Source organism: Bowmanella dokdonensis, from assembly GCF_017254865.1.
In the GTDB taxonomy this organism is placed as follows: Bacteria; Pseudomonadota; Gammaproteobacteria; order Enterobacterales; family Alteromonadaceae; genus Bowmanella; species Bowmanella dokdonensis.
This window is the reverse complement of the sequence record NZ_JAFKCV010000002.1, coordinates 225508-281210: the sequence shown is the minus strand read 5'-3', so window position 1 is coordinate 281210 and position 55703 is coordinate 225508. Positions and strand designations below refer to the sequence as shown.

The 55703-nt window shown below is 52.9% G+C and carries 58 protein-coding genes and 4 tRNA genes (2 of these 62 only partly in view); 41 read left to right on the top strand and 21 right to left on the bottom strand.

Going from position 1 to position 55703, the window contains the following annotated elements:
• The 5 genes from tmk to J0A66_RS04470 all read left to right on the top strand — a co-directional run.
• Positions 1–80: the final stretch of a dTMP kinase gene (tmk, locus tag J0A66_RS04490; protein WP_206572591.1), read on the top strand. 538 nt of this gene lie to the left of the window's left edge; the window shows 80 of its 618 coding nt (coding positions 539–618); its start codon lies off the left edge, out of view; its stop codon occupies positions 78–80.
• Positions 77–976, top strand: a complete 900-nt coding sequence (gene holB / locus J0A66_RS04485; RefSeq protein ID WP_277603519.1) for a DNA polymerase III subunit delta' — start codon at positions 77–79, stop codon at positions 974–976. The genes tmk and holB overlap by 4 nt, the downstream gene beginning before the upstream one ends.
• A 3-nt stretch (positions 977–979) precedes the next feature.
• Positions 980–1756 (top strand): TatD family hydrolase, encoded by a 777-nt coding sequence (locus tag J0A66_RS04480; RefSeq protein WP_206572589.1) that lies wholly within the window; start codon positions 980–982, stop codon positions 1754–1756.
• Between the two features lie 183 nt (positions 1757–1939).
• On the top strand, positions 1940–2947 hold the full coding sequence (gene trhO / locus J0A66_RS04475) for an oxygen-dependent tRNA uridine(34) hydroxylase TrhO (protein ID WP_206572588.1): 1008 nt from the start codon (positions 1940–1942) through the stop codon (positions 2945–2947).
• Between the two features lie 96 nt (positions 2948–3043).
• The gene (locus tag J0A66_RS04470; protein WP_206572587.1) at positions 3044–3289 is read left to right on the top strand and encodes an EF-hand domain-containing protein; all 246 of its coding nucleotides are present in this window, start codon (positions 3044–3046) and stop codon (positions 3287–3289) included.
• Between the two features lie 244 nt (positions 3290–3533).
• Here the strand turns inward: J0A66_RS04470 and ppiC are convergent, their stop codons facing one another.
• Both ppiC and ald read right to left on the bottom strand, forming a co-directional pair.
• Positions 3534–3815 carry a peptidylprolyl isomerase PpiC gene (ppiC, locus tag J0A66_RS04465; RefSeq protein ID WP_206572586.1) on the bottom strand — a complete coding sequence of 94 codons (282 nt, stop codon included), beginning with the start codon at positions 3813–3815 and terminating at the stop codon, positions 3534–3536.
• Between the two features lie 240 nt (positions 3816–4055).
• On the bottom strand, positions 4056–5186 hold the full coding sequence (gene ald, locus J0A66_RS04460; RefSeq protein ID WP_206572585.1) for an alanine dehydrogenase: 1131 nt from the start codon (positions 5184–5186) through the stop codon (positions 4056–4058).
• Positions 5187–5316: 130 nt separating this feature from the next.
• On the opposite strand from ald, the gene lrp reads away from it, so the two are divergent.
• The 7 genes from lrp to J0A66_RS23545 all read left to right on the top strand — a co-directional run bounded on the left by lrp (position 5317) and on the right by J0A66_RS23545 (position 12351).
• The gene (gene lrp, locus J0A66_RS04455) at positions 5317–5802 is read left to right on the top strand and encodes a leucine-responsive transcriptional regulator Lrp (protein ID WP_206572584.1); all 486 of its coding nucleotides are present in this window, start codon (positions 5317–5319) and stop codon (positions 5800–5802) included.
• 162 nt (positions 5803–5964) lie between these two features.
• Entirely contained in the window at positions 5965–8340 is a 2376-nt protein-coding gene (locus J0A66_RS23975) for a DNA translocase FtsK 4TM domain-containing protein (RefSeq protein WP_206572583.1), read from the top strand.
• A gap of 106 nt (positions 8341–8446) precedes the next feature.
• Positions 8447–9076, top strand: a complete 630-nt coding sequence (gene lolA, locus J0A66_RS04445; RefSeq protein ID WP_206572582.1) for an outer membrane lipoprotein periplasmic chaperone LolA — start codon at positions 8447–8449, stop codon at positions 9074–9076.
• Positions 9076–10392: a replication-associated recombination protein A gene (locus tag J0A66_RS04440; protein ID WP_206572581.1), complete on the top strand. Its 1317-nt coding sequence runs from the start codon at positions 9076–9078 to the stop codon at positions 10390–10392. The genes lolA and J0A66_RS04440 overlap by 1 nt, the downstream gene beginning before the upstream one ends.
• Complete coding sequence (crcB, locus tag J0A66_RS04435; RefSeq protein ID WP_338143862.1) at positions 10373–10774, top strand: fluoride efflux transporter CrcB; 402 nt, start codon at positions 10373–10375, stop codon at positions 10772–10774. Before J0A66_RS04440 ends, crcB begins: the two co-directional genes overlap by 20 nt.
• A gap of 9 nt (positions 10775–10783) precedes the next feature.
• The gene (gene serS / locus J0A66_RS04430; protein WP_206572579.1) at positions 10784–12073 is read left to right on the top strand and encodes a serine--tRNA ligase; all 1290 of its coding nucleotides are present in this window, start codon (positions 10784–10786) and stop codon (positions 12071–12073) included.
• A gap of 146 nt (positions 12074–12219) precedes the next feature.
• Positions 12220–12351: a hypothetical protein gene (locus tag J0A66_RS23545; protein ID WP_277603518.1), complete on the top strand. Its 132-nt coding sequence runs from the start codon at positions 12220–12222 to the stop codon at positions 12349–12351.
• Between the two features lie 58 nt (positions 12352–12409).
• On the opposite strand, the gene J0A66_RS04425 is transcribed toward J0A66_RS23545, so the two are convergent.
• From J0A66_RS04425 to J0A66_RS04405, 5 genes are read right to left on the bottom strand one after another with little or no spacing between them, the layout of a single operon-like run.
• The gene (locus J0A66_RS04425) at positions 12410–12748 is read right to left on the bottom strand and encodes a TusE/DsrC/DsvC family sulfur relay protein (RefSeq protein WP_206572578.1); all 339 of its coding nucleotides are present in this window, start codon (positions 12746–12748) and stop codon (positions 12410–12412) included.
• Positions 12745–13035 carry a sulfurtransferase complex subunit TusB gene (gene tusB, locus J0A66_RS04420; RefSeq protein WP_206572577.1) on the bottom strand — a complete coding sequence of 97 codons (291 nt, stop codon included), beginning with the start codon at positions 13033–13035 and terminating at the stop codon, positions 12745–12747. Before tusB ends, J0A66_RS04425 begins: the two co-directional genes overlap by 4 nt.
• Positions 13035–13391 (bottom strand): sulfurtransferase complex subunit TusC, encoded by a 357-nt coding sequence (gene tusC / locus J0A66_RS04415; RefSeq protein ID WP_241264014.1) that lies wholly within the window; start codon positions 13389–13391, stop codon positions 13035–13037. The genes tusB and tusC overlap by 1 nt, the downstream gene beginning before the upstream one ends.
• The gene (tusD, locus tag J0A66_RS04410) at positions 13391–13771 is read right to left on the bottom strand and encodes a sulfurtransferase complex subunit TusD (RefSeq protein ID WP_206572576.1); all 381 of its coding nucleotides are present in this window, start codon (positions 13769–13771) and stop codon (positions 13391–13393) included. The genes tusC and tusD overlap by 1 nt, the downstream gene beginning before the upstream one ends.
• Positions 13772–13816: 45 nt before the next feature.
• Complete coding sequence (locus J0A66_RS04405; RefSeq protein ID WP_206572575.1) at positions 13817–14485, bottom strand: Bax inhibitor-1/YccA family protein; 669 nt, start codon at positions 14483–14485, stop codon at positions 13817–13819.
• 219 nt (positions 14486–14704) lie between these two features.
• On the opposite strand from J0A66_RS04405, the gene J0A66_RS04400 reads away from it, so the two are divergent.
• From J0A66_RS04400 to J0A66_RS04385, 4 genes are all read left to right on the top strand, one after another.
• Positions 14705–14796, top strand: a tRNA-Ser gene (locus J0A66_RS04400).
• Positions 14797–15613: 817 nt separating this feature from the next.
• Positions 15614–16213, top strand: a complete 600-nt coding sequence (locus J0A66_RS04395) for a paraquat-inducible protein A (protein WP_206572574.1) — start codon at positions 15614–15616, stop codon at positions 16211–16213.
• Positions 16203–17135, top strand: coding sequence for an MlaD family protein (locus J0A66_RS04390; protein ID WP_206572573.1), 933 nt, complete (start codon positions 16203–16205; stop codon positions 17133–17135). Before J0A66_RS04395 ends, J0A66_RS04390 begins: the two co-directional genes overlap by 11 nt.
• Before the next feature lie 113 nt (positions 17136–17248).
• Positions 17249–18136 carry a prenyltransferase gene (locus J0A66_RS04385; RefSeq protein WP_206572572.1) on the top strand — a complete coding sequence of 296 codons (888 nt, stop codon included), beginning with the start codon at positions 17249–17251 and terminating at the stop codon, positions 18134–18136.
• Here J0A66_RS04385 and J0A66_RS04380 read toward each other — a convergent pair.
• The 5 genes from J0A66_RS04380 to J0A66_RS04360 all read right to left on the bottom strand — a co-directional run bounded on the left by J0A66_RS04380 (position 18110) and on the right by J0A66_RS04360 (position 21798).
• Entirely contained in the window at positions 18110–19084 is a 975-nt protein-coding gene (locus J0A66_RS04380) for a DUF3080 family protein (RefSeq protein WP_206572571.1), read from the bottom strand. The genes J0A66_RS04385 and J0A66_RS04380 overlap by 27 nt on opposite strands.
• Before the next feature lie 64 nt (positions 19085–19148).
• Positions 19149–19349 (bottom strand): CPXCG motif-containing cysteine-rich protein, encoded by a 201-nt coding sequence (locus tag J0A66_RS04375; protein ID WP_206572570.1) that lies wholly within the window; start codon positions 19347–19349, stop codon positions 19149–19151.
• Between the two features lie 39 nt (positions 19350–19388).
• Positions 19389–20129, bottom strand: a complete 741-nt coding sequence (locus J0A66_RS04370; protein WP_206572569.1) for a pteridine reductase — start codon at positions 20127–20129, stop codon at positions 19389–19391.
• Between the two features lie 65 nt (positions 20130–20194).
• Complete coding sequence (locus J0A66_RS04365; RefSeq protein ID WP_206572568.1) at positions 20195–21055, bottom strand: fructosamine kinase family protein; 861 nt, start codon at positions 21053–21055, stop codon at positions 20195–20197.
• An 86-nt stretch (positions 21056–21141) separates the two neighbouring features.
• Positions 21142–21798 carry an START domain-containing protein gene (locus tag J0A66_RS04360; RefSeq protein WP_206572567.1) on the bottom strand — a complete coding sequence of 219 codons (657 nt, stop codon included), beginning with the start codon at positions 21796–21798 and terminating at the stop codon, positions 21142–21144.
• Between the two features lie 163 nt (positions 21799–21961).
• Here J0A66_RS04360 and thrS point away from each other — a divergent pair, with 163 nt between their 5' ends.
• From thrS to rplT, 4 genes are all read left to right on the top strand, one after another.
• On the top strand, positions 21962–23878 hold the full coding sequence (thrS, locus tag J0A66_RS04355; RefSeq protein WP_206572566.1) for a threonine--tRNA ligase: 1917 nt from the start codon (positions 21962–21964) through the stop codon (positions 23876–23878).
• A gap of 17 nt (positions 23879–23895) precedes the next feature.
• Positions 23896–24438, top strand: a complete 543-nt coding sequence (infC, locus tag J0A66_RS04350; protein WP_206572836.1) for a translation initiation factor IF-3 — start codon at positions 23896–23898, stop codon at positions 24436–24438.
• Between the two features lie 84 nt (positions 24439–24522).
• Positions 24523–24720, top strand: a complete 198-nt coding sequence (gene rpmI / locus J0A66_RS04345; protein WP_102795353.1) for a 50S ribosomal protein L35 — start codon at positions 24523–24525, stop codon at positions 24718–24720.
• A gap of 19 nt (positions 24721–24739) precedes the next feature.
• Positions 24740–25096, top strand: a complete 357-nt coding sequence (rplT, locus tag J0A66_RS04340; protein WP_206572565.1) for a 50S ribosomal protein L20 — start codon at positions 24740–24742, stop codon at positions 25094–25096.
• Positions 25097–25162: 66 nt separating this feature from the next.
• Here rplT and J0A66_RS04335 read toward each other — a convergent pair whose 3' ends face one another.
• Positions 25163–26401 carry an EAL and HDOD domain-containing protein gene (locus tag J0A66_RS04335; protein WP_206572564.1) on the bottom strand — a complete coding sequence of 413 codons (1239 nt, stop codon included), beginning with the start codon at positions 26399–26401 and terminating at the stop codon, positions 25163–25165.
• A 428-nt stretch (positions 26402–26829) separates the two neighbouring features.
• On the bottom strand, positions 26830–28044 hold the full coding sequence (locus tag J0A66_RS04330) for an EAL and HDOD domain-containing protein (RefSeq protein ID WP_206572563.1): 1215 nt from the start codon (positions 28042–28044) through the stop codon (positions 26830–26832).
• Positions 28045–28337: 293 nt separating this feature from the next.
• On the opposite strand from J0A66_RS04330, the gene pheS reads away from it, so the two are divergent.
• The 6 genes from pheS (at position 28338) to phrB (ending at position 34970) form a co-directional block, all read left to right on the top strand.
• Positions 28338–29318, top strand: a complete 981-nt coding sequence (gene pheS / locus J0A66_RS04325) for a phenylalanine--tRNA ligase subunit alpha (RefSeq protein ID WP_206572562.1) — start codon at positions 28338–28340, stop codon at positions 29316–29318.
• Positions 29319–29332: 14 nt separating this feature from the next.
• The gene (gene pheT, locus J0A66_RS04320; protein ID WP_206572561.1) at positions 29333–31720 is read left to right on the top strand and encodes a phenylalanine--tRNA ligase subunit beta; all 2388 of its coding nucleotides are present in this window, start codon (positions 29333–29335) and stop codon (positions 31718–31720) included.
• Between the two features lie 4 nt (positions 31721–31724).
• Positions 31725–32021 carry an integration host factor subunit alpha gene (locus J0A66_RS04315; protein ID WP_206572560.1) on the top strand — a complete coding sequence of 99 codons (297 nt, stop codon included), beginning with the start codon at positions 31725–31727 and terminating at the stop codon, positions 32019–32021.
• 255 nt (positions 32022–32276) lie between these two features.
• Positions 32277–32519: a DUF3912 family protein gene (locus J0A66_RS04310; protein WP_206572559.1), complete on the top strand. Its 243-nt coding sequence runs from the start codon at positions 32277–32279 to the stop codon at positions 32517–32519.
• Between the two features lie 71 nt (positions 32520–32590).
• Positions 32591–33538, top strand: a complete 948-nt coding sequence (locus tag J0A66_RS04305; protein ID WP_206572558.1) for a YbgA family protein — start codon at positions 32591–32593, stop codon at positions 33536–33538.
• A 1-nt stretch (position 33539) separates the two neighbouring features.
• Positions 33540–34970 carry a deoxyribodipyrimidine photo-lyase gene (gene phrB / locus J0A66_RS04300; RefSeq protein WP_206572557.1) on the top strand — a complete coding sequence of 477 codons (1431 nt, stop codon included), beginning with the start codon at positions 33540–33542 and terminating at the stop codon, positions 34968–34970.
• 46 nt (positions 34971–35016) lie between these two features.
• Here the strand turns inward: phrB and J0A66_RS04295 are convergent, their stop codons facing one another.
• Entirely contained in the window at positions 35017–35370 is a 354-nt protein-coding gene (locus J0A66_RS04295) for a hypothetical protein (protein WP_206572556.1), read from the bottom strand.
• Between the two features lie 114 nt (positions 35371–35484).
• Between J0A66_RS04295 and J0A66_RS04290 the strand changes: the two genes are divergently transcribed.
• A complete protein-coding gene (locus tag J0A66_RS04290; RefSeq protein ID WP_206572555.1) occupies positions 35485–36243 on the top strand; it encodes a Nif3-like dinuclear metal center hexameric protein in 759 nt (252 codons plus the stop codon).
• A 10-nt stretch (positions 36244–36253) separates the two neighbouring features.
• Positions 36254–37018 (top strand): methyltransferase domain-containing protein, encoded by a 765-nt coding sequence (locus tag J0A66_RS04285; RefSeq protein ID WP_206572554.1) that lies wholly within the window; start codon positions 36254–36256, stop codon positions 37016–37018.
• Here the strand turns inward: J0A66_RS04285 and J0A66_RS04280 are convergent.
• Together J0A66_RS04280 and J0A66_RS04275 are read right to left on the bottom strand one after the other, a co-directional pair.
• Entirely contained in the window at positions 37002–37988 is a 987-nt protein-coding gene (locus tag J0A66_RS04280) for a 2-hydroxyacid dehydrogenase (protein WP_206572553.1), read from the bottom strand. The two genes, J0A66_RS04285 and J0A66_RS04280, sit on opposite strands and share 17 nt — an antisense overlap.
• Positions 37989–37998: 10 nt before the next feature.
• Positions 37999–38490 (bottom strand): glutathione peroxidase, encoded by a 492-nt coding sequence (locus tag J0A66_RS04275; protein ID WP_206572552.1) that lies wholly within the window; start codon positions 38488–38490, stop codon positions 37999–38001.
• A gap of 140 nt (positions 38491–38630) precedes the next feature.
• Between J0A66_RS04275 and J0A66_RS04270 the strand changes: the two genes are divergently transcribed.
• Positions 38631–39500: an NAD(P)-dependent oxidoreductase gene (locus tag J0A66_RS04270; RefSeq protein ID WP_206572551.1), complete on the top strand. Its 870-nt coding sequence runs from the start codon at positions 38631–38633 to the stop codon at positions 39498–39500.
• 283 nt (positions 39501–39783) lie between these two features.
• On the opposite strand, the gene J0A66_RS04265 is transcribed toward J0A66_RS04270, so the two are convergent.
• Complete coding sequence (locus J0A66_RS04265; RefSeq protein ID WP_206572550.1) at positions 39784–41439, bottom strand: flagellar assembly protein A; 1656 nt, start codon at positions 41437–41439, stop codon at positions 39784–39786.
• A gap of 56 nt (positions 41440–41495) precedes the next feature.
• Positions 41496–42926 carry an exodeoxyribonuclease I gene (gene sbcB, locus J0A66_RS04260; protein ID WP_206572549.1) on the bottom strand — a complete coding sequence of 477 codons (1431 nt, stop codon included), beginning with the start codon at positions 42924–42926 and terminating at the stop codon, positions 41496–41498.
• A gap of 443 nt (positions 42927–43369) precedes the next feature.
• Between sbcB and J0A66_RS04255 the strand changes: the two genes are divergently transcribed.
• The 4 genes from J0A66_RS04255 to J0A66_RS04240 all read left to right on the top strand — a co-directional run bounded on the left by J0A66_RS04255 (position 43370) and on the right by J0A66_RS04240 (position 49318).
• Positions 43370–44386: an isoaspartyl peptidase/L-asparaginase family protein gene (locus tag J0A66_RS04255; RefSeq protein ID WP_206572548.1), complete on the top strand. Its 1017-nt coding sequence runs from the start codon at positions 43370–43372 to the stop codon at positions 44384–44386.
• 137 nt (positions 44387–44523) lie between these two features.
• Positions 44524–44943, top strand: coding sequence for a CBS domain-containing protein (locus J0A66_RS04250; RefSeq protein ID WP_206572547.1), 420 nt, complete (start codon positions 44524–44526; stop codon positions 44941–44943).
• Between the two features lie 66 nt (positions 44944–45009).
• Positions 45010–48876: an ATP-dependent RNA helicase HrpA gene (gene hrpA / locus J0A66_RS04245; protein ID WP_206572546.1), complete on the top strand. Its 3867-nt coding sequence runs from the start codon at positions 45010–45012 to the stop codon at positions 48874–48876.
• Positions 48877–49018: 142 nt separating this feature from the next.
• Positions 49019–49318, top strand: a complete 300-nt coding sequence (locus tag J0A66_RS04240; protein ID WP_206572545.1) for a PilZ domain-containing protein — start codon at positions 49019–49021, stop codon at positions 49316–49318.
• A 71-nt stretch (positions 49319–49389) separates the two neighbouring features.
• Here the strand turns inward: J0A66_RS04240 and J0A66_RS04235 are convergent, their stop codons facing one another.
• Positions 49390–50577 (bottom strand): class I SAM-dependent rRNA methyltransferase, encoded by a 1188-nt coding sequence (locus J0A66_RS04235; RefSeq protein WP_206572544.1) that lies wholly within the window; start codon positions 50575–50577, stop codon positions 49390–49392.
• A 103-nt stretch (positions 50578–50680) separates the two neighbouring features.
• Between J0A66_RS04235 and yccX the strand changes: the two genes are divergently transcribed.
• Positions 50681–50953: an acylphosphatase gene (yccX, locus tag J0A66_RS04230; protein ID WP_206572543.1), complete on the top strand. Its 273-nt coding sequence runs from the start codon at positions 50681–50683 to the stop codon at positions 50951–50953.
• Positions 50953–51924, top strand: a complete 972-nt coding sequence (locus tag J0A66_RS04225) for an NAD(P)H-quinone oxidoreductase (RefSeq protein ID WP_206572542.1) — start codon at positions 50953–50955, stop codon at positions 51922–51924. The genes yccX and J0A66_RS04225 overlap by 1 nt, the downstream gene beginning before the upstream one ends.
• Here the strand turns inward: J0A66_RS04225 and rnhA are convergent.
• Positions 51912–52376, bottom strand: a complete 465-nt coding sequence (gene rnhA / locus J0A66_RS04220; RefSeq protein ID WP_206572541.1) for a ribonuclease HI — start codon at positions 52374–52376, stop codon at positions 51912–51914. The genes J0A66_RS04225 and rnhA overlap by 13 nt on opposite strands.
• Positions 52377–52499: 123 nt before the next feature.
• Between rnhA and dnaQ the strand changes: the two genes are divergently transcribed.
• The 6 genes from dnaQ to J0A66_RS04190 form a co-directional block, all read left to right on the top strand.
• Positions 52500–53213, top strand: coding sequence for a DNA polymerase III subunit epsilon (gene dnaQ, locus J0A66_RS04215; RefSeq protein ID WP_206572540.1), 714 nt, complete (start codon positions 52500–52502; stop codon positions 53211–53213).
• Position 53214: 1 nt separating this feature from the next.
• Positions 53215–54624 carry a TIGR03503 family protein gene (locus tag J0A66_RS04210; RefSeq protein WP_206572539.1) on the top strand — a complete coding sequence of 470 codons (1410 nt, stop codon included), beginning with the start codon at positions 53215–53217 and terminating at the stop codon, positions 54622–54624.
• 185 nt (positions 54625–54809) lie between these two features.
• Positions 54810–54886 (top strand) — tRNA-Asp (locus tag J0A66_RS04205).
• Between the two features lie 35 nt (positions 54887–54921).
• Positions 54922–54998: transfer RNA gene (locus tag J0A66_RS04200), tRNA-Asp, on the top strand.
• Between the two features lie 32 nt (positions 54999–55030).
• Positions 55031–55107: transfer RNA gene (locus J0A66_RS04195), tRNA-Asp, on the top strand.
• A gap of 163 nt (positions 55108–55270) precedes the next feature.
• A protein-coding gene (locus tag J0A66_RS04190) for a helix-turn-helix transcriptional regulator (protein WP_241264012.1) crosses the window boundary here: on the top strand, positions 55271–55703 show its 5' portion. The gene runs 194 nt beyond the window's last position; the window shows 433 of its 627 coding nt (coding positions 1–433); it begins with the start codon at positions 55271–55273; its stop codon lies beyond the right edge, outside the window.

Here is a 55703-nt window from a genome sequence, read left to right as displayed (position 1 = left end):
TCCAGATAATAGATGCCATGCAGCCCATAGAACAGGTACATGCCAGTATCAGGATGGCCATGGCGCGATACCTGTCATGATTTATCCCTGGTTTGGAAGGCTGTTTTCCCAGTTAACCCAGCGGATACAATCCGGCCGCTTGCATCATGGCCTACTGTTGATTGGTCCCCAGGGGCTGGGCAAGGCAGAACTTACGCGGGAAATTGGCGCTCATCTGCTCTGCCGGCAAGCCAATGAAAAGATCTGTGGTCAGTGCCAGGCCTGTCAGTTGTTCAGGGCCGGCTCGCACCCGGATTTTTATCAAGTCCAAAGTGACAAGCAGATCGGTGTGGACGAGATCCGCGATGCCATTGAAAAACTGTCGTCCAAGGCCCAGCTCTCCGGTGCCAAAGTGCTGATTATTCACCAAGCGGACAGCATGACGGAATCCGCCGCCAATGCGCTGCTCAAGACCCTGGAAGAACCGACTGATCAGACCTATATCCTGCTCACCACCGCCCGCCCTCAGCGTTTGTTGCCGACAATCCTCAGCCGCTGTGAAAAGCTTACGCTGCCCAGGCCCAGTCAGGAACAAACCCGGCAATGGTTGTCTGCTGAACATGCAGGCCCGATAGAGCCTGAGTTGCTAAGCCTTTACGCCGCTTCGCCCCTGAGGCTCAGCATGTTGCTCAGGGAGGAACCTGAACTTAGCTATGCCAGGTTCAATCAGCAGTTGGAGCAACTCACACTGGGTCAACTGGATGCCCTGCAAATGGCAACACAGTGGCAGGAGCAACCCGCCAGGCTGATCGCCTGGCTGCAGCACTGGCTTGTGGCCAGTATTCAGCAGGGCCGTTACAATGTCGACCAGTTATGGGCACTGAGTCATGAAGCTCTCGGTGCCGGGCGGTATGTGAGCAATCCCGGATTGAACAAAATCCTGCTGCTGGCCCAGCTACTCGGCCCCATTCAGCAGCTAGAAGAAGCGCAGGAGTAATCTTTGTTTGTCGATTCACACTGTCATCTGGACAGGCTGGATAAAAATCCCGAAGAATTGAATGAATTAGTGGAACGAGCCAGGCAAAGGGGGGTTGAACATTTCCTCTGTGTCTGCGTTTCCGTGCGCGAATTCGACTCCATGTATGAGGCGGTCAAAGGCTTCGACGATGTTTCGGTCTCTTGCGGCGTACATCCATTGCACCAGGACGATGTTTGCAGTTATGACGAGTTGCTGCAAAAAGCCAGCCGTCCAGAAGTGGTGGCTATTGGCGAGACCGGCCTGGATTACTACTACAGCGCTGAAACCCGAGAGTTACAGCAACAATCCTTTATTGATCACATCAGGGTAGCCAATGAGCTGAATAAGCCGCTGATTATTCATACCAGGGACGCCAGGGAAGACACCATTGCCCTGTTAAAAGCCCATAAGGCGAGCCATACCAGAGGGGTTTTACACTGTTTCACCGAGAGCCTGGAGATGGCAAGGGCCGCCATTGAAATGGATTTTTATATTTCCATCTCGGGGATCGTGACCTTCAACGGAGCCAAAGAACTGCAACAGGTGGTCAGAGAACTGCCGCTGGACAGACTGCTGATTGAAACGGACAGCCCCTGGCTGGCACCGGTCCCGCACAGGGGACAACCCAATGAACCGGCCTATGTCACCGATGTGGCCCAGTTTATTGCCGATTTAAAGGAGATTCCATTGCAAAGGCTGGCGCAAGTGACCACTGATAATTTCTATACCTTATTTGACCACTGCAGAGCGACTGAGTAGCAGTAACGTCAGGCGCCCACAAAGCCGGCAGGATGCTCTACCCGGCCGATCTCAACGGGGCTTGGCAAAGCCCTTAATTTTTTGGACCTGTTGCAGTAAAATGCCCGCCGGTTTCGGGTCGGTACCGGCCCGGTGTCATTAGGCGCTGGTTTTACGTTCCAGTGTGCTTAAGAGGTATATGTAATGTCCAAGTATGTAGTCTGTGCGCTATACAAATTCGTTACCCTGGAAAATTATCAGGAGCTTCGCCGACCCCTGTCTGAATTTATGGAAGGACAGGGCATAAAAGGGACCTTGCTGCTCGCCCATGAGGGGATTAACGGCACCGTCTCTGGCAGTCGTCAGGCTATTGATAATCTGCTCGGTTGGCTGAACGCCGATCAAAGACTTAATCCCATTAGTTACAAAGAATCCTATGACCAGGAGCAGCCATTCCATCGCACCAAGGTCAAACTGAAAAAAGAGATCGTGACCATGGGGGTGGAAGGGATCGATCCGCGTCGTACTGTGGGCACCTATGTCAACGCGGTCAACTGGAATCAACTGATTTCGGATCCCGAAGTGCTGCTGATCGATACACGCAATGACTATGAAATCGAGATTGGCACATTCCAGAACGCCGTGAATCCCAATACTGAGTCTTTCCGCGACTTTCCCCGCTATGTAAGGAACAATCTGGATCCGGCTAAACACAAGAAGGTCGCCATGTTCTGTACCGGCGGCATTCGCTGTGAAAAGTCCACCGCCTATCTCAAAGAGCAGGGGTTCGAGGAGGTTTATCATCTGGAAGGCGGTATTCTCAAATACCTTGAGGAAATGCCCAAAGAGCAAAGTCTGTGGCAGGGCGATTGTTTCGTGTTCGATAACCGGGTGGCGGTAAATCATGACCTTGAGCGCAGTCATTATGATCAGTGTTATGCCTGCCGGTTGCCTATTACGGAACAAGACAAGCAGAGTGACAAATATGAGAGGGGAGTCAGTTGCCCCAAGTGCCACGGCAAGCACAGCGAAGAGCAGTTGGCCCGTTTTCGTGAACGGGAGAAGCAGGTTAACCTGGCCCGCCAGCGCGACGAAGAGCATGTGGGTGCCGAGGCGCGTATCGCCATGGAGCAAAGACGCAGGCAGAAGGCTGAGGAAAGGCGGGCCAGGGCTCTGGCAACCAGGAATAACAACACAGCCAAGACCAAATAACAGCCGGGACCTGTAAAAATACCCTCTGTGACTGTTGCGGCTTCGCAAGTTTCAGTAAACTACCGACAGAGATAATCTGTACGAAAAGGAAGTAACATGTCTGAACAGGCATTGAATGACAGCCAGATAGCCGAAATCCGTAAAGAGTTCGATTTTTTTGACAGCGATAACAACGGCATGATCGATTTGGGTGAGTTTATTGAGCTACTCACAGTGCTTTCGCCAAAGACCAAGGTCAAGGTGGTGGAAGAGGCTTTTGACCTAATTGATAAAAATCAGGACGGCCATATTGATTTCGCTGAGTTTCTCATCTGGTGGCAACAGGGTTGGTGGGAATACTGAGTAAATTTGTTTTGCAAACGCACAGAAGGCGTCCTGATGGGCGCCTTTTTAGTTGGTGGCTTGCAGACACTGCGGATAAGTTACTCCGAGGCTATAGAGTTACTGGGTCCTGCCTTTCGACAACCCCGGTTACAAACAGATGATGGGAAGATTAAGGCTGTATAAAGTCAATGCGGCCTCCGGGCTGTTCCTGCGTCTTGCTGTCCAGCGCAGTATAGCCAGGAAGTAAGAGGAGGGTATCAGATTACCGTCTGTACAGTACTTTGATCAGGTGGTAACCAAACCGGGTTTTCACCGGTCCCTGGATCTGCAATTCCGGCCCCTTGAACACCGCTTTGTCAAATGCTGGTGCCATCTCGCCCTGTCTGAATTCACCGAGGTCCCCGCCGCGCTTTCCAGACGGACAGATCGAGTGCTTTTTGGCCAGGTGTTGAAAACTGGCACCTTGCTCAATTTGTTGTTTCAGTGCGCGGCATTCCTGCTCAGTTTTTACCAGAATATGCAACGCGGCGGCCAGTCTGGGCATGTAGAGTCCTGAATTGAGAGGTTTCATTACTTAATAGGCCTGCCGGCCAGTCCATACAGTGATAGCTTTCTTCCAGCACTGTGGGAGGCCAGTCGAATTTAGCCTATTTGAAAGAACAGGGGAAAGTACGCAATGCCCATTTCTCACCCGTTACCTTGGAGAGGGGAACCGTCAAGCCAGCATCTGTTAGTCAGACAAAAAAGCGCCCCCTAGGGCGCTTTTTCAATCACTCGCCTGAAATCAGGCACCCAGGGCGGTCCGGGCATCCGTGTAGGTCAGACCCAGCTTCTCACCCAGAGCATCCACCACGGCCTTGTAGGTGACTTTGCCTTCATGCACGTTCAGACCGTTAAGCAGGTGTACATCGTCCAGCATGGCTTTCTTCGGTCCTTTGTTGGCCAGGGCCAGACCGAAGGGCAGGGTAGCGTTATTCAACGCCATGGTGGAAGTACGGGCCACACCGCCGGGCATGTTTGCCACGCAGTAGTGTACAACCCCATCGACCACATAAACCGGATCCTGGTGTGTGGTGGCGCGGGCTGTTTCAAAGCAGCCACCCTGATCGATGGCCACATCGACGATAACCGACCCTTCCTTCATGCTGCGGATATGCTCGGCGGTCAGTAACTTGGGTGCCGCCGCACCTGGTATGAGTACGGCACCAACCACCAGATCCGCCTTGGCTGAGTAATATTCTATGGCGTCCACGGTGGAGAAGACGGTTTTGACCTGGCCACGGAAAATATCGTCCAGCTCGCGCAGGCGCGTCAGGGAACGATCCACTATGGTCACATCGGCTCCCAAACCCAGAGCCATCTTGGCTGCATTGGTACCAACCACACCACCACCAACGATAAGCACCTTGCCGGGGGCAACGCCGGGGACGCCACCCAAAAGTGTACCGCTGCCGCCATGGGCTTTTTCAAGATAATGGGCACCGGCCTGGATGGACATGCGGCCAGCCACTTCTGACATGGGGGCGAGTAAAGGCAATCCGTTGCGGGCATCGGTGACCGTCTCATAGGCAATACAGGTGGCGCCTGAAGCAACCAGCAGTTCGGTTTGGGTCGGGTCAGGCGCCAGGTGCAGATAAGTGTAGAGGGTCTGGCCCTTGCTGAGCATTTTGCACTCATTGGGCTGCGGCTCTTTAACCTTAACGATCATTTCAGCCTTGGCAAAGATACTGTCGGCGTCGTGGCTGATGCTGGCTCCGGCCGCTTCATACTGGTCATCCGTAAAACCAATGGAGGTACCTGCATCTTTCTGCACTATTACCTGGTGACCGTGGGTAACAAACTCCTTGACCGCAGCAGGGGTCAGGCCAACACGGTATTCATGGTTTTTAATTTCTTTGGGTACACCGATCAACATGTTCACATCACCTTTACTAGTGGTTTTTTGTAAAACGCGAAGTATAGGGGAAGATTATTAGAAGAGTGTGCTGAAGAATCTTCGATGGCAGGATATAATGCTGAAAAAGAAATGATAAGCAGATGAATCCATGCTGGTTAAAACCCCCAAACATCTGGACAGAATCGACCGCAATATACTGGTTGAGTTGCAAAAAGACGGAAGAATATCCAATGTGGAACTGTCCAGAAGGGTGGGACTAAGCCCCACGCCATGCTTAGAGAGAGTGCGCAGACTGGAGCAACAGGGCTACGTCATCGGCTATCATGCCAAGGTGGATCCTAACAAGCTGGGTGCCGCCATGCTGGTATTTGTCGAGATCACCCTGACCAAGACCTCTACGGATATCTTCGCAGAGTTTTCTGCTGCGGTGCGAAAGCTGGATGATATCCAGGAATGCCATCTGGTGGCAGGGGATTTTGATTTTCTGCTCAAGGCCCGGGTCGCCGACATGTCAAGCTATCGGAAGCTGCTGGGGGACACACTGCTCGGCCTGCCGGGAGTGAGCGAGTCCCGAACCTATGTGGTGATGGAAGAGGTTAAACACACCGGCGCTATTAAGATTAATCTTAAATAAGTGACCGCTGACAAGGGGCGCTGGAGTTTCTGTGCAATAAATCGGCAAAGATAAAAACCACTGTGAATTAAACCAGGCTTTATGGACCGAGAAGCTAGGATTTTCACCGCCTGGCTGGTATCTTTGGGGGCGGTTTGAACTACTAGAATAACAATGATTTTTATGGCGCGACTCTCGGGTATCCAACGGATTATGGAAGTGGGCATGATAGTGTGCAGTGCCTTCGCGCTGTTTCTGTTGTTGGCCCTGGCCTCTTTTGACCCGGCCGATCCCAGTTGGAGCCAGGCTGGCTTGCGTGAGGAAGTGCATAATGCTGCCGGCCCTATCGGCGCCTGGTTTTCCGATATTTTGCTGAATACTTTCGGTTATATCGCCTATCTGTTTCCCTTTGGTGCTGCCTTGCTGGGCTGGTTTTTGTTTCAGCAGACCCGGCATTTGCTGGAGCTGGATTATCTGACCATCGGCCTGCGATTGATTGGCTTTGTGTTGTTGATGGTAGGGGCCACCGGCCTGGCCAGCCTGAATTTCGATGACCTGTTTATCTTCTCTGCCGGCGGGTTTGTCGGTGATGCGATCAGTGGCAAGCTGCTGCCTTATTTCAATCTGGCCGGCACTATCCTGCTGTTGCTCTGTTTCTTCTGTACAGGCTTTACCCTGATGACGGGGATTTCCTGGCTGGCCATGATAGATACCCTGGGTGCTCTGAGTATCCGTCTGGCCAAAGGTACGGCTGCACTGCCGACCCGGGTGCAGAGCCTGCAGTTGCCTAAACCGGTGTTTTCCTCCATGGGTAAGGACCGGATGAAGTCAGACAGTGAGAACCCTCCCAGCCAGCCAGTTGCATCCAGACGTGAACCTGCAGTGGAGCCGGTTTTCCATTTTGGCGCAGATGAAGAGGATGCCGGACTTTCTCTGGACGAGCCTGCTGTGCTCAGAAAAGCCGCCGAAAGCAAAAAAGACCTCAAACCAGAACCCCACCCTGACAAAGCAAGAAACAGCAAGCCCAGACATAAAACCCTGTCTGAGCTGGAAGAAGATATGAAGGTCGAGGGGGTAATGCCGTCGGTCAATCTGCTGGACAGACCGGATAAGGTGAAGAACCCCATCACCCAGGAAGAGCTGGAGGAAGCCTCGCGGCTGGTGGAAGCCAAACTGGCGGATTTCAGTATTGAAGCCCGTGTGGTCGGCGTCTATCCCGGACCTGTGATTACCCGTTTTGAACTGGACTTGGCCCCAGGTGTAAAGGTGGCAAAAATCTCCACCCTGTCCAAGGATTTGGCCCGCGCCATGTCGGCTATATCAGTACGGGTAGTCGAGGTCATTCCCGGCAAATCGGTTATCGGTCTGGAGTTGCCCAATAAGCACCGGGAAATGGTCAGGTTATCCGAAGTTATTGAATGCGATGCTTTCCAGAATTCCGGCTCCCACCTGACCATGGTGCTGGGTAAGGATATAGCAGGGAAGCCGGTGGTGGTGGATCTGGCCAGGATGCCCCATTTGCTGGTGGCCGGCACCACGGGGTCGGGCAAATCGGTGGGGGTTAACGTCATGATCCTCAGTCTGTTGTATAAATCCACCCCCGAAGACGTACGCCTGATCATGATCGATCCTAAGATGCTGGAGCTGTCTGTTTATGAAGGCATTCCCCATTTGCTGGCCGAGGTGGTCACCGACATGAAGGAGGCCGCTAACGCACTGCGCTGGTGTGTGGGGGAGATGGAGCGTCGTTATCGTTTGATGTCGGCCCTGGGCGTCAGGAACCTTAAAGGCTACAACCTTAAGATTAAAGAAGCGATTGAGGCCGGCCAGCCCATCAAGGATCCTCTGTGGAAGTCCGAACAGAGCATGGAGCCAGAAGCGCCGGATCTGGAAAAGCTGCCCAGTATCGTGGTGGTAGTGGATGAATTTGCCGACATGATGATGATAGTCGGCAAGAAAGTTGAGGAATTGATTGCCCGTATTGCGCAAAAAGCCAGGGCTGCCGGTATCCACCTGATTCTGGCTACCCAGCGCCCGTCCGTGGATGTGATTACCGGCCTCATTAAAGCCAATATCCCCACCCGCATTGCCTTTCAGGTGTCATCGAAAATCGACTCCAGAACTATTCTGGATCAGCAGGGGGCCGAGGCCCTCCTTGGTCAGGGGGACATGCTTTACCTGCCGCCCGGAACCGGTGTACCAACCCGGGTGCACGGCGCTTTTGTGGATGATCATGAAGTACACGCGGTGGTGGCCGACTGGCAGAAGCGCGGTAAACCCAATTATATCGATGAGATCTTAAGCGGCGAAGGCAGCACCGAGGTGTTGTTGCCCGGGGAACAGGCCGAAGGGGATGATGCAGAGGCCGATCCTTTATATGACGAGGCGGTTTCCTTTGTTACCCAGAGCCGACGGGCGTCCGTGTCCAGTGTGCAGCGCCAGTTCCGCATCGGTTATAACCGGGCAGCGAGGATTGTTGAGCAAATGGAAATGAGCGGGGTCGTCAGTGCCCAGGGCCACAACGGTAACCGGGAAGTATTGGCGCCACCGCCAGTGTGAATGAGGTCAGTTGACAGCGTTCATTGGCCAGAAAACGCCAGCTGTTCAGTTTAAGGTCAGCCTGGTCGGGCAGACTACGGACAGAGTTTAATTTTAAAAGAGTGCTATGAAAAAATATTTTCTGATCGGATTATGTCTGTTAGGGCTCCAGGCCACGGCCAATGAAGCTGCGGAGAGTCTTAAGGCCCGGCTGAACAATCTGCACAGTTACCAGGCCGAGTTCAGCCAGCGGGTCACCGATGGACAGGGGGAGACAGTGCAACAGGGGCAGGGCCGTTTGCAATTGCAACAACCGAACAAGTTGCGTTGGGAACTCTATGCTCCCGATAACAATATTCTGATTGCCGACGGGCAGACGGTCTGGCATCTGGATCCCTTCGTGGAACAGGCCATCGCCATAGACCAGCAATCGGCTGTGCAGAACAACCCTCTTATCCTGCTGGCTGAACCAGACAGTCACCACTGGCAGGATTTTGAAGTCAGCCGGCTTAACGGCCGTTATCAAATCACTGCCAAGTCAGACAGCAGCCAGATAGCCAGCCTGATCCTGACATTTGACGCAGACAAGCTGGTGGCATTGACTATGCTGGACAGACAGCAACAGACCAGCGAACTGACGTTTTCTCAGATACAGCAGAATCCCGACTTATCCCCGGCGTTATTTGAGTTCAGTCTGCCACAAGGATATGAACTGGATGATCAGCGCCAGGTGCAGACCGGCAGTTTGAATCACTAATGTCCCAGCAATTAGATTTTGGTGCTGAGAATCCCTATCAGCCCCTGGCGGCCCTGATGCGCCCGACTCGCCTGGAGGATTATGCCGGCCAACGGCATATACTGGCACCGGGCAAGCCCCTGCGCCAGGCATTGGAGCAGGGCAGGGCTCACTCCATGATTCTTTGGGGCCCCCCTGGTACGGGCAAAACCACCCTGGCCGAGCTGATTGCCCGATACTGTGATGCACATGTGGAGCGAATTTCCGCAGTGACCTCGGGTATCAAGGATATTCGTCTGGCCATCGACAATGCCAGGCATCAGGCACAATCCAGGGCCAAGAAGACCTTGCTTTTTGTGGATGAAGTACACCGCTTCAACAAGAGTCAGCAGGACGCCTTTCTTCCCCATATTGAAGACGGCACTGTGATCTTTATCGGGGCAACAACCGAGAACCCTTCCTTTGAACTTAACGGTGCCTTGTTGTCCCGTGCCCGGGTTTACGTACTGAAAAAACTGGCCGAGGATGAGCTTTATCCTCTGTTGGCCAGGGCTTTGGACCAGCCCAGACTGAAATCCCTGACCATTACAGCAGAGGCAAGGGTCCTGCTCACCCAACTGGCCGATGGGGACGGACGCCGTTTGCTTAACTATCTGGAACTGGCAGCTGACTTTGCCGAGCAGGGACAGATCAGCTCTGACATGATCCAGGAGGCAGTTGGAGGTAAGGTGGCTTCCTTCGACAAGGGAGGGGATCAGTTCTACGATATGCTGTCGGCACTGCACAAGTCTGTCAGGGGCTCATCGCCGGATGGGGCCCTGTACTGGTACGCCAGGATGCTGGACGCCGGTGCGGACCCATTGGTGGCGGCCAGGCGTCTACTGGCCATCGCCTCGGAAGATATTGGCAACGCCGACCCCCGGGCCCTGCAGATTTGCCTGAATGCCTGGGATATATTTCACCGGGTTGGTCCGGCAGAGGGGGAGCGTGCTATTGCTCAGGCGCTGTTGTATTGTGCCAGTGCGCCAAAAAGCAATGCGGTCTATCTGGCCTTTAACCAAGCCAGGCAGGATGCCAGGGAGTTGCCCAATTATGAGGTGCCACTCCATCTTCGTAATGCGCCAACCAAGTTGATGAAAGACCAGGGCTTTGGCCGGGAGTACCGTTATGCCCACAACGAGCCCGGTGCCTATGCTGCCGGAGAATCCTACCTGCCCGTGGAGCTGAAGGATAGACACTACTATCAGCCGAATGACCGGGGCCTGGAAAAGCAAATCCGCGCCAAGCTGGATTATTTACGCGAGCAGGATGAGCAAAGTGGCAACAAACGTTATTAGTAGCCTGGGCCTGTATGGCATGATTGCTGCTGGCGGGGCCATGGGTGCCTGCTTGCGTTATTTTATTTCTCAATTGACGATGCAGTGGTTTGGCAAAGGTTTTCCCTTTGGTACACTCATAGTCAATATTCTTGGTTCCTGCATGATCGGCATCATTTATGGTCTGATCGAGAGTGAATATGTTGGCGCGCATCCCTGGCGAACCTTTCTCAGCATAGGTTTCATCGGTGCCTTGACCACCTTTTCCACCTTTTCCCTGGATACTCTGTTGCTGATGCAGCAGGGGGCCTGGTTGAAAGCGGGAACCAATGTCCTGTTAAACCTGCTGTGCTGCCTGGCGGCTGCCTGGCTGGGAATTAAACTGATTATGATGAAGGGTTGATCACAGAGAATGTTAGATCCCAAGTATTTGCGTAGTGAAATAGAAGAAACCGCCAAGCGGCTGGCCACTCGTGGCTTTACGCTGGATGTGGCCAGGTTCAATGAACTGGAGGAGAAGCGTAAAGCATTGCAGGTACGCACGCAGGATCTGCAGAATGAACGCAATGTTCGCTCCAAGAATATCGGCAAGGCCAAAGCGGCCGGTGAAGATATTGCCCCTTTGCTGGCAGAAGTCGGCAAGCTGGGGGATGATCTTGATGCGGCCAAGCACGAACTCAATGTGCTGCTTGATGAAATCAATCAACTCGCCCTGGGTTTGCCCAACCTGCCCCATGAGTCGGTGCCTGTGGGTAAGGATGAGTCAGATAACCGGGAAATCAGTCGCTGGGGAACGCCCCGGCAGTTCGATTTCGTGGTCAAGGACCATGTAGACATCGCCTCTGGCCTGGATAAAGGGCTGGACTTTGAGACGGCGGTTAAACTCAGTGGTTCACGTTTTGTGGTAATGCGCGGAAAAGTCGCCCGTCTGCATCGTGCCCTGACCCAGTTTATGCTGGACCTGCACACCAACGAGCATGAGTACCAGGAAGTTTACGTACCCTATCTGGTCAACGCAGACAGTTTGTATGGCACTGGCCAGTTGCCCAAGTTTGGTGATGACTTGTTCCATACTGGTCCCGCTACTGAAGAAGGACAGGGGTTGTCACTGATCCCCACTGCCGAGGTTCCCCTGACTAATATTGGCCGGGACGAGATCTTTCCGGCAGAACAATTGCCGTTGAAGATGACCGCCCATACGCCCTGTTTTCGCAGCGAAGCCGGATCTTATGGACGGGATACACGGGGGCTGATTCGCCAGCATCAGTTCGACAAGGTGGAACTGGTGCAATTAGTTCGGCCAGAGGCGTCCTTTGAGGCGCTGGAAGAGTTGACAGAGCATGCCGAAAGGGTACTGCGCCTACTGGGGCTTCCGTATCGCAAGATGCTGCTGTGTACCGGTGATATGGGCTTCGGAGCAGGTAAGACTTATGATCTTGAAGTCTGGTTACCCGCCCAGGATACTTATCGTGAGATTTCTTCCTGCTCCAATATGCTGGACTTCCAGGCCCGGCGCATGCAAGCCAGATATCGTAACCCGGAAACGGGCAAGCCTGAGCTCCTGCATACACTGAACGGTTCGGGGCTGGCTGTAGGTCGCACCCTGGTGGCCATTCTGGAAAACTACCAGCAGGCCGACGGCAGTGTGGAGATTCCCGATGCCCTGCGGGAATATATGGGCGGTGTTGAACAAATTGTCTGAGGCCGTTGATAGCCGATAAGCTGGCTGTCGAGAGACAGCCTTTTTTGTCAGATCATTTGGTAGGCCAACAGAGGACACTGGGCAGGTCAGGACAAGTTTGGTAGTTTATGCTTGAATAACATTTATCCTGGAAGGCAGGCACAGATATGAAAGTCACCTCTGAAGTGCGCTTGCTGATGAAGCTGCTGTATTACGTCACTATGGCCCTGACGGTGGGGATGGTTTTCTATCTCCTTTGGATGGCGTTTACCACAGTCTACAACGGGCTGATGGCTTAGGGCTGAAAGTAACGTGTAACAATGACACAAGGCGCTGTCATATCTTCCTTGTCACTGCTCACAAACACTTGGCCGGCTTGGGTAAGCCGGCAATTTTACTGGCCTGCTTGGCCGGACCTTCCGGAAACAGTCGTTGCAGGTACCGACTATTGCCTTTCTCCGGTCCGTAGGTCTTCTCCATTGCCTTGACCAGGGCACGGATAGCCGGACTGGTATTGAACTCCAGATAAAATTTCCGCACAAAGTGCACAACTTCCCAGTGGGGGTCTGTCATGGCTATCTGCTCTTTTTCGGCGATATGTTCAGCCAGCTCCTGACTCCAATCGGCAGGATTTAGCAGGTAACCTGAATTGTCCACGGGGATCTGCCGCCCCTCAAATTCCATCACACCACTCATATCCAGGACCTGACCTTATCAAACTCCAGGGTGAGGGCAACAAACCTTTGATAATCTACCCTGCGAAAGGGGATGGCCGCCTCAGCGATTCCCCGGGCCTGCAAGTCTTCCTCCAACACATAGAAGTGTTTCAATGACTTAAGTGGAGTATGCCAGGATTGATTTCCAGTCACTGCAAGGACCGCATCCTGGATCAGCAACAAACCGTCATTTTCTGCCATTTCCTGCAGACACTGATTCAGGTTCTGACTGGAAAAAGGACTGGCTTTGATAAGGTGAAGAATCATTAAAAGCTCACTAAATGCTGAAACTGGCTGATCCTCTGTGCAAAGGCTTGAGGCTCCAGAAGCTCTGCCTCGATGCACAGGGACTGGCTGGTCAATCCTCTTTCCCTCAGGCTTGCGGCACAAACTGCGATACTGTCCACATCATAAAATTCCAGGGCGGCGAAGGTCTTACTGTAATTTTTTCGCAGTATATTTTCCGGTTGCTGGTGTTTAAGCAATTGAAACACGCCATCACGGCTGAAAAACAACCCAACTGACAGGCCAAACGTGCCCGCCACAAGTGCCAGGTCCAGCGCTTCCTGACCCTGGCTACTGCCGTGGGGACCGCGTTGGTTAACAATAGCCAGGCTTGACATCAGAATTGTACCAGTCTGTCGGCTTTTGAAATCAGTTCCACCAACTGGCCCAGCCCACTGACCTCGAAGGGGGGGATCAGATTGCAACCGGTCAGATTCCTTTCTTCCATTTCGGTGGGACTGACCAGACCTCGTCTGGCAGCCGCGGTCACACAGACGTGCAGCGGTACCCCTGAGGCTGCCAGTTGTTGCCAGGCGCGGTAGGGTTGATATTCATCCGAGGGAGAGGATTGCCAGCAGTTGGCGTGGGCGACACCGGCCTGATAAAAAAATACGCCTTCAATTCGGTGCCCACAGGCTAACACGGCCTGGGCAAACTGTATTGCTGTAGCCTGAGTATCAAAAGGAGCGGAAGTGACAAGCAGCGTGAACGTGGCCATGATGGGATAAGAAAACGCCCTGTGAGAACAGGGCGTCAGGATATATCAGTCGTCGCCACCAAACGCACCCAACAGGTGCAGGATGGAAGTAAACATGTTGTAAATGCTCAGGTACAGTCCTACCGTGGCACGGATGTAATTGGTTTCACCACCGTGGATGATCCGGCTTGTGTCAAACAGGATCAGACCAGACATGATCAGCACAATGCCAGCACTGATAGCCAGACTCATGGCGGGGATCTGCAGGAAGATATTGGCAATACCTGCAACGATGGCCACGATCAGACCTATCATTAAAAAACCGCCCATAAAAGAGAAGTCTTTTTTACTGGTTAGCGCATAGGCCGATAGACCAAAGAACACCAAGGCCGTGGCACCGAATGCCTGCATAATGAGTTGCGGGCCATTGGCGAAGCCGGCATAAAAGTTCAGGATATAGCCCAGGGAGCCGCCAAGCAGGCCGGTAAAAGCAAAAACCCAGAAAATACCCGAGGCGTCATCGGCTTTCTTGTGAACCACAAACAACAAGACCAGCGCACCGATACTCATCACCAGGGAGGCTAACGGGCCTATGCCCACTGCCATACTGATACCGGCACAAACTGCGCTGAATACCAGGGTCATGGCCAGTAGCATATAGGTATTGCGTAATACTTTGTTGGTCTCAAGCGCTGAGGCAGAAGACGAACTGCTATACAGGGTTCTTTGGTCCATTACTCACTCCGAAGTTAAACCAGTGACAGATTCACTTTTGTTGGTGTATTTGTATGGCCTTTAGTTCCCTTTTTCAAGTTATTCCGTACTCAAAGGCTTAAAGTTGTCGCGGTTTGACGGTTGAAGCGGCAAACTGCTCAAAGTCTCATCATTCAGAGGTTTAGAGACAAAATTGCACTTTACAAGCCGAATAAAGCTCATTAGTATGCAGCCCTCTTCGGAGAGATGGCAGAGCTCGGTTGAATGCAGCTGACTTGAAATCAGCCGACGGGTTAAACCGTCCGGGGGTTCGAATCCCTCTCTCTCCGCCATATTAAACAAAAAGACCCCGCTCGAAAGAGCGGGGTCTTTTTGTTTAATATCCCGGTGGAATGGGGTGAGGGCCCCCTTGGGTTCGACAAAAACGTCAGGAACGTTTTTGAACATCGCGTCGTCAGCGATGGCCCGAAGGGCGCAGGGCAGGACGCCCGGAGTAATCCCTTTCCAGAATCCTGTCTGCTCACCATGCCAACGAGCGGGTCTTTTAGTTTAATATCCCGGTGGAATGGGGTGAGGGCTCCCTTGGGTTCGACAAAAACGTCAGGAACGTTTTTGAGCATCGCGTCGTCAGCGATGGCCCGAAGGGCGCAGGGCAGGACTCCCGGAGTAATCCCTTTCCAGAATCCTGTCTGCTCACCATGCCAACGAGCGGGGTCTTTTTGTTTAATATCCCGGTGGAATGGGGTGAGGGCCCCCTTGGGTTCGACAAAAACGTCAGGAACGTTTTTGAGCATCGCGTCGTCAGCGATGGCCCGAAGGGCGCAGGGCAGGATGCCCGGAGTAATCCCTTTCCAGAATCCTGTCTACTCACCATGCCAACGAGCGGGGTCTTTTTGTTTAATATCCCGGTGGAATGGGTGACGGAATACCTAGGGTTCGACCAATTTTCCGGGAGCTAATTGGAACATCGTCGTTCGTGGTGGCCCTACGGGCGAGGGGCAATAAGCCTGCGGTAATCCCTCCTTCCCAATTCCTCACCAAGGACTGGCTGGCCACCACTCCAGCAACCTAATTATTTGAAAAAGCGGAAAAATCAGTCGTTTTTTCTATCCTGTATGTCATGGCAAATAGTTAACAAGATGGCACGCCATGCAGATTTACTGTGCGAAGTGTGGTCAGATCCAGGACTATCAGGCACCTGAAGATGGAGAGGTCATCAGTTGTGGTCGTTGTGACCAGGTGTTAATCAGGGCGGTGCAAGGTGGGAACTTTCCGTGCCTGATGTTGGTGCTTGCGGCATTGATCCTCTATGTTCCGGCCAATATTTATCCCATCATGACTATGACTTACCTGGGGAGAAGCAATGAGACGACAATCTTCGGCGGCGTGGTGAATCTCTATCAGAGCGGCATGGTCGGACTGGCGGTACTGGTATTTACCGTCAGTATTCTGGTTCCGCTGATTAAGATCATAGTGCTGCTTTACCTGACTCTGTTGGCCAACAGGTATGCATTGTTCAGCGAAAAGGTTCATCACAAGATCCTCCGGTTTGTGGATGCCATTGGCCCCTGGTCCATGCTTGACGTCTTTCTGGTGGCTATTCTGGTTTCGCTGGTAAAACTGCAGGATTTGGCCCGGGTGGAGCCGGAAGTGGGGATCGTAGCCTTTGCCGGCGTCGTAGTGCTTACCCTGATCGCATCTCAGGTGTTTGATAGCAGACTGTTGTGGAAACCCCCTTATGACGAGTAACAACAAGGTAAAAGTTAAATCCGGACGAAAATACTATTGGTTTTGGCTGCTGCCCCTGGGTGCCGTTGTCCTGGTTGCCGGATTGGTATGGTGGAGTATGCCGCCTTCGGGTAAAGCAGTTTTTGTGTCCTTTGATGATGTGGCCGGTTTGAAAGCGCAGCGGGCCAATGTCATGTACAAAGGCGTTGAAGTAGGCAAAGTTGCAGCGGTGCGATTGGATGAGAGCAACAGCAAGGCCATGCTGGAACTGCAGGTGCATGAGCAAGTCATGAACTTGATGGTGGAGTCGACCGAATTCTGGATTGTGCAGCCGCAGATTGGTTCGATGGGAGTCGAGGGGATCCAGACTCTGGTCTCGGGGCCTTATATTACCTTCAAGCCGGGGGAGGGACAGCCTGCCAGGGTGTTCCAGGGTCGGAATGGTCCGCCTGTCCTTGAGCAGGAAGGGCTGAGGTTCAAGCTGCGCAGCGAACGCCGGTACGGTATTTCGGTAGGGGATGACCTGCTGTACAAACAGGTGCCAGTGGGGAAAATTTATGCCTACGAACTGAACAGCGATGATGTTGTGTTTCATGCGCAAATAGACAGGCCCTATCAACCGTTGCTGCGGGACAACAGTGTTTTCTGGGAGGAAAGTGGACTGGAGTTCGATGCGAGCCTGTTAGGGATTTCTGTATCAGCGGCACCCCTGATGAGTATGCTTAAAGGGGGAGTTAGTTTTGCGACGCCAGACACGCCGAGCAAAGAGGCCAAACCAGGGCAACTGTTCGAATTGTCGGCAGATAGGGAAGATGAATGGTTGCAATGGCAACCTGGAATCAGTCTGCCCGGCCGCCTGGTCAGCTCGGAGGGCAAAAGTGCAGAGATACAGAAGGCTCAAAGCTGGATGCCGAATTCCTCTGCAAAAAACAAGGACCAATAATGATGATACACCTAAATGGTAAGCACGCTTAGGGCGTGACATTGTTCTGGGTCAACTCTGTCCGCTTGTCATTCTGTGACAATGCCTGTCGGTTTCCGGAGAAAGTCAGTTACATGTCCTTAAAAGTCCTATGGAAGGCCAGTCGCCCACCTTTTTTAATCCTCACTCCGATTATTGTGATGCTGGGCATTGCGCTTGCATCATACCAGGGCTATCCCATATCGCACTGGCGGGTATGGCTGGTCATATGCGGTGCCCTGGCTGCCCATATTGCAGTCAACAGTCTTAATGAATACCAGGACTTTTGTTCTGGCTTGGATTTACAAACCAGCAGAACCCCTTTCAGTGGGGGTAGCGGCGCCCTGCCGGACAATCCGCATATGGCCCATAACGTGCTGATGCTCAGCATGTTCAGCGTGCTGCTCTGTGTTGCCATAGGCATCTATCTGAGCCTGCAAACCAACTGGCTGTTGTTGCCGGTGGGCTTTGTGGGACTGATGGTTGTGGTAACTTATACCAAATGGCTGAACCAACGGCCCTGGGCCTGCCTGTTTTCACCTGGTGCAAGCTTTGGTCTGTTGATGATGACGGGGAGTTATCTGGTCTTCAGCAAGGGGATCACGGGCCAGGTACTGGCCATAGGCCTTATACCTTTTTTCCTGATCAACAACCTGTTGTTGTTGAATCAGCTTCCGGATATCGAGGCCGACAGGCAAGCAGGTCGGCGGACCTTGCCTATTGATAAAGGGGTGAAGTTCGCGGTGACTATCTATTTCCTTTTCAATGTCATGGCCTGCGGGGTATTGATGCTGCTGGTAATGGCTGGCTGGTTGCCGGGGTTGAGCCTGATTGCCCTGTTGGGCTTTATACCAGCTGGCATTGCAACAACAGTTGGCGCAAAATGGGGGGGGCAGATTGGCGAACATCCCGCTTATCTTGCTGCCAATGTCTTAGCAGCCTTGCTGGTCCCGGCGCTACTGGCGGGAAGCCTGCTGTATTGACGCGGCCGGCGGGGGCAGGTGGCATTGCTTGAATAAAGCTTGCCAGAAATGGATGTGTTCCCGCATCGCCTGCTGGTAGTGTTCAAAATCTGATTGTTGCTGCTCAAGCCATTGCTGATATGCGTCCGCGGATTGTCCAATCAAAGTCTGCCAAAGTGGAAATAGTTTGTAGTGATAATGATTCATACTGCTGGCCACGGGTTGAATCCTCTGAATAAAGAAAAGATCGAACACGTTTCTTAGGTAGCGAACCTCATCGCTGGCTTGTTTGTCAGAGCAATAGATTGCCTGGCTGGACAGCCATTCGGTGAGTTGACTCAGATGCCCGGCCAGCAGCCTTTGTGAGCGCAATAGGCTTGCCGTGGTGTGGAATTGCTGCAAAGTATTGAGGTGCTGCTCCAGGTAACGAAAATCACCGTGAGGGGCGGTTGCAGGATGCAGACTGATAAGGTATTGCAGGGATTCCACCGTCTGGCTCAGCCCATCCCTGTCATTTCCTGTCAGGTAGCCCTGGCCCAGGGCGAGGCTTTTTCGCACTTCGGTGCTGTTCAGGAGTCTCAGCCAGACTTGGTTTAAAGCCTGGTGCTTCATTTGCCGCCAATGCCTCAGTTTATCTCTGACCCCACTGTCATCGAGTCGTGGCAGACAGTCGTCGACGGCATTCAGCAGTCTGTTTTCATAAATATAGCGTTGCGAGGCTGACTGTATCTTTCCCAGAGCCGTATTGCGTTCGGCCACCAGAGTGTAAAGGGGACAATCCCGAAGAGCATAGAAATCCGTCAGGCTGATATCAACCTGTGGAAGCGCCGTTGTGATACTTTGCGGCAAGGTAGGGGTATCGGATGGGGAAAATTCTACAGCGGGCTGATTCAGCACATTGGCCAGCCGACGGGCGTATTCCCGGCTATCCTCAAACAGCTTCTGGTTATCCGCACAAGCACCGCACAATACCAGGAGCAGAGAGTAATAAAGAAACGACTTGAAACGGGCTAACAGTGGCGGGCCTATGCTCTCAATAATATTGTTCGTCGTCAGCGTTTACCCGGTAGGTAAGCTTTTTTCGCTCTTCGTCCACATGCATGGTTATACGGATGGAATGACAGCAGTTGGCGCACTCCTCGAAGTAATCCTGATCTCCCTGGCTGTAGTCTAACAGCAGATGCAATGAGTGCCCGCATTGGGGACAGTCAATTTGAACCGTTTTGGCTTTCATCGATACCTCGCTGGATTGATTACAATTCTTTGACAGTGGTCAGAGCCGGTCACCGGAATAAAGACTTCGACCACCATCAACTTTGAGAACTTGCCCGGTCACGTAATCTGCATCGAGCAGAAAAGCAATGGCCTTGGCGATGGCCTCTTCATTACCCAGTCTGGCCAGCGGGATTTGTGCCAGGATCATGTCCTTTTCGGCCACTTGCATTGGGTTGTCGGGCCAGAGTATGGCACCCGGTGCCACCGCATTCACACGAACCCTGGGGGCCAACTCCAGAGCCAATGAATGGGTCATACTGATCAGGGCGGATTTGGCCATACAATACAGAGTATGGTGTCTGAGTGGTCTTTCTGCATGAATATCCACCATATTAACAATATTGCCACGCGCCTCCCTGAGTGCCGGCAACAGTGCCTGGCTCAGAAACAAAGGTGCCTGCATATTACTCCCCACCAGATTGTGCCAGTCATCCAGATGGATACTCCCCATGGGTGTAGGATAAAAGCTGGAGGCATTATTGATCAGGACATCGAGCCGCTCGAAAGCTTCCAGAGCCTGTGTGCCAATACGCTGCAGACTCTGCATTTGGCAAAGATCACCTTGCACCAGTTTGGCCCGCCCGCTTCGGCGTTTGTTCAGGGAGTGCAGGAGTTGTTCTGCCTCTTGGTGGGACTGATGATAATGCAGAACAAGGTTATAACCCTGTTCGTGTAAATAGTTGGCTGTGCAAGCCCCCAGGCGCCTGGCGCTGCCGGTAATAAAAGCGACTTTAGTCATTTGTTTGAGATAGTGTGTTTCCAGGCTGCCAGTATGGGGAATTCACCTCACCAATGCCAAGGTTGTCAACTATCCAGATTTTGCAACTGCATATTGGCTGATTGCACATACTGCCCGCCAAACAGCAAGGCATGATTAAGTATATGGTAGAGCTGATAAACGGGTTTGCGGTACTGGTAATCATCCTCAAGCGGCCATACTTCTTCATAGCCCTGGTAAAAAGCTTCGGGAAAACGTCCAAAGAGCTCTGTCATGGCAATATCGGTTTCTCTGTCCCCGTAGTAAAAAGCGGGATCAAACATTACCGGCTTACCTCTCCAGAAGCCGGTATTGCCTTGCCACAGATCCCCATGCAGGGGGCTGGGGGCCGGACTGTGACCGGCTAATACGGCTTTGATGGCCTCAACCACCTTATCGATCTTTACGTCAAGAACTTGTTTTTCTATCAGCAACTGCAACAGATAGCCTATACGCTGTTCAGCAAAGAACTGGGGCCACTTTTTCTGCCACCCGTTCGGCTGAGGGGTGGCACCGATGTAATTGTCTTCCTGCCAGCCATACATCTGCTGTTGATCACGTTGGTGCAGTCTGGCCAGGGCCTGACCGAAAATCTGCCAGCTTTGCACAGAGCCTTCCTGCATATTCAGGTATTCCAGAACCAGAAAACTGTGTTGTGAAACTTTGCCGGAGCAGATAACGGTTGGAATTTTCAGCGCCTCGTCCAGGCGAAGGTGTTCCAGCCCCTGGGCCTCGGCTTGCAGCCTGTGCAGATTCGCGGCATCCGCCACTTTGACAAAGAACCTGTGCCGGTCATCCGATACGCGAAATGCCCTGGTATGAAATTGTTCATGAAGCTGCCGGATATCGTCACAGATGAAATCCTTGCCAAGCTCTTCACTGATTTGTTCACTGATAAAGTGCCACATGATCCCGCCAGACTGGCCCGAGCATTGTCTTAGTATGGAACACAAGTTGAAATTGTTAAGCGCACAAGACAATTTTCTCAATCTTGTTATTCGGGCTCCTGAATATCACGCAGCGGCTTATTCTGATAGCGATGTAACGGCAACTGTTCTCTGAGCCCCTGCATGGTTTCGAATATGCCGTCCATCAATAGATCCCTGGACAGCCACCCGGGTAGCTTACCACCGGCTCTGCCGCTGCCCTGATAACAGATCTCCACCATTTGGTCGGATTGGGGAGTGAGTTGCCAGAAGCCCGAGACCTCTTCCATTCTGACGACGCCTGGCTGCAACGGATGCTGGTCCGAGGCATCCTCAACATCAATTCTCAATATCAGGGAGCGCTGATCCTGTCGGTACTCTGATAAAGTGACCATATCCCGATCACTGACCGGCCAAGGGGCATTAAACAGGGTCCGGACCAGATCTTTATTAGGTTCGGGTCGGGCCAGCAGCGTGACGTTTTTTGCATTGGCTATCCATTTCGGTCCCTGCACCGTGTCTCTGAGCAGCAGAATCATGGCACTGAGATCTGTCTTAAGCCGTGTGACGGCCATGACTTGCAACCCACGCTCAGGGTGCATGCGCCGGTAAACGTCCACCTGATCACCTTGACGGCTGAGGGTCCAGTTCTCTGCATCCCGATCGCATTGCGCCAGGCTGCAGAAGGAACAAAGCAACAGAACGAGGAGGATTGGAAATTGCATCTGACAGGCTAAGTGGATATAGTTGCGACTGGTCTGATAGTAGCAGACATTTTTTTACGAACGATAGCATTCTCAAAGCACCCGCCAGGGTGTTTTTTGTTGTTAACTTATTGATTGATAACAAGTGGCGCTTGGTTTGCGTCACCACTGTTAAGGAATTTCCATGCCCTTGATTACACTTCCCGATGGCAGTCAACGCCAGTTTGAAAACTCTGTTTCCATATTAGACGTGGCCAATGATATCGGTCCTGGCCTGGCCAAGGCCACCATAGCCGGCAAGGTGGATGGTAAGCTGGCGGATGCCTGCGACCTGATCCACACTGACGCCAGGTTGCAGATTATCACCGCCAGGGATGAAGAGGGGCTGGAGATTATCCGCCATTCCTGCGCCCATTTGCTGGGCCATGCCATCAAACAATTGTGGCCCGATACCAAAATGGCGATAGGCCCGGTTATCGATAATGGCTTTTACTATGACGTGGACATGAAAAGTCCCCTCAGCCAGGACGATCTGGATAGGCTGGAAAAGCGCATGCAGGAACTGGCTAACAGCAATTATGATGTGATCAAGAAAGTCGTCAGTTGGCAACAGGCGCGCGATACCTTTGAACAGCGCGGTGAATCTTACAAGATGGAGATTCTTGACGAGAACATCAGCCGTGACGACCAGCCGGGTCTCTACCATCACGAAGAATATATCGACATGTGCCGTGGCCCCCATGTGCCTAACATGCGCTTCTGCCAGCACTTTAAGATTATGAAAGTGGCCGGCGCCTACTGGCGTGGCAACAGTGATAACAAAATGTTGCAGCGTATTTACGGTACCGCCTGGGCTGACAAGAAACAATTAAAGGCCTACCTGCAACGCCTCGAAGAGGCGGAAAAGCGTGATCATCGCAAAATTGGTAAGGCGCTGGATCTCTTCCATTGGCAGGAAGAAGCTCCAGGTATGGTGTTTTGGCACAATGACGGCTGGACCATATATACCGAGCTGGAAAAGTTTGTTCGCGAAAAGCTGCGCAACTTCGAATACGACGAAGTCAAGGGACCGCTGATGATGGACAGGTCCTTGTGGGAAAAGTCAGGCCACTGGGACAAATATGCCGAGAACATGTTTATCACAGAATCGGAAAAGCGGATGTACGCCATTAAGCCGATGAACTGCCCTGGCCATGTACAGATTTTCAACCAGGGCCTGAAATCTTACCGGGATCTGCCGCTGCGGATGGCCGAATTCGGCTGCTGTCATCGTAACGAACCCAGTGGTGCCCTGCATGGGCTGATGCGGGTGCGGGGTTTTACCCAGGATGACGCCCATATCTTCTGTACTGAGGAGCAAGTCCTTGCCGAAGTGGGTAGTTGTATCGATATGATCTACGATACCTACAAGACCTTTGGTTTTGACAAAATAGTTGTCAAGCTTTCGACCCGTCCGGAGAAGCGGGTAGGTTCAGATGAAGCCTGGGACAAAGCAGAGAAAGCTCTGGCCGAGGCGCTGGAGAGTAAAGGAATTGAATTCCAGTATCTGCCTGGCGAGGGGGCATTCTATGGCCCCAAAATTGAATTTACCCTGCATGACTGTCTGGACAGAGCCTGGCAGTGTGGCACGGTGCAGCTGGACTTCTCCATGCCGGGACGTCTGGGCAGTACTTATGTAGCCGAAGACGGTGAGCGGAAAACGCCAGTGATGATCCACCGGGCCGTGTTGGGATCACTGGAGCGCTTTATTGGTATCCTGACCGAAGAATACGCCGGACATTTCCCCATGTGGCTGGCACCGACTCAGGTGGTAGTAATGAATATTACCGACAATCAGGCCGAATATGCCCGGGAAGTGGTGAAAAAGTTGCATGAAACTGGCCTTCGCGTTAAGTCTGACTTGAGAAATGAGAAGATAGGCTTTAAAATCCGCGAGCACACTTTAAGGCGTGTGCCTTATATGCTGGTCGTGGGCGACAAAGAAATGGACGCAGGCGAGGTGGCAGTAAGGACGCGTAAAGGCGAGGACCTGGGCAAACTGTCAGTTGACGAGTTTCTTCACAAAGCCAAACATCAGGTCGCTAGCAAGATTATCGAATAATTTCGGAGGAATAACACATTAAAGGCGCTAACAATCGGGGCCAAGATTCGGCAAAAGCCCAAATTAACGAAGAAATAAGAGCAAAAGAAGTTCGTTTGATCGGCAGAGATGGTGAACAGGTAGGGGTAGTCCCCCTGTCCAGAGCATTGGAAGCTGCGGCAGAAGTTCAGTTGGATCTGGTTGAAATTAGCCCGAATGCCGAACCGCCAGTCTGTAAAATCATGGACTACGGCAAATTCCTTTTCGAAAAGAGCAAAGCTCAGAAAGAGCAGAAGAAAAAAACTAAGCAAATTCAGGTCAAGGAGGTGAAATTCCGCCCTGGCACTGATGAAGGCGATTACCAGGTCAAACTGCGCAACCTGCGTCGCTTTCTTGAAGGGGGTGATAAAGCCAAAGTCACGATTCGCTTCCGCGGACGTGAAATGGCTCACCAGGAGATCGGTATTGATCTTCTCAATCGCATCAAAGGCGATTTGGAAGACATTGCCAACTGCGAGTCTTTCCCCAACAGGGTGGAAGGCAGACAGATGATCATGGTGATGGCCCCCACTAAACGGTAAGTAAGGCCTGCAAGTACCAAGGTGACTGCGCACCGAGGTCGCCTTACTACCTTGTCGTAACTTAAACAATGCGGAGTTTTAGCGATGCCTAAAATGAAGAGCAATAGCGGAGCCGCGAAGCGTTTTAAGAAATCTGCTTCCGGCCGCTTTAAAAGCAAACAGTCTCACTTGCGTCACATCCTGACCAAGAAGAGCTCTAAGCGTAAACGCCACCTGCGTGGCAAAAAACTGGCCCATGACTCGGATACTGCGTTGATCCAGCGCATGTTGCCGTACGCTTAAGCGAGAGGAGACTTAAAATATGGCAAGAGTAAAACGTGGTGTCGTTGCACGTGCCCGTCATAAAAAGGTACTGAAACAAGCCAAAGGTTACTATGGAGCCCGTTCACGGGTGTATCGCGTTGCCGTACAGGCGGTTACCAAGGCCGGCCAGTATGCGTATCGTGACCGTCGTCAGCGTAAGCGTCAATTCCGTCAACTGTGGATTGCCCGTATTAATGCTGCGGCCCGTCAGAATGGTTTGTCATACAGCCGTTTCATCAACGGTCTGAAAAAGGCGTCCGTCGAGATTGATCGTAAGATCCTGGCCGACATCGCCGTCCATGACAAAGCAGCTTTCAGCGCATTGGTAAATGCCGCCAAAGGCGCATTGGCTTAATATTTAACTATTAAGCTTAAGTTCTTTCTTAGGAAACGGGGAGCAGGATGCTTCCCGTTTTCTTTTTCAGCCTTGATTCGCCACTGAATCCGAACTGGCTTCGATCACTTCTGACCACTTAATGGCTTCGGCATACAGTTCTGGTAACTGCTCCTGTCGTATGGCCAGTTTCTCAGCGATGCTCTGGGTGCGTGACCAGCTTCCTGACTCATAGGCCTTGACCAGTTCTAACAGGTCATTGAAAAGGTTTTCCTCGCCGAGCAGGGCCTGTTTGACTTCCTTTTCCAGGGGCAGGCGTTTGAGCACTTCCTGCATTCTCTCTCCCAGCAGGGCATCCACCAGTGAGAACAGGCCGGTCAGAAAGGCCAGACTGGATCGTTCCTCTGCAAGGCGGGTGGCGATCAATTCGCAGAAGCGTCCCCGAAGGATTGACATGCGGATCAGCTCCAGTGGCTTCTGACCACCAAGATGGGCGGTAGCAATCAGGCAGACAAACTTTCTGGCCTGCTCTTCTCCGAGATACACCAGGGCTTGCTTGATCGAGCTGATGGTTTCTCTCAGTTCAAACAGGCCGGAATTAATAAAGCGCAGCAGTTTGTAAGAAAGAGACAGATCACGCTCAAAGTACAGGGTCAGCTTGTCGTAACTGAAGTTGGGACGCAGCACCTCCAGATAGATAGCCAGAATCATATGGTGCTGGGCCTCAATGTCGGTATTCTCGAGCATCTCGGGCTTACAGAAAAAATACCCCTGGAAAAAGTCAAAGCCAAGATCCCTGGCTTCAGCGAACTGCTCCTGGGTTTCCACTTTCTCGGCCAGTATCTTAAGGCCTTTGCGCTTTCTCAGCCTGGGCAGCAGAGCGTTGATCTCCGAAAATCCAGTACGCTGCAAATCGAACTTGATCAGGCGGGTGAAGTTAATAAATGGTTCCCAATCCTGATGATAGACAAAATCATCCAGGGCAAAGCGATATCCAAGGTGAAACAGCTTTCGACAGGCCTGGTAGGTTTGTTGAGATGGCTCCACGTCCTCAAGTATTTCAATCACAATATCCCTGGCAGGAAGCAAAGTGGGGGTCATATCCAGCAGGCTCTGCTGGGAAAAATTGATCAGAGCCTTTTTATTGCGTGTCAGGGTACGAAACCCAACATTGAAATGATGGTTGAGCATCAGTCTGCTGGTGGCCACCTCAGGCGCAATCCCACGTGGAAACAGATTCTCTACACCGTCACGGAAAAACAATTCATATGCAACGGTTTGCTGTTTTCGATTCAAAATGGCCTGGCGGGCGGTATAGACTTTCATCTGGCAGTGGGCTTCCCCTTTTCTCAGGACAGTTGACTGGTAAGCGGAAGTTCCTGCCAGTCAAAAATTCGGCCTGAAATACATGTTGTATGGACACTTGGGCGTGTTTATCTTTCATATTGGTCTCTGTTGAGAGCTAAAAAGCCCTCAATCAAGGCGCGAGTATTCCGTTTAGCCATCTAAACAAGTTGGGAGCAACGCAGAGTGAGGGCTTTTTAGCCTCAACTCTTCAGGCTGGGCCCATTTTTACTCGTATCATCCCTGATACTCGCCGACAAGCGGCCAGCCGAGCTGTTAAAAAATGCGCCGGGCATTTTTTCCGTCTTGCTGGACAAAAACATGGCCTCCAGCAGAGCGTCAATATGAAAGATAAACACGCCCTAGCATAGGAACGACCAGAAACCTTTGAGAATCAACCAGTTTCCTGTTCAGTGACTGACTTGCTCAAAGTCGGATGCCCATTCCAGGCTCTGTTGGTAAAACTCGGGCAGAAGCTGGGCTGGAATGCCGGCCAGATTTGCCCATTTCTGTCCCCAGTACCAGCTTCCCGCTTCGTACGCCTTGGCCAGTTCGAGCAGCAGGAGTAAGTCGGTTTTTTCACCCAGCAGGGTGTCCCTGACGGCTTGCTGCAAAGGCAGGGTATCCAGAAGATCCTTCATAGGTTTGTCCAACAGGGCATCCAGCAGGGAAAAGAGTCCACACAGAAAGGCCGATGAGGGTGATGGATATTTGAGCGCCTGTGCCAGCAACTCACAGAATCGGGCACGAACAGTACAGAGACGGATGAGCTCCGATGGCTTGTCCTGGCTTATATGGGTGGCAGCTACCAGCGAAATGAATTTCCTCGCGCTGTCACTACCCATGTAAACCAATGCCTGGCGTATGGAGCCAATGGGCTCATTCAGTTGAAACAGACCGGAATTGATAAACCGCAACAGTTTAAAGCTAAGGGCAACATCCCGTTCAAATAACTCGATAACGCGCCTGTAGCTGAAATCCTCCTGGAGGATCTCTGTATAGATGGCCATGACTATCTGGTGAGTCAGCGGGATATCCTGACTGACCAGGGGATCCGGATGACAGAAAAATTCACCCTGAAAGTAGTCAAACCCCAATTCCCTTGCCAGTTCGAACTGGGAACGCTGATTCAGTTTGGCGGCGAGCAGCTTCATTCCCCTGCGTGTCTTAAGGAATGCCGTAGCCTGTTCCAGGTCATGACGGGGCAGCATCGGCAGCTCAAACCTTATCATGCGGATAAGGCTTAAAAATGGGTTCCACGCCTCGTCGAACAGATAATGGCTCATTGCCAGGCGATAGCCTTTATGAAATAACTGTTTGCAGGCTTGCAACACCTCATCGCTGGGGGACGTATCCTGGGCCAATTCCAGTACGGTATCTTCCGGGGGCAGAAGTTTGGCCACCCCCTCAAGCAACGACGCTTCTGATATCTTGATCAGGACGGGTTTGTCCCTGCTCAGGGCCCTAAAACCCTGGTTCCATTGCTGTTGGCTGATCAGTTGGTTAATGGCATTGGGCGTGTCCTCCACAGAGCCGCCGGTCATGCTCTGGCGCATAAACAGTTCGTAGGCGACCGTCTGGAGTCGTCGGTTGAGGATGGCCTGTCGAGCTGCATATACTTTCATCAGATCCCCTGTACAACACGGGAAAGATCAGGACGCGTCGGGCTGTTTCAGATGGTTTTCCGGCGGAGAGTCCTGTTTGTCTGGTTAACTTGCTTATTTTTCGTGAATTTCTGAGCTTTAACCTAGCAGAAAAATCTCACTTTCGTGTAGAATTCTGGGTTTTCTTTTATTGCCTGGTCCTGAGTGGCCGGATACAGGAACACCCCGAACCAGGGCGCCGTTCGCGTCTACATGGTGCCGGGGCAGGCAGGATTTTATCGAAGCGCTCGCCAGCACGAATAACTGAGGAAAGTATGGATCTTCAAGCCATCATAAACGAGGCCGACAATCAGATTGCCGAAGCAGGGGATATGGTTGAATTGGATAGAGTCAGGGTCGAATTTCTCGGCAAGAAAGGCAGATTGACCGAGTTGCTCAAGGGCTTGGGCAGATTGTCACCCGAAGAAAGGCCAGCAGCCGGTGAGCAGATTAACAAAGCCAAGCAGCAGGTTCAGACGGCTATACAAGCTCGTGGAGAGTTATTGCGCCGTCAGGAGCTTGACGCCAAGCTGGCAGAAGAAAAAATCGATGTGACCTTACCGGGCCGCGGAAAAATGCCTGGAGGTCTGCATCCTGTCAGTCGCACCATAGAGCGAATCGAAACGTTCTTCGCGGAATTGGGCTTCTCGGTGAAGACGGGACCGGAAGTGGAGGATGCATTTCATAATTTCGATGCCCTGAATATCCCCGCCGATCACCCGGCCCGGGCCGATCATGACACTTTCTATTTTAATCCGGATCTGATGTTGCGCACCCAGACCTCGGGCGTACAGATTCGTACCATGGAAGTGGAAAAACCGCCTCTTAGAATCATTTCTCCCGGTCGCGTATACCGTAACGACTATGATCAAACCCACACTCCCATGTTCCACCAGGTGGAGGGTTTGATGGTGGATAAGAATGTCAGTTTCAGTGAATTGAAAGGAATTTTGCATGACTTTCTGCAGAACTTCTTTGAACAGGATTTGCAGATTCGCTTCAGACCTTCCTACTTCCCCTTTACCGAGCCCTCAGCTGAAGTGGATGTGATGGGTAAGAACGGCAAATGGCTGGAAGTATTAGGCTGTGGCATGGTCCATCCCAATGTACTCAGGGCGGTTGGCATCGATCCGCAGGAGTACACCGGATTTGCCTTTGGTATGGGCGTTGAACGCCTTACCATGCTGCGCTATGAAGTCAATGATCTGCGTGCTTTCTTCGAAAACGATCTTCGTTTCCTGAAACAGTTTAACTAGGACCCGGTTGCAGAATGAAATTCAGTGAAAAATGGTTAAGAGAATGGGTGAATCCGGCCATCAGCAGTGAGCAACTGTCAGAACAGTTGTCCATGGCCGGACTGGAAGTGGATTCGCTGGAACCTGTGGCTCCGGAATTTTCTGGTGTACTGGTGGGGGAGGTTATGGAATGTGGCCCGCACCCCGATGCTGACAAGCTGCAGGTAACCAGGGTAAATGTCGGTGGCGAAGCCCCGCTGGACATAGTCTGCGGTGCACCAAATTGTCGCCAGGGTCTGAAGGTGGTCGTGGCGGTGGTGGGCGCCGTGCTGCCCGGTGATTTCAAGATCAAAAAGGCCAAGCTGCGTGGACAACCCTCCCATGGCATGCTGTGCAGCGCCTCGGAACTGGGCCTGTCAGAAGATCATGCAGGTATTATCGAATTGCCTGGGGAGGCTCCCGTGGGGACCGATATTCGCGACTATCTGCAACTGGACGACGTGAGCATCGAGGTGGATCTGACCCCTAATCGGGCCGATTGCCTGGGCATCAAAGGAATCGCCCGTGAAGTGGGAGTGCTCAATCAGGCCAGTGTCTCCATGCCGGCCATTAAGCCCATCCCCGCAGTGATTGAGAAGAGTCGCACTGTCCATCTGGATGCACCCGCGGCCTGTCCCAGGTATCTGGGACGGGTAATTGAGAATATTGACATGGACGCGGTAACCCCCGTATGGATGAAGGAGCGCCTGCGTCGAAGTGGCGTTCGCAGTATCGATCCTGTAGTGGATGTGACCAACTATCTGCTTATCGAACTCGGTCATCCGATGCATGCCTTTGACAACGATACCCTGGAGGGGGACATCCATGTCAGATTGGCCGAGCAGGGTGAAAAACTGGTGTTGCTGGACGGGGAGCAAGTCGTACTCAACGGTGACACGCTGGTGATTGCCGACAGGAACAAGGCGCTGGCTATGGCTGGTATCTTTGGTGGTAAGGACTCAGGGGTTACAGAAAAAAGTCGCAATATCTTCCTTGAGAGCGCTTTCTTCAGCCCTGAGGCTATCAAGGGGCGCGCCCGTCAATACGGTTTGCACACCGATGCTTCCCATCGCTATGAAAGAGGCGTAGATCCCAGTTTACAACGGGATGCCATGGAAAGAGCCACAGAGCTGCTGTTGCAAATCGTCGGCGGCCAGGCCGGGCCAATTGTTGAAGCCGTCAGCGAGGCGCAGTTGCCGGCAAAAAGGCAGGTCCAACTGAGAAGGACCCGGCTGGATCGGTTGATTGGCATCCATATCGAGAGTGAGCGGGTGACAGATATTCTGCAGAGGCTTGGGCTGGCAGTGCGCTTCGACAAGGATACCTGGCACGCAGAGGTTCCCAGCTATCGTTTTGATATCGCCATTGAAGAGGATTTGATTGAGGAGGTCGCCCGGGTTCATGGCTACCACAATATTCCCCATGTATCGCCAACGGCCCGGCTCAAAATGTCCAGACATCAGGAGCAGAATACGCCCCTGATGTTTCTCAAACAGCGTTTGATTGGTCAGGGATTTCAGGAGGCCATTACCTATTCCTTCGTGGATCCTAAGGTGCAGGACAGCCTGTTCCCGAATATAAAACCGTTGGTGCTGCCCCATCCCATTTCCACTGAAATGTCCTCTATGCGGGTAAGTTTATGGCCAGGGCTACTGCAGGCGGTTTCCTACAATCAGAAACGTCAGCAATCTCAACTGGCTCTGTTTGAGACAGGGCTGCGCTTTTTGCCTGATGTGGCTGAGACCGCTGGGGTCAGACAGCAACCCGTTATTGCCGGCGTGCTGGCAGGTCAGCGTCAGGCGGAGCATTGGGATATACCTTCGGTGGCGGTGGACTTCTTTGATGTCAAGGCTGCAGTCGAGGCCCTGATCGCGACTACGGCAAACCCATCGGCTTTCAGTTTCAAGGCCGTTGCGCATTCGGCACTGCACCCGGGACAGGCTGCGGCCGTGTATTTGCATGACAGGCAGGTTGGCCTGCTGGGGGCTATTCACCCGCAGTTCGAAAAAGCACTTAAACTCAATGGTCGTACTTTTGTGTTTGAACTGGAGCAGGAGGCGCTCTGCCAGCGAGCTTTGCCTAAGGCTAAGGAGATTTCCCGCTATCCGTCGAATCGCCGTGACATTGCATTAGTGGTCGAGGATAGTCATACTGTCTCTGACATACTTGGTTGCATAGAAAAATTTGGCGGAAATCAACTAGTTGGCCTAAACTTGTTCGACGTATACAGAGGTAAAGGGATAGCCGAAGGTCACAAGAGCCTGGCCGTTTCCTTGACTCTGCAGGACCCAGCGAGAACCCTTGAAGAGCATGAGATTCAAGCTGTGGTAGAGAGAATTCTGGCAGCCTTGTCAGAACATTTTGGGGCATCTCTGAGGGATTGAGTTTATGGCGCTGACCAAAGCCGATATGGCAGAACATTTGTTCGAAAAGCTGGGCATTAACAAACGCGATGCAAAGGATCTGGTGGAGTCTTTCTTTGAGGAAGTCAGGGAAGCACTGGAATCAGGAGAGCAGGTTAAGCTGTCGGGTTTCGGTAATTTCGATCTGCGACAGAAAAATGAGCGGCCTGGTCGCAATCCTAAAACCGGTGAAGATATTCCCATCAAGGCGAGGCGCGTGGTGACCTTCCGGCCGGGACAAAAACTGAAAAGCCGGGTTGAGAATACCAAACCCCAGATGTAACAGAAAAACGCACCCTGAGTGCGTTTTTGCTTTATTACCCGTTGTTTATTTCCCTGCGCCGCAGGGGATAGCCGATAAGTTATTTTTTTTCATATGAGGGTATCTTTGCTGATCTAAGAATCCTGTTTTGAGTTTGCTTCTGTTCACCTAGAATACGCGCTCATGCAGCCACTCCTCCGTCAGTCCAACCGGTGAGAATTGCAAGTCGGTCATAATAGCAAACGGACAAATCGTCCCTGTTCGCCTGAGGTATGCATGTCAGCCGTCAAAAAAGCCAGTGCTCCGGCTCCTACCGCTGTTCCCAGCCTGATTGGGCGCTGTGTTTTTATCAAACGAGGCCCCTACCAGGGACATACCGCCAAGGTTCAGAAACAACTGGATAGTGCTACATATCAGGTCACGCTGCTGTCGGCGGCGACTGTCAGTCAGATCACTATCAGACGTGATGACGTGATGATGGGTAAGCGCGGTCACGGCCAACGTCGCGTCCGTGGCTGATGGGAATGATCCAGAATTCCTGAACCCCGTATTGTAACTTATCATTTGCTGTCAGGATTCAAAACCTGTTCATGTCTGAATTTACCCAACCCAGAATAGGCGTCAGTGCCTGTGTGCTTGGTGATAAGGTGCGTTATGACGGGGGCCACAAACGCTCAGCTTTTGTCGCCGCCCAGCTAGCCGATTTTTTCACTTTTAAACCTATTTGCCCCGAAGTCGGCATGGGGCTACCCGTGCCAAGACCGACCATTCATCTGCGTGAGACCGACGCAGGGCTGCGACTGACCGATTCTCGCTCGGGCGATCGGGATCATACCGCAGCCATGGAGGCGTTCTTTACCCATCAGACTAAACTACTCTCCTCACTCGACGGTTATATTCTGGCGGCCAAATCGCCCAGTTGTGGAATGGAGAGGATTAAGGTGTATGACCAGAGCGGATCACTTGTTCATCGCCAGGGCCAGGGACTGTTTGCCAGCCTGTTAAGGCGGCGGTTTCCCCATCTGCCCCTGGAAGAAGACGGACGGTTGAATGATGCAGGTCTACGGGAAAGCTTTATTACCCGGGTGTATGCTTACCATGGGTTTCGTCATCAGGTGCTGATAAAGCCCAGCGTGGCCGCCCTGGTTACCTATCACAGTAGGAACAAGTTGCTTGTCATGGCTTACAGCCCGCAGACGTATCAATCACTTGGGCGTTTGGTGGCAAAGGCCAAGGGGCGGCTGGAGTCCACTTTGGAAGAGTATCAGTCCCTGCTGTTTAGTGCCCTTGGCAAGCCGACCGACAGGCGTAAACAGACCAATGCCCTGATGCATCTGCAGGGATATTTTAAACGCAAACTATCTCGCCAGGATAAACAGGAGTTGAGTGAGCAGATTGAAAAATACCGCCTCGGCCATGTGCCTTTGCTGGCACCAATGACCCTTCTGCGGCATCACCTGAAACATTATCCGAACTCGTATCTGCAGCAGCAAAGTTACCTGCAGCCTTATCCTGAAGCCCTGGGGCTGAGAGCCTGATATGTCTGCACTGGTATGGCTACGCAGCGATCTACGCGCACTCTGGAACAGCCCTCTTACTTACGCCAGTCAGCATCATGACAAGGTCAGTGCCCTGTTCTTTATAACCCCAGGACAGTGGCAGGAGTACGGTCTGGCCGGTATCAAACTGGATTTGATTGTGCGACGTTTGTTGGTCCTGAAAACAGAGCTGGCACAACGCGGGGTACACCTGAACCTGATAGAGGTTAAGGGCCACAGGCAAGTCGCTGATTCTCTTGCTGAGCTTTGTCAGCAACACCAGATAAGCCGGGTTTACTTCAATGCAGAATATGAACTGGATGAAAGGCGACGGGACAAAGAGGTCAGGCGCAGACTGGGCTCGCTGGGTGTGGATGTTGGGATTTTCCATGATACCTGCCTGGTCAGGCCAGATCGCATTCTGAATAAAGAGGGCAACGCCTACCGGGTTTTTACACCCTATTTTCATCAGTGGCTGGATCAGGTACAGAATCATCTGCAGGCTGTGGTGGCTCCAACCCCCGTGCTTAAAAGCGATAAACTGTCCGGGGCTGTGGAAGAGAACGATGAAGGTTTGCGCCGTTTCTTGTCTGCCAGTCCCGATTCAGTCTGGCCTGTGGGACAACAGCAGATTATGGAAAACCTGCGCAGTTTTTTTGTCCACCGGGTTGCTGAATACCCGGACCGCAGAGATATTCCCGCTGAGCAGGGAACCAGCCGGCTGTCCCCTTATTTATCCATTGGAGCTGTTTCCCCTTTACAGGCTACCAATCTGCTTTTGAATATCCATGGCGGTAGGCTGTTCGAGACCGGATCAGCCGCTTTTGCCTGGCTAAGGGAGTTGGCCTGGCGCGACTTTTACCGTTATGTGATGTATCACTTTCCCCATGTATGTCGATACCACTGTTTTTTGGAGAAATACGATAATTTCCGCTGGTATGACGACCAAGCGCAATTTGAGGCCTGGTGCCAGGGAAAAACAGGTTTCCCCATTGTGGATGCCGCCATGCGCTGTCTGAATGAGACGGGCTGGATGCACAACAGATTGCGTATGATAGTGGCAAGCTTTCTGACCAAGCACCTGTTATTGCCCTGGCGATGGGGAGAGGATTACTTTATGGCCCATCTGGTGGACGGGGATTTCGCTTCCAATAATGGAGGGTGGCAGTGGAGCGCTTCGGTTGGAACAGATGCGGCGCCCTATTTTCGTATCTTTAACCCCACCACTCAGGGTAAGAAATACGATGCCCAAGGTAACTTTATCCTGGCCTGGCTGCCGGAGCTCAAGGCTGTTCCTCTGAAATATCTGCATGAACCCCACAAGTGGTCAGGGTTCAAAAGTCTTTCCTATCCGGCACCCATCGTCGATCACGCAAAGGCGGTGTCCCGGACCAAGGCACATTTTCAGCATTTTCTTGAGGCGACAAAATAAAAAAAGCGACCCAGGGTCGCTTTTTTCGGAAATTGTCAGCGGATGATTATCTGGGCTGGCGACACTGGTGGGGCTTGGCCGCCAGTTGCTCTGCCCAATAGGCCTTAACGGAAAAGCCAGAGGATTTGCCCTTGGCCTTGTTCTTCGCTTTTGCAGGGGCCTTGGCTGCCTTCTTGGCGACCGGCTTGTCTTCCGTTTTGGACGCAGTGGAGGCTTTCTTCTGAGTCTTCTTGCCACTCAGTTCCTCTGCCATTTCTTCCAGTTGGGCCAGGCGCACATTCTTGTCGCCGTCTATCGAATACCAGCCACCTTTGGCTTCGATCTGTGGTTCTTTACCATGTGCTGATTTGTACGCCTCGGTAAATTTGGCGATCACCTGGTCTTTATCCAATTTGCTCATAATCCGGATTGTTACCTTTATTTTAAGTGATTAAAAAAGCAGAATGCCAAGTTATACCCCTTTTACATTTTAATGTCTAATTTTCCACCCTTTCGTTAACAATAAAGGCAAGTTATGCAGTTATCCCGACAAACTTTGTGTGAATATCTCGATCAGCTTCTGTCCCCCGCACAGGTCAGAGACTATTGCCCGAACGGTTTACAGGTGGAAGGCGGGGAACAGATTGGCAGGATAGTGACGGGCGTCACCGCCAGCAGAGCGTTGATAGAAGCAGCCATTGAACGTCAGGCTGATGCCATTGTGGTTCATCATGGATACTTCTGGCGAGGAGAAAGCCCTACCGTAACGGGAATGCGCCGGGACAGGCTAAAATTGCTGCTGAGCCACGACATTAACCTGTTGGCCTATCATTTACCCTTGGATATCCATCCTGTTTTGGGTAACAACGCACAGTTGGCGAAACTGCTGCAAATTGAAGTCACCGGCCCATTGGAGCAGGGAAATCCCACCAGCGTAGTGATGCAGGGAAAGTTTGCCAGGCCATTGACCGCTGAGCAATTAGCAAGGCAGTTGGAGAGCCGGTTGGGTCGCAAACCGCTGGTAGAGGCCGGTACAGGGGAATTGAGAACCGTTGCCTGGTGTACGGGAGGAGGGCAGAGCTATATCGGTTTGGCCGCAGAGCAGGGGATTGACGCCTTTATTACCGGTGAGGTATCAGAGCAGACGATTCACGTAGCCAGGGAGTGTGGCATCGCTTTTTTCGCCGCCGGACACCATGCCACTGAACGCTATGGGGTAAAGGCGCTGGGAGAACACCTGAGCAAGCAATTTTCCGTGCCGGTGGATTTTGTTGACATTGCCAATCCGGCCTGAAGGAGCACCTATGCACAAACAGGCGTCCGGGGATCAGAGTTTTGATCGTATCGCAGAGAAATTTGACAAGAATATCTATGGCACCACCAAAGGCAGGTTGCGCCACGAGCTTCTGACCCATTACCTGAATGATCTCCTGCCGACACAACCGCTGGAGGTTCTGGATGCGGGCGGCGGTACCGGCATTATGGCGCAGTTTCTGCTCGAAAAGGGCCATCAGGTGTTGCTCAATGACGTCTCTGCAGATGCCCTGCAACTGGCCAGACAGAGGCTCGGCCGGTATGGGCAGGTGCAATACCATTTGGGGCCCGTTCAGGAACTGCCGGCGGACAGGCATTTTGAACTGGTGGTTTGTCATGCCATGTTGGAATGGCTGAGTCAGCCGCTGGAGGTATTGGCCCTGCTGATTGAAAGGATTGCACCTGGGGGCATGCTGTCGCTGAGCTTTTTCAACCGGGATGCCCATATCTTCAGCAACCTCATTTATGGCAACTTCGATTACATCGACAAGGATTTCATCGTTCCAAACCGGGTTCGTCTCAATCCCAACAATTCCCTGCATCCTTCTGAGGTACTGGACTTCTTACACAGCCTGGGACTGACTGTCAGGCATAAGGCCGGCATTCGCTGCTTTCACGACTATGTGCGTGACAAGGGTATCCAGACAAGTCAGTACGAACAGATCAAGCGCAAAGAGCTGGAGTATGGCCGGCAACACCCCTTTGTATGGCTGGGACGCTATTTTCATCTGATTGCGGTCAAACCAGAAAGCTAGTCTTGTCCGTGCGTTGTTGCTGTGCCAGATACAGATTGTGCATGGTGGTTGCGGCTATCTGTGACAGCGCTTCATGGGTAAAAAAGCCCTGGTGGCCGGTGATCAACACATTTGGAAAAGTGGCAAGACGCTGAAACAGGTCGTCCTGGATAATCTGATTGGACAGATCTTCAAAGAAAAGATCTCCCTCCATTTCATACACATCCAGCCCAAGGTAGCCGATTTTCCGGTTTTTCAGGGATCGGATCACCGCACCTGTGTCTATCAGTCCGCCCCTTGAGGTATTGATCAGCATCACGCCGTCTTTCATCAACGCCAGGCTCTGATCATTGATCATATGCCGGGTCTGCGGCGTCAAGGGGCAATGCAGGCTGACGATGTCAGCCTCGCTGAACAATTTTTGCAGGGCGCAGTACTGCCCACCCATCGCCTGCCAGTCATCACTAGGCAACGGGTCATGGCCAAGCAGTTGGCAACCAAAGCCCTTAAATAGTCGACCCGTGGCCAGACCGATGCGCCCGGTGCCAATGATGCCGACGGTTTTACCGTGCAGATTAAATCCCAGTAAACCCTGTAATGAGAAGTTGCCTTCCTTTACCCTGTTATAGGCTTTATGTAACCGCCGGTTAAGGGTCAGTACCAGAGCCAGCGTATGCTCGGCCACTGCCTCAGGGGAGTATGCAGGCACCCTGGATACCTGCAAGCCAAGTTCCCTGGCTGCTTCCAGGTCAACATTGTTGAAACCGGCGCAGCGCAAGGCAATATGTTGTACCCCCATCATCTTCAGTTCCTGCAGTACAGCCTTGTCCAGTTGGTCGTTTACAAACACGCAGATGGCTTGGGAGCCCGCAGCCAGGGCCACGGTCTGTTGGTTGAGGCGCGATTCGATAAATGCCAGCTCAAAGCCCCGGTTAGCCTGTTGCAAATATTCCTTGTCGTAGGCCTTGGCACTGAATACCGTAATCTTCATTGTGAGATCCTTAGTTTTTGTTCAGCAGGGATTCGATATCATTGCGCAGTTGTTCCGGCTTGGTGGTCGGAGCGTAGCGTTTTATCACCTGGCCCTCGGTATCGATAAGGAACTTGGTAAAGTTCCACTTGATGCTTTTGCTGCCAAGTACTCCCGGTGCATGGGTCTTCAGATGCTCAAACAGGGGGGCGGCCTGATCGCCATTGACCAGTGTTTTTCTGAACAGCGGAAAGCTCAGGTTGAAGTTCAAACTGCAAAATTCCTGGATGCTTTCATCTGAGCCGGGCTCCTGGTGGCCGAACTGGTCACAGGGAAATGCGAGCACGACAAAACCCTTTTCCCTGTAGTCCTGATAGAGCTTCTCCAACCCTTCGTACTGTGGGGTAAAGCCGCACTGACTGGCGGTATTGACTATCAGCAGCACCTTACCTTTGAACTCGGCCAGGGATTGCTTTTGGCCATTGGTCAGAAGCATGTCAAAATCATGCACGGAGTGGGTCATAGTGGCTCAGCTTTGGTAATGGACGCTTCCGCTTGCCTTTTTATTCAGGGTGCGGTGACGTCGGTGAATATTCTGATGGACAATGTCAGCATAAATCTTTGTCAAGTGCCAACACTAGACGAGCCTGAGAAGGAGTAAGCATGTCAAAAAGAGTCAGTTTTATCGGTTTAGGCGTGATGGGATTTCCCATGGCCGGACATTTACAGAAGGCAGGTTACCAGGTGACCGTCTACAACCGGACCGAACAAAAAGCCAGGGACTGGACCAGTCAATATGGAGGACAGATGGCTGCCAGTCCGGCCGAAGCGGCGAGCGGGGCAGAGTTGGTATTTGTCTGTGTGGGCAATGATGACGATCTGCGCAGCGTGGTACTTGGACAGAGCGGCGTCCTGGCTGGCATGCAGGCCGGGGCCGTGCTGGTGGACCATACAACAGCGTCTGCAAGGGTCGCCCGGGAGCTGGAGCAGATAGCGGCAATGCAGGAGATAGGCTTTCTTGATGCACCGGTGTCCGGTGGGCAGGCCGGAGCAGAAAATGGTCAACTGACCATTATGGTGGGGGGAAAACCAGACACCTTTGCGAAGGCTGAACCGGTGATGAAGGCGTACGCCAGATTCTGCCGCCTGTTGGGTGAGTGCGGCACCGGTCAACTGGCCAAGATGATGAATCAAATCTGTATTGCCGGGGTGGTACAGGGACTGGCAGAAGCGCTGAACTTTGGTCAGCGAGCTGGATTGGACTGTGCGGCAGTGGTTGAGGTGATCAGCAAAGGTGCTGCACAATCCTGGCAAATGGAGAACCGGCATCAGACCATGCTCAAGGGGGAATATGAATTTGGATTTGCTGTGGACTGGATGCGCAAGGATCTGGCCATTGCCCTGGAGCAGGCCGCTCAAATCGGGGCCAGTCTACCGATGACCGCCATGGTGGACCAGTTTTATCAGGAAGTGCAGAACCTCGGAGGACAACGCTGGGATACATCAAGCTTACTGGCGAGGATGAAACCCTAGGGCGTGTTTATCGTTCATATTGGCCTCTGTTGAGAGCGAAAAACTCCTCAATCAAGGCGCGAGTAACGCCGTTTAGCCATCTAAACAAGTTGGGAGCAACGCGGAGTGAGGGGTTTTTAGCCTCAACCCTTCGGGCTGGGGCCATTTTTCCGTCCAGCAGCGTCATCAGTCGCTTATTTAGGCCCACTAAACCGCACTCCTTCTTCCTTGCCGGGCAAAAAAATGGCCTCCTGCAGAGCGTCAATATGAACGATAAACACGCCCTAGGACAGGCTACCCGACTTTAGCCTGGCTCGAAGTGCCACTGGTGCTCGAAATAATGGACCCGGCCGCGTGAATATTCCCGGTCGGCCTTCCAGGTTCGGTTATTGAGTTTAACCACGACACCGGAATAGATTTTCTTGCTTGCCACCAGGCTGGCCACCTCCACATACTGATCCTTGGCCTTACGGAGATCTTCCACCCGTTGGGTCACCCAAGCCAGCAGTTGTTCTTCATTCTTGTACAGTTTCAGTGCGGTACTTAGCTTGTCGGCCAAATCCTTGGGCAGGTTCTTCTTCTTGATGATATCCATCTTGCCCTTATGGCGGTAAAAATTGTCCTGCAACTGTTTGAGAAGATCTTCCATTAAGTCCTTGCGTTCGATAACGAAGTTGTACCCGTCACTGTAATCCACAAACAGGTTTGAGCCGGAAACAGCGCCTATGGTGCCCGCCCTGACGGCCAGCTGGCATTGAATCTCGCAACCAAACAGATTGCCATTGGGGTTGTCTATCGGACCTATGGTTACCCCGCCGCTGCAATTGATGCGACTATGGGCAAGCTGTTTGCCCACCGTCACATTACCATGGCAACTGATATCCAGTCCCTGGCCATGCTGCACATGCACATTGCCCTGAGCCACCAACTTGGTGGAATATTCAAGGTTTCCGGTTTCGCTCTGCTTGCCCATGGCCCCCTGAGTGATAATGATATCTCCACCGGCCTGGATAACTGCCGACTCCACAAAGCCGTTGATGGTGATATCGCCGGTCGCAGTGATGAGCATCTTCTCCGTGACATCACCATTGACTATCACAGCTCCGTCGTAGTTAACGTTTCCTGTGCCGACGTTGACTCCTTTACACACATAGGTTTCATCCACCCACATGCTGCCGTCTTTGAACTTCGGCATGCCGGAAATTTCTGACAGGATCAGATTTTCATTGTCGGGGCTGATCATGGTCCCCCCGGCGGGTTTGATCGGCTGCCATTCTCCCACTATTGGTTTGATGCTTTCGCCACGCACTGTGTAGCCAGCCCGGCCTTCTGTAGGGGGAAGTCTTTTTAATACCGGGGTGCCGGCCTTTACGCAGATAATGTCGCCCAAATCGCGCATGTCGACCCTTGTGTTGCTGATCTCCTGGGGACGAAGAATACGTTCCAGCGCATTGGGTACCAGGGGAATAACCCGGGAAGAACGTCCGTTTTTAGGTGGCAGTCCTTTGGCCACAAGGAGGCGTATTTCGCTGCCAGGAGGCTCCTTTTCCGCCCTTTGTACAGCCTGGGTGAGCCTGTTCCTGCCCAGCCCGCGTCTGATCCCTGCTTCCCTGGCCATTTTCAACAGTTGCGGATAGTTGGGGTTCTTGCCGCCACAGGCACTGGTCATCACCAGTTCTGCAGACATATCCGAGTCCAGCAGCTTGTATTGAACCTCTGCGTTACGTCGCTCGGCCACCCGCTCATTGAGTACTTTGTGACTGTTATTTTCCTTGGCTTTGTGAGTCTCCTGAGCCAGTTTGACGAGCTTATCTTCAAACAGGAAAAGCTTGCCAAATTCGCTGGTGCGAACGAAGTCAATCAACTGCCTGGCATCAAGTTTCTCTTCGACACTCTTCGTATCGATACTGAGCTTGACGAACTTGCCGCCTTCTTCCTGGTTTAGGGTAATGCCCTTCATACTTCTGCCCGGTAATCCCCGTTACCTTGTTATCGACAAGGGGTGAGTAATTTTTATCAAATGCTCTGCGCATATTGATACAGTGCACGCAAAATTGCCAGTTTGTTAACATCCTGTTGATGCTGTCCGGCTAACTGTTCAATTTCCTGTAAATATTCATCCATATGAATACTGGCAGGGGAACTGGGGTCCAGTAGCCTGAATTGGCGGTGCCTTTGCCATTTCTCAGCTTCCTGTGCATCCAGGCTATGTGGATAATTCCTGGCCCGGTAACGGAACAGCATAACCTGCAGCCTGGGGTCATCAAACTGCCAGTCCAGTCCGACCATTTGATCGGGCTGCATTTGCCTTATCTGCTCGGCCCTTGAGCGATCTGCATCAGTGAAAAATCCTCCCGTATAAAGGGCATGATCGGGATCCCCCTGTTCACCTCCTGGCTCCGTATCGAACACATCCTGCAGCTTTTGCACCAAAGCCGGGATTTGACGAAGTCTTTCCAGGTTTTTCAGACAGGCCTCCCGGTCAATACCGAGTCTGGCTGCGTTTTCCGCTGTCAGGGTTTTGGCCGGTGCCAGCACCGGACACTTGTTGATGTGAACCAGTTTGATCGGCAGCCGTTGCTCCCCTTCATCCAGGTCAGAACTGGGTTGGTACAATTTGGCCCGCAATTCTTCTGCATCCAGGGATTCCAGAGGGGTAGGATCAAGGGCCAGGTTCAGGACAATGATGGCATTCTTGTTCTTCGGATGGGGGCTGACAGGCGCAATCCAGGTGCAACAGCCCTGGCTAGCCGGTAGCTTGGAAGAAACATGCACTAAAGGGGTCATACGATGCCAGTCCAACTGTGCCAGTACCTTCTGTTTGTTACGCAATTCGAACAGATACTGGTAAAGCTTGGGTTGCTTGGCTTTTATCAGTCTGGCCAGTGCTATGGTGGCATAGACATCCGACATGGCATCATGGGCATCCTGGTGTTCAATGCCATTGACCCGGGTTAACTCCTCCAGCTTAAAGCTGGGGGTACCGTCCTGCCGCATCGGCCACTCAATTCCCTCGGGTCGCAGGGCATAACATGCCCGCACCATATCGATAATATCCCAGCGACTGTTGCCCTGTTGCCATTCTCTTGCGTAAGGATCAAAGAAGTTACGGTACAAGGTGTAACGCGTAACCTCGTCGTCAAAACGCAAATTGTTGTAGCCCACCACGCAGGTATTGGGCTGGCTGAACTGCTGGTCAATACGGGCAATAAAATCGGCCTCCGGTAGTCCGTCACGCAAGGACTGCTGCGGCGTAATACCGGTAATCAGGCAGGCCTGGGGGTGAGGCAGGTAGTCATTGGGGATCTGGCAAAATAACTTGATTGGCTTACCAATGGGATTGAGGGCCAAATCGGTGCGAATACCGGCAAACTGGGCAGGATGATCTTTCTGGGGATTCGCCCCCCAGGTTTCGTAGTCATGCCAAAAAAGGGTCTGTTCGGGCAATCTGCTTTCCCTGAATACTGCGTGTGATGGGCGAATCTCAGCAGATTAGCAGGGGAAACTCAAGCCGGACTGCCTAATACCAGGTCTGTTAATGATCTGGTCTACCCAGAGCAGGTCAGAAGGGCTTAGGTCAAGGCGCCGCTTCGAAGGCATAGTGGGTCTATTTCAAGGTGCGGGAACGCAGAAAGAAGCCCATCTGGCCGCTCCCTGCGGGCGAGGCCGGCATGCCCCCTGGCGGCCTTGGAGCCCCTTGATTTAGTCCCACTAAACCTCCAGGACCCTGCCTTGCCATGGAACATTTTGCGCTCGCTGAGTGAGCGCATCATTAATAGACCTGGCATATAGACAATATGCAAGCAGGGCACGAGGAAAAATATTCTGGTAGGCTGACAGGACGTTTTTATCGGTTGGCGCATCCGTCAACCTGCAAAAGGAAATTACATATGCAACGGATCTTGGCTTTGGGGCTCATCTTCATGACAGCATCATTCGGCACATTGGCAAAGGAAACCCAGGGACAGGTGGCCATAGCCATCCACGGCGGGGCAGGGACCATCAGCAGGGCCAATTTGACACCAGAGGGGGAAAAGGCTTACCGGGATAAACTCGAAGAAGCCGTCCGGGCAGGGCACCAATTACTCAGTGATGGCGCGTCCAGTCTGGATGCGGTGGTGGCGGCAGTACAGATCCTGGAGGATTCCACCTTGTTCAACGCTGGGCGGGGGGCCGTTTACACTTATGACGAAACGCATGAGCTGGACGCATCCATTATGGATGGCAGTAACCTGGCGGCAGGCGCCGTGGCCGGTGTCAGGACCGTCAGAAGTCCCATCGCACTGGCCAGGAGCGTAATGGAGCATTCCGACCATGTCCTGCTCAGTGGTGCAGGAGCAGAACTGTTCGCTGCAAAACAGGGGCTGGAGATAGTCGACAATACCTACTTCGACACAGAAACCCGTCATCACCAGTTACTCAGAGCCAAGCAAACCCTTAAACAGGATAAAACAGCATTCAGTCGGCCGGATATGCTGGATTATAAGTTCGGTACCGTGGGGGCCGTCGCTTTGGATGCCAAAGGCAACCTGGCCGCCGCCACGTCTACCGGGGGAATGACGGCCAAGCGTTATGGGCGAATTGGCGACTCGCCCATCATTGGCGCAGGGACCTATGCTGATAATCAGAGTTGTGCTGTATCAGGAACTGGCCATGGGGAATATTTCATCCGCTACCACGTGGCTGCCGATATCTGTAGCCGGGCCAAGTATCTGCAGATCCCGGCGGAAGTGGCGGCCAATACGGTCATTCATAACGTACTCAAGCCTGCTGGCGGCAGTGGCGGGGTCATAGTGGTGGATAAGGACGGCAACGTCAGCATGCCGTTCAATACAGAGGGAATGTACCGAGCCAGTATTGATCGGCAAGGCAAGGTGCATGTTGCCATTTTCAAGGATGAAAGGTAGATATTTGCTGCCGGCCTTGAGCCGGCTTTTTTTTGGCGGTATAAAATTACTGTGTATGGCGGGTCCTGGGTCTATCTTTAGAGCATGACTGCATGTCAATGTCAGGACCTGAATCTTATTACCACAGGAGAGGCTTTATGGAGTCCCTGCAAGTCAATGATTACATGAACAGGCGCCCGGTGACTTTTACCCCTGAAATGACGGTAGCAGAAGCGGTGGAAAGGTTATTGCAAAGTCACCAGACCGGCGGACCGGTCATCGACAGTCATAAAAAGCTGGTAGGGTTCCTCTCCGAAAAGGATTGCCTGGCCAGAATGCTCGAATCAAGTTTTTACCGTGAGCAGGTGGCCCGGGTGGAGGACGTAATGTTCAAGGACGCCCTGGCCATCAAGCCTTACTTGTCCATCATTGAGCTGGCGCAGAAAATGTTGGGAGAAAAACCCAAAATCTACCCGGTGGTTGATGATGACGGCTATCTGCAGGGTACGATCAGCCGTGCCGAGGTCCTGCACGCTATCGATGTGCAGCTTCGTGACGGTTACAAACGGATCAGTTAGGCCAAATCTGAACAAGGGGATGGAAATCCCCTTGTTCATCTTCTAGGATCTGCGCCCTTATCAGCAATGTGCGGATCCTTATTCTTGTCACAGTCAGATTTTCATTCTCTGCTTAACCAATGTCCGGTAGCTGACCGGCCTGCTTTTGTGCGCCGCTATAAAAAACTCAGCGATAGACAAAACCACGAAGGCATAGCGAAATTGCAACGGGATATGCAGACTTCAGTGGCCAGATATCAGAACCGGCTGCAAAATTGCCCCGAGATTGAATATCCTGATTTGCCGGTTTCGGAGCACCGGGAAGAGATTGCCCTGGCAATCCAGAATCACCAGGTCGTGATCATTGCCGGCGAGACAGGCTCAGGTAAGACCACACAAATACCCAAGATCTGTCTGCAATTGGGCCGGGGTATCGGTGGGTTGATCGGACATACCCAACCACGCCGACTGGCCGCCAGAAGCGTCGCCAACCGGATAGCGGAGGAACTGAACACGCCTCTCGGTGAGGCCGTGGGCTATAAGGTGCGTTTTACCGATAAGGTCAGCGACCGCAGCTATATCAAGCTGATGACGGACGGGATCCTCCTGGCAGAGATCCAGCAGGACAGATACCTGAATCAATACGATACCATCATCATCGATGAGGCCCACGAGCGCAGCCTCAATATCGATTTTATTCTCGGATATCTTAAGCAGTTGCTGCCCAGGCGACCGGATCTCAAGTTAATTATCACCAGCGCGACCATCGATCCTGAGCGTTTTTCCCAACATTTCGATAATGCCCCTATTATTCGGGTGAGTGGCCGGACGTATCCGGTGGAGTTACGCTACCGGCCTTTGGAGGAAGGGGAGGGTGACAGGGACCAGACCCAGGCCATTGTCGATGCCGTGGACGAAATCAGCAGGGAAGGCATGGGCGATATCCTGGTCTTTCTGGCGGGTGAGCGGGAAATCCGCGACACTGCCGATGCCCTGAGTAAGCAGCAGTATCGCAACACCGAGGTTCTTCCCCTGTATGCCAGATTGTCCTCATCTGAACAGAATCGCATTTTTGCAGCCCATTCAGGTCGCCGTATTGTGCTGGCCACCAACGTGGCCGAAACCTCGCTGACGGTACCCGGCATCAAATACGTCATCGACCCAGGTTATGCCCGTCTATCCCGGTACAGCGCCAGAAGCAAGGTCCAGCGGCTACCCATCGAGCCTGTTTCCCAGGCTTCGGCCAACCAGCGGGCTGGCCGTTGTGGGCGTGTATCTGCCGGTATCTGCATTCGTCTTTACTCTAAGCAGGATTTCATTAACCGTCCGGAGTTTACCGATCCGGAGATCCTGCGCACTAACCTGGCTTCGGTCATTCTGCAGATGCTGGCGCTGGGATTGGGCAATATTGAAGCCTTTCCCTTTGTTGAGGCCCCTGATGCACGAAATATCAATGACGGTTTTCGCCTGTTACAGGAAATTGGCGCCATTTCACAGGCCAGAGGGCAAGATCGCAGCCGCCTGACCCAGACAGGAAGGCAGATTGCCAGATTGCCGGTGGACCCACGATACGCCAGGATGCTGGTGGATGCCGCGGCCAACGGAGCACTCTCAGAAGTCATTGTTATTGCCGCTGCGCTGAGTATTCAGGATCCCCGCGAGCGACCCCAGGAGAAACGTCAGGCTGCCGACGAGGCTCATCGCCAGTTTCAGGACAAAGAATCGGATTTTGTTTCCTACTTTAATCTGTGGCAGGTCTTTCGACAGCAACAAAAGCAGTTGTCAGCCAACCAGTTACGCAGATGGTGTAAGGAGCATTTTCTCAATTACCTTCGTATGCGGGAGTGGCAGGACATCGTCAGCCAACTGAAACAGGCCATTGTCGATCTGGGCTTTCGTCTCAACAGCCAGCCGGCCGATTACCAGAGACTGCATCAGGCCATTGCGGCCGGTTTGCTGTCGCATATTGGTTTCAGGGACAAGGAACGTGAATATCTGGGCGCCAGAAATACCCGGTTTCTGATCTTTCCCGGGTCGGGGGTTGCCAAGTCTGCGCCGAAATGGCTGATGGCGGCCGAACTGGTTGAAACCTCGCGGTTATTTGCACGGGATGTGGCCAGGATCGATCCTGTCTGGCTGGAGCCCCTGTCCACCCATCTGGCCAAGTCCCATTACTCAGAGCCCTACTGGTCGAAAAAGCAGGGTTCAGTCATGGCAACGCAGCGCATCAGTCTGTTTGGGTTGGATATTGTCAGGGACAGAAAGGTCAACTACAGCCGCATTGATGCCAGTGCCTGCCGCGAAATCTTTATCCGTGAGGCTCTGGTTAACCTGGATACTAAGCTGGACTTTGCCTTCCTGGCTCATAACCAGCAGTTGGTTGAACAGGTAGAGGATTTGGAAGCCAAGTCCCGGCGCAGGGATATTCTGGTCGACGAGCAGGACCTGATTCAGTTTTATGAGCGGAAAATTCCCGGACATATATGCAGCGAAGCGGATTTTCGCAAGTGGTGGAAACAACAACAGGATAAAACCAGCCTGAATCTGGATCTGGACAGCCTGATGAAGCAGGATGCCAGCCATGTCAGCGCCCTGGATTATCCGGATGTCTGGCAGCAGGGCAATCTGACCCTTAATCTCAGTTATCACTTCGACCCCAGGGCAGAAGATGACGGTGTGAGTGTGGAGATCCCCCTGCCCCTGTTGAATCAGGTGAGCAGCGAGGGCTTTGACTGGCTGGTGCCCGGACTGCGAGAAGAACTGGTGGTGAATCTCATCAAGTCGCTACCCAAAAGGTTGCGCCGCAACTTCGTACCCGCCCCCGATTATGCCAGGGCGGCTGTGGCGGATCTCCAGCCCGCTCAGGGGGCATTCCTGCCGGCTCTTGGCGTCAAGCTGAGGAAGATGACCGGGGTAGAGGTCAGCGAAGAGGAATGGCAATGGCAGAGTCTGCCGGCCCACCTGTTATTCAATTTCAAAGTGCTGGATGAACAGGGCAGGGTGATTGCACAGGATCGCAGCCTGGCCGGACTGCAGCAACGCCTGCAGGGAAGGGTCAAGCAAACCCTGCAACAAGCGGCCACCCCGGAGTTGGAACAGGATGATTTAAGGGAGTGGAGCTTTGGCAGGCTACAGCAGGAATTCATCAGGAAGCAGGCGGCTTATCAGGTTAAGGCCTATCCCGCGCTGGTGGATAAGGGACAATCTGTATCCATCAAGCTGTTTGACCAGCCCTATCTTGCCGATGAAGCACACCGGCAGGGACTGCGACGTCTATTGCTGTTGAATCTGCCCTCGCCGGTAAAATACTTGCAGGACAAACTGCCCAACAAGGCCAAGTTGGGGTTGTACTTTAACCCTTTTGGTGAAGTTCGCGCGTTGATCGACGATTGCATTGCCGCGGCCGTGGATGACCTCCTGGGTGCAGAGGCGGAACAAATCAGGGATGCTGCAGCCTTCGAAGCCATGCGTGACAGAGTTCGCTCAGAATTGAACGACAAGGTGCTTGGTATAGCGGTCAAGGTTGAACAGGGGCTGACTCAGGCCCACCAGGTCCATAAAAAGTTAAAGGGCAATATTCCCCTCAACATGATCAATGCCATAGGCGATATCAAGGCCAACCTGGATGAATTGGTCTATGCAGGTTTTGTTACCGATATAGGTGTGGCGCGCCTGGATGACTGGAATCGTTACCTGCAGGCAATTGCCAGGCGTCTGGACAAGCTGGCCATTGATCCGAACCGGGACCGGCAGCATCAACTGGTTATCGAAAAAGTGGTGTCTGCCTGGCGGGCAAAGCTGAATAAGGTGCCACCCGGACAGCCGGTACCCGCAGAACTCCGGCAAACCCACTGGATGATTCAGGAACTCAGGGTATCTTTTTTCGCCCAGCAGTTGGGTACCGCCTATCCCATTTCGGAAAAGCGTATTGTGCAGCATCTGGACACATTCTGATATGGTGTGGAAAGGGCGACGACGTGGCACCGATGATAGTGTGCCTTTGGGGATAACATTGACAAGCTATCAGTGGCGCAATATAAAGTAGGACACGACTGCTGGCTTCGGCAGTTAACAGCCATAAGCGAAGGGGAAGGTTATGCTGGGCTATGACGATAAGCGTGATTTCTTTCGGATGATGGTCAACACGGCCTGCGAGATTAAAGTAAACGACGATCAGTCCAGTCGGAGTTTGTCGGCCATCTGTAAGGATTTGAGTGCCACCGGCATGTCTTTTGAGGTGGAGGAGTCCATCGAGCCGGGGACCATGGTGCAGGCCATTCTGGAGTCGAGCAACAGCCAAATCCCCTCCCTCAGTGCAAAAGCCAAGGTGGTGCGTTGTGTGCCGGGTTCGGACAGCAGCTACTTGGTGGGTGTCGAAATCATCGAGATGAACTGAAAATAATGGTTAGCAAAAAGGCCTCGTTATGAGGCCTTTTTTCATGCTCAGCCAGGACAATGCCTCTGCGCTTACAGCACCCGACAGACCAGGCCTTTCAAATAGAATCCTTCCGGATAGCTGGCCGCCACAGGGTGGTCCGGGGCTTGCCCCAGGCGTTCCAGAAACTGCACCTGCCGGCCGGCGTCCAGAGCGGCATCTGCCACGACTTTGTGAAACAGGTCCGTAGGCATCAGGCCCGAGCAGGAAAACGTGCAGAGAATGCCCCCAGGCCTGAGGATTTGCATGGCATGCAGGTTGATGTCCTTGTAGCCCCGACAGGCCTTATTCAGGCTGGCTTTGCTTTCGACGAATTTGGGCGGATCCAGAATCACCTGATCAAATGTCCGGCCGGACTGGGCAAAGTCGCGCAGGGACTGGAACACATCGGCCTGGATAAATTCACAGCGGGCCAACTCCAGGTTGTTTATCTCCACATTGCGTCGGGCCAGGGCCAAAGCCGGCTCCGACACATCCATGTTGACGACTTTACTGGCACCGTTGGCCAGGGCATAACTCCCAAATGTGCCGCTATAGCAAAAACAGTTCAGCACTTCCTGGTCTTTCGCGTAATTGGCGGCGATGGCCCGGTTGTCCCGCTGGTCCAGATAAAATCCTGTCTTATGTCCGGTCATCGGGTTCACCAGGATCCGGATCCCGTTCTCCTCAATGACGACTTCATCGGGAACCTCGCCGCGCAGCACTTCAACCTTGGGCTCCAGTCCTTCCTTGCTGCGCACAGCCACATCGGAACGCTCCAGAATGGCGCAATCCGGGAAACATTTTTCCAGGGCCCAGACGATTTTTTCTCGATGTTTCTCAGCCCCGGCACTGAGTAACTGGCAGACCAGCAACTGGTCATATTTGTCGATGGTGATCCCAGGCAGGCCATCAGATTCGGCGGCCACCAGTCGGTAGCCCGTCAGCCCCTGTCGTCTGATCAGCGACTCACGGCCTGCCTGCGCCGTTTCGATTCGACGCAGGAAGAAGCCGTTGTCGACCACCTCCTTTTCATCGAAGGTCCAGACCCGGATCTGGATTTGTGACTGGGGGGACCAGGCCCCGCGGGCCAGCCATTTTCCGCCATGGGAGAGGACATCGACCGTATCACCGGATCTGAGCCTTCCCTTTTGCTCCTTAATGGCACTGGCGAATATCCAGGGGTGACGGCGTAACAGCGATTTTTCCCGCTCGGGATGCAAAACAACACTAGATGGCATAGCATGATCCAAAAGATAAAAACGGCTAATGCAAGGTTGAAAGCTCAACCTGAATGCAATGTGCCGGATTGGTTTATCCGGATTGTACAGAAGGATGGTGGAATTGGCGAAGCAATGCATTAAGGCCAGGGTGACCGGCAAGGTTCAGGGCGTGTTCTTTCGCAAGAGTACCCAGGCCCGCGCCCTGCAACTGGGACTGAGCGGTTACGCGAAGAATCTGGCGGATGGCTCGGTGGAAGTATTGGCATGCGGCAAGAAAAGCGACCTGGAAGAATTGGTGGCCTTTTTGCGAGAAGGCCCCCCTGCCAGCGACGTCAGTGATGTTCAGGTGAACCCGGCAGCGGTGACGGATACAGAAGGCTTTGACACATTGTGATGCGTTTTATTCAACACCAGAGTGCCGATCATGGCCTGAAGATAGATCAAATCATGCAGCCGCTCTGCAAAGACCATCAGGTGCTGGTCAAAGTGGCTGGCTTTGGCATCAACCGGGCGGATCTGCTGCAGCGTTATGGCAAGTATCCCCCTCCGCCCAATGAGAGCCATGTGCTGGGGCTGGAGGTGTCAGGTGAAGTCGTAGAGCGGGGCAGGGAGGTCAGTCAATGGCGGGAGGGTGACCGGGTATGCGGCCTGGTGGCAGGGGGTGGTTATGCCGAATATGTGGCCGTCGATGCACTGCATCTGATGAGCGTACCTCAAGGGATGCCCCTGAGGGATGCCGCCGGCTTGCCGGAGATATTTCTGACGGCTTATCAGGCCCTGTTTCTGCTTGGCCGGTTGCAGGCAGAACAGTCCTTGCTCTTCCATGCCGGTGCCAGTGGGGTGGGTTCCGCCGCTATCCAGTTAGCCCGAGTAAAGGGCGCAAGAGTGGCTGTTACCGCCTCCAGTGACGAGAAACTGGCTTTTTGCCAGGCACTGGGGGCCGAGCTACTGATCAATTACAAATCACAGAGTTTTGTCGAGCTGATCAATCAAAAGTGGCGCGGCGTGGATCTGATCGTGGATGTGGTGGCTGCCGACTATGTCAACGCCAACCTCAAGAGCCTGAACATGGATGGCCGCATTGTCCAACTGGCCATATTGGGGGGCCGGTATGTACAAAATCTCGACATGGCGGCCATGTTGCAGAAGCGGGCCAGTCTCATCGCCTCTACGCTGCGCAACCGCAGCGACAGCTACAAGGCCTCGCTGACCCGCAAGTTTACTGAAGAGTACCTGCCAGCGTTCGACAGTGGGACTTTGCGGGTCTGTGTCGATACCTGTTATCCGGCCGATCAGATTCACCTGGCCCATCAGCGGCTGGAAACCAACCAGAGCATGGGCAAGCTTATCGGCTACTGGGACTGAAAACCCGTGTCCTCTTTCAGGTGGCTTCCCTCAGCGGCCTGCCTGGCCAGTTCATCACAGCGCTCATTCTCGCTGTGTCCGGCATGACCCTTGACCCAATGCCAGCGAACCTGGTGCTTCTGACACAGGCTATCCAGCTGTTGCCAAAGGTCGACATTCTTGACCGGTTTCTTCTCTGAGGTTCGCCAGCCGTTCCTGCGCCAGTTATGTATCCACTGGCTGATTCCCTGGCGCAGATACTGGCTGTCGGTGGTCAGATCGATTTCACAGGGTTCCCTGAGTGCTTTCAGGGCAGCGATGGCCGCCATCATTTCCATCCTGTTATTGGTGGTGAGCCTGTAACCACCGCTGAGCTCCTTGAGGTGCCTGGCGTATCGCATGACCACCCCGTAACCACCCGGGCCGGGGTTGCCCAGGCATGACCCATCGGTAAATACTTCAATTTTTTTCATTATTATCCTGATTGCCGTGACGATCAAAAGCCTGAATCCTGCCGGCAGGGCAAATTGTCGAGACAGGCTTTGAGGGGGCAGTATAATAAGCTCATCCTCGAATGAATAGAATTGTGTAAGCCAATGAGACAGATAGTACTGGACACGGAAACCACCGGCATCGATCCCCGCCAGGGACACAGAATCATCGAGATAGGTTGTGTGGAGCTGATCAATCGCCGGCTGACCGGCAACCACTTTCATGTCTATATCAATCCACAGCGTGAAGTCGAACAGGAAGCCATTGCCGTGCACGGCATCACCAATGAAATGCTGGCGGATAAACCGCTGTTTCGCGATGTAGCCGAACAGTTCGAGGAATTTATCCGCGGCGCGCAGCTGGTTATTCACAACGCTCCCTTTGACGTCGGATTTATGGACCATGAGTTTTTGATGCTGGGCAGGCCCGAGGGGGTTACCCGCAGTCTCTGTACTGTGCTGGATACCCTGCAACTGGCCAGACAGTTACATCCAGGCCAGAAAAACAATCTGGACGCTCTGTGCAGACGATACGGCATAGACAATTCCCACCGCCAGCTTCACGGTGCCTTGCTCGATGCCGAGATCCTGGCCGATGTTTATCTGTTTATGACCGGCGGACAGACCGCGTTGAACCTGTCCGGCCATGCCAGCCAGAACAGTGAGGGACAAGGAGAGGCCATCCGTATGCTGCCCTCTGATCGTAAGCCATTAAAGATTGTCCAGGCATCTGCCGATGAACTGGAAGAACATGAGCGCAGGCTGGATCTGATAGAAAGCAACAGCGGCGTTTGTCTATGGCGTCAGTTGTCGGATTGATATGCATAAAACCCTGTCTCTGCTAGTAAGCCTTGTTGTCGCCGGTCAGTGCCTGGCTCAGGACCAGCCGCCTTCCCAGTCTCAGCCGGCCCCTTCGCCACTGACAATGCTGAATGAGGATTACCTCAACAGTGTTGAGCTGCTGCAGAATCGTTTTCGCATCGATTACAAAATCGACGAAATCACCCTGATTTTCTTTCGCGACTATGGCTCGGCACCCATAGTGCTGGTCAGACCGGACGGCAGCAAGATTTTCCCCCGGCATGACGGTAAGGAAGGAATCCAGTGGTATGACGAGGCCAGTTACGACCTGATCAGGATCAGCCAGCCTATGCCCGGTCCCTGGCAGGCGGTGGGACAATTATTGCCCGGCAGCCGGGTGATGGTGTTAAGCGATCTGAAACTTGAGGCCGAACCGCTGCCGGAGCTGTTGTTCTCCGGTGAGTTAATCAAGCTCAAGGCAATCCTGACCAATGGGGGTAAGCCCATTAACTACAATGAGATCCGCGATGTAGTAGAGCTGAATGTCGAGTTTCTCAGTACCAATAATCCCAATTTCACCAATTTCGGCGCAGATTCTCAGCAGGTGGCAAGGTACGAGGACAACGGTATGGGGGTGGATGAATATCCGCTGGATGGCACCTTTACCGGACAGTTCAACCTGAGTATCACTGAGGGCCAATGGAAGCCTGTTTACCGGGTTATCACGCCCATGTTTACCCGTGAGGATGTAAAAGAGCCATTGGTCATCCATCCCAATCCCATCAACATGTCGGTGCAAAAGGATGAAGGAGACGGCCGGCATCGCCTAGTCATAGATGTGGAGCGTGAGCTGGTGGATATCAGCAGTCTGCTGATTGACGGCAAGATCCGTTATCCCAATGGCGATGTGCAGAGTTTTTCGCTGACCGAAGGCTCGGACGAGGCCAGGGTGCATGAGATCCTGAATATCGAGTATGGGGTATATCGGGTTAAAGCGGCAGCCTATGGCAGCACTGTAGATGGCAGGGACTTTATTCTCGATGTGCCGGAATTCAGTTTCCTCTCCGAGGAACCGGAACTGGCCGCAGAAACCCTGTCCGGGGTCAACCCGCAAACCGGGTCCGCATTACCGTCAACTGAACAGCAGATTGAGACGCCGACTGTGAGTACCGGGCAGATGGAAAGGGATATCACTGCTGAATCGCCCCCCCTAGATGAGGTACAGGAGGGGATGAGTACCACTACCTTGTGGGCTATTATTCTCGCCGCCAATGGCCTGCTGCTGGTTGCCGGAGGAACATTGATTTGGCTTACCCTGGGGAAAAAAAGTTCCGGCAAAGCGGCGGGTAACACAAAGGGCCGTTTCAGTCTGGCCAGCATCAGACTGCCGTCCTTCGCCAGAAAGCCCAAAGAAGCGCGTAAAAACTGAACAGTCGTGCAGCACTTTTGTGCACTTTGCTCATTTATGCTGCGTTCGGTTGTCCCAGAGGCATTTTTGCCCCGCCAAGGGGGAAAAATCGGTTGACTCCCCCAGGGTGAACCCGTATCATCTGCGCCGCAGTTGGGCACAGGGCTGATAGCCATGGCTTAACTTCTTGATTTATAAAAAGAACTGGAGCGGTAGTTCAGTTGGTTAGAATACCGGCCTGTCACGCCGGGGGTCGCGGGTTCGAGTCCCGTCCGCTCCGCCATTTCTCCACTATAAATCAAGCTTTCGATACGGACTGGAGCGGTAGTTCAGTTGGTTAGAATACCGGCCTGTCACGCCGGGGGTCGCGGGTTCGAGTCCCGTCCGCTCCGCCATTCGTATCGATGCCACACTATTTCATACCGTTGGAGCGGTAGTTCAGTTGGTTAGAATACCGGCCTGTCACGCCGGGGGTCGCGGGTTCGAGTCCCGTCCGCTCCGCCAATTCATTCGATCTATATTCTGTTCTTGCTATTGATCAGGGTTCTGGCAATCTGGATGCAGGCCCAGCGATTTCCTGTCCGTTTTACACGTGCTGAACAAACTCTCTATCCGTTGTTATATCAATAAGATCCGATGCCACCAGCATGATTATCACCAGGTTGTTTTGCCTCTTCATGGCTTGCTGGATATTGAGGTGGGCGAGCGGTCCGCCAGAGTGGATGTGGGCGAGGCAATACTGATACGGGCAGGACAGAAGCATTCTTTCAGGGCCCTGGAAACGGCCAGTTTTATGGTCGCGGACATGAACAGCCTTCCCGACAGGTTGCTAACTTCTTCCACTTTTTTGCTGCGGCTCAATGAGCCCATGCAGGCTTTTTTGCATTATGCACAAAGGCAACTGGAGACCCAGGCAAATGCTGCACTGGAAGATTCCATGTTTGGACTCTTTTACCTGCTGCTGGACCAACTGGAGACAGGGCATAAGCTGGACAAAAGGATCGACAGAGTCCTGGCCCTGATCAGGGGAAAGCTGGATGCCCCCCTGGATTTACCTTTGTTAAGCCGTCATGCCTGCCTAAGCCAGACTCAGTTAAAAA

Excerpts from the sequence above, each read along its gene's own strand:
- holB (WP_277603519.1), top strand. The coding sequence starts at position 77 with ATGATTTATCCCTGGTTTGGAAGGCTGTTTTCCCAGTTAACCCAGCGG.
- trhO (WP_206572588.1), top strand. The coding sequence starts at position 1,940 with ATGTCCAAGTATGTAGTCTGTGCGCTATACAAATTCGTTACCCTGGAA.
- J0A66_RS04470 (WP_206572587.1), top strand. The coding sequence starts at position 3,044 with ATGTCTGAACAGGCATTGAATGACAGCCAGATAGCCGAAATCCGTAAA.
- ppiC (WP_206572586.1), bottom strand. The coding sequence starts at position 3,815 with ATGCCCAGACTGGCCGCCGCGTTGCATATTCTGGTAAAAACTGAGCAG.
- ald (WP_206572585.1), bottom strand. The coding sequence starts at position 5,186 with ATGTTGATCGGTGTACCCAAAGAAATTAAAAACCATGAATACCGTGTT.
- lrp (WP_206572584.1), top strand. The coding sequence starts at position 5,317 with ATGCTGGTTAAAACCCCCAAACATCTGGACAGAATCGACCGCAATATA.
- J0A66_RS23975 (WP_206572583.1), top strand. The coding sequence starts at position 5,965 with ATGGCGCGACTCTCGGGTATCCAACGGATTATGGAAGTGGGCATGATA.
- lolA (WP_206572582.1), top strand. The coding sequence starts at position 8,447 with ATGAAAAAATATTTTCTGATCGGATTATGTCTGTTAGGGCTCCAGGCC.
- J0A66_RS04440 (WP_206572581.1), top strand. The coding sequence starts at position 9,076 with ATGTCCCAGCAATTAGATTTTGGTGCTGAGAATCCCTATCAGCCCCTG.
- serS (WP_206572579.1), top strand. The coding sequence starts at position 10,784 with ATGTTAGATCCCAAGTATTTGCGTAGTGAAATAGAAGAAACCGCCAAG.
- J0A66_RS23545 (WP_277603518.1), top strand. The coding sequence starts at position 12,220 with ATGAAAGTCACCTCTGAAGTGCGCTTGCTGATGAAGCTGCTGTATTAC.
- J0A66_RS04425 (WP_206572578.1), bottom strand. The coding sequence starts at position 12,748 with ATGAGTGGTGTGATGGAATTTGAGGGGCGGCAGATCCCCGTGGACAAT.
- tusB (WP_206572577.1), bottom strand. The coding sequence starts at position 13,035 with ATGATTCTTCACCTTATCAAAGCCAGTCCTTTTTCCAGTCAGAACCTG.
- tusC (WP_241264014.1), bottom strand. The coding sequence starts at position 13,391 with ATGTCAAGCCTGGCTATTGTTAACCAACGCGGTCCCCACGGCAGTAGC.
- tusD (WP_206572576.1), bottom strand. The coding sequence starts at position 13,771 with ATGGCCACGTTCACGCTGCTTGTCACTTCCGCTCCTTTTGATACTCAG.
- J0A66_RS04405 (WP_206572575.1), bottom strand. The coding sequence starts at position 14,485 with ATGGACCAAAGAACCCTGTATAGCAGTTCGTCTTCTGCCTCAGCGCTT.
- J0A66_RS04395 (WP_206572574.1), top strand. The coding sequence starts at position 15,614 with ATGCAGATTTACTGTGCGAAGTGTGGTCAGATCCAGGACTATCAGGCA.
- J0A66_RS04390 (WP_206572573.1), top strand. The coding sequence starts at position 16,203 with ATGACGAGTAACAACAAGGTAAAAGTTAAATCCGGACGAAAATACTAT.
- J0A66_RS04385 (WP_206572572.1), top strand. The coding sequence starts at position 17,249 with ATGTCCTTAAAAGTCCTATGGAAGGCCAGTCGCCCACCTTTTTTAATC.
- J0A66_RS04375 (WP_206572570.1), bottom strand. The coding sequence starts at position 19,349 with ATGAAAGCCAAAACGGTTCAAATTGACTGTCCCCAATGCGGGCACTCA.
- J0A66_RS04370 (WP_206572569.1), bottom strand. The coding sequence starts at position 20,129 with ATGACTAAAGTCGCTTTTATTACCGGCAGCGCCAGGCGCCTGGGGGCT.
- J0A66_RS04365 (WP_206572568.1), bottom strand. The coding sequence starts at position 21,055 with ATGTGGCACTTTATCAGTGAACAAATCAGTGAAGAGCTTGGCAAGGAT.
- J0A66_RS04360 (WP_206572567.1), bottom strand. The coding sequence starts at position 21,798 with ATGCAATTTCCAATCCTCCTCGTTCTGTTGCTTTGTTCCTTCTGCAGC.
- thrS (WP_206572566.1), top strand. The coding sequence starts at position 21,962 with ATGCCCTTGATTACACTTCCCGATGGCAGTCAACGCCAGTTTGAAAAC.
- rpmI (WP_102795353.1), top strand. The coding sequence starts at position 24,523 with ATGCCTAAAATGAAGAGCAATAGCGGAGCCGCGAAGCGTTTTAAGAAA.
- rplT (WP_206572565.1), top strand. The coding sequence starts at position 24,740 with ATGGCAAGAGTAAAACGTGGTGTCGTTGCACGTGCCCGTCATAAAAAG.
- J0A66_RS04335 (WP_206572564.1), bottom strand. The coding sequence starts at position 26,401 with ATGAAAGTCTATACCGCCCGCCAGGCCATTTTGAATCGAAAACAGCAA.
- J0A66_RS04330 (WP_206572563.1), bottom strand. The coding sequence starts at position 28,044 with ATGAAAGTATATGCAGCTCGACAGGCCATCCTCAACCGACGACTCCAG.
- pheS (WP_206572562.1), top strand. The coding sequence starts at position 28,338 with ATGGATCTTCAAGCCATCATAAACGAGGCCGACAATCAGATTGCCGAA.
- pheT (WP_206572561.1), top strand. The coding sequence starts at position 29,333 with ATGAAATTCAGTGAAAAATGGTTAAGAGAATGGGTGAATCCGGCCATC.
- J0A66_RS04315 (WP_206572560.1), top strand. The coding sequence starts at position 31,725 with ATGGCGCTGACCAAAGCCGATATGGCAGAACATTTGTTCGAAAAGCTG.
- J0A66_RS04310 (WP_206572559.1), top strand. The coding sequence starts at position 32,277 with ATGTCAGCCGTCAAAAAAGCCAGTGCTCCGGCTCCTACCGCTGTTCCC.
- J0A66_RS04305 (WP_206572558.1), top strand. The coding sequence starts at position 32,591 with ATGTCTGAATTTACCCAACCCAGAATAGGCGTCAGTGCCTGTGTGCTT.
- phrB (WP_206572557.1), top strand. The coding sequence starts at position 33,540 with ATGTCTGCACTGGTATGGCTACGCAGCGATCTACGCGCACTCTGGAAC.
- J0A66_RS04295 (WP_206572556.1), bottom strand. The coding sequence starts at position 35,370 with ATGAGCAAATTGGATAAAGACCAGGTGATCGCCAAATTTACCGAGGCG.
- J0A66_RS04290 (WP_206572555.1), top strand. The coding sequence starts at position 35,485 with ATGCAGTTATCCCGACAAACTTTGTGTGAATATCTCGATCAGCTTCTG.
- J0A66_RS04285 (WP_206572554.1), top strand. The coding sequence starts at position 36,254 with ATGCACAAACAGGCGTCCGGGGATCAGAGTTTTGATCGTATCGCAGAG.
- J0A66_RS04280 (WP_206572553.1), bottom strand. The coding sequence starts at position 37,988 with ATGAAGATTACGGTATTCAGTGCCAAGGCCTACGACAAGGAATATTTG.
- J0A66_RS04275 (WP_206572552.1), bottom strand. The coding sequence starts at position 38,490 with ATGACCCACTCCGTGCATGATTTTGACATGCTTCTGACCAATGGCCAA.
- J0A66_RS04270 (WP_206572551.1), top strand. The coding sequence starts at position 38,631 with ATGTCAAAAAGAGTCAGTTTTATCGGTTTAGGCGTGATGGGATTTCCC.
- J0A66_RS04265 (WP_206572550.1), bottom strand. The coding sequence starts at position 41,439 with ATGAAGGGCATTACCCTAAACCAGGAAGAAGGCGGCAAGTTCGTCAAG.
- J0A66_RS04255 (WP_206572548.1), top strand. The coding sequence starts at position 43,370 with ATGCAACGGATCTTGGCTTTGGGGCTCATCTTCATGACAGCATCATTC.
- J0A66_RS04250 (WP_206572547.1), top strand. The coding sequence starts at position 44,524 with ATGGAGTCCCTGCAAGTCAATGATTACATGAACAGGCGCCCGGTGACT.
- hrpA (WP_206572546.1), top strand. The coding sequence starts at position 45,010 with ATGTGCGGATCCTTATTCTTGTCACAGTCAGATTTTCATTCTCTGCTT.
- J0A66_RS04240 (WP_206572545.1), top strand. The coding sequence starts at position 49,019 with ATGCTGGGCTATGACGATAAGCGTGATTTCTTTCGGATGATGGTCAAC.
- J0A66_RS04235 (WP_206572544.1), bottom strand. The coding sequence starts at position 50,577 with ATGCCATCTAGTGTTGTTTTGCATCCCGAGCGGGAAAAATCGCTGTTA.
- J0A66_RS04225 (WP_206572542.1), top strand. The coding sequence starts at position 50,953 with ATGCGTTTTATTCAACACCAGAGTGCCGATCATGGCCTGAAGATAGAT.
- rnhA (WP_206572541.1), bottom strand. The coding sequence starts at position 52,376 with ATGAAAAAAATTGAAGTATTTACCGATGGGTCATGCCTGGGCAACCCC.
- dnaQ (WP_206572540.1), top strand. The coding sequence starts at position 52,500 with ATGAGACAGATAGTACTGGACACGGAAACCACCGGCATCGATCCCCGC.
- J0A66_RS04210 (WP_206572539.1), top strand. The coding sequence starts at position 53,215 with ATGCATAAAACCCTGTCTCTGCTAGTAAGCCTTGTTGTCGCCGGTCAG.